The sequence below is a fragment of the Allobosea sp. BK604 genome (genome assembly GCF_004341515.1).
Classification (GTDB): domain Bacteria; phylum Pseudomonadota; class Alphaproteobacteria; order Rhizobiales; family Beijerinckiaceae; genus Allobosea.
Genome location: NZ_SLZF01000002.1, coordinates 339905 through 397575, shown reverse-complemented (window position 1 = coordinate 397575; position 57671 = coordinate 339905). Strand labels below are relative to the sequence as shown.

Here is a 57671-nt window from a genome sequence, read left to right as displayed (position 1 = left end):
GGATCATCGCCGTCGGGTTGGCGATGCCCTTTCCGGCAATGTCCGGCGCCGTGCCATGGCTCGGCTGGAACATCCCATTGGCCGCGCCGATATCGGCCGAGGGCGCAAAGCCCATCCCGCCGATCAGCCCGGCGCCGAGATCCGACAGGATATCGCCGAACAGGTTCTCCATCGGCAGCACGTCGAAATCCCAGGGCCGGCGCACGAGATCGAGCGCCATCGCGTCGACATAGTGGTGGCGCGCCTCGATATCGGGATGCTTTGCCGCCGCCTCGTGGAAGACCTGGCGCATGAAGGCGAAGGAGCGGAAGACATTGGCCTTGTCGATAAGCGTCACCCGCCCGGGCGTGCCGCGCGTCTCGCGCCGGCGCCGCGCCAGCCCGCAGCAGAAATCGGTCAGCTGCTCGGTCACCGCCCGCGTGATCACCTGGGTATCGCGCGCCTCGCGGCCGTCGATGATCTCGCCCTTGCCGCGCGAGGCGAACATGCCCTCGGTCGATTCTCTGACGATGACGAGGTCGATCTTCGCTGCGCGCGCGTCGGCCAGCACCGGCGGCACGCCGGGAATGGCGCGGATCGGCCGGACGCCGGCATAGAGGCCAAAGGCCACGCGCATGTCGAGCTGCGGCGCGATCTCGGTGCCATCCGGAAAGCGGATATCGGGCCAGCCCATCGCGCCGAACAGGATCGCGTCGGCCTTGCCCGCCCGCTCCAGCCCGTCCTTGGGCAGGATCGCCCCGGTATCCTTGTAGTGATGGGCCCCGCCCGGGATCAGCTCCTGGCGGAAGGAGAGGTCGAAGCGCTCCTCGACCGCACCGAGCACGGCATGCGCCGCCTCCATGACTTCGATGCCGATACCCTCGCCCGGCATCACCGCGAGATGGAAGGAATTGGAGCTCATAGCCGCTGGATTCCGTGACGTTCGATGATGGCGGTGAGTTCGTGGCCGCCACGCTTGCGGTGGATGAAGTAGAGGTCGCGGGCGCGCTCGCAGTTGCCGGCAAGGATCGCCTCGACCACGGCGCGGTGCTCGGCGGTCGATTTAATCGGCAGCGGCCGCAGCGAGAGCGTGAACATCCGGGCGCGATGCGCCTGGTCCCAGACCTGCATGATCATCGCTGCGAGCCGCTTGTTGCCGCAGAGCCGGGCGAGGTTGAGGTGGAACGACTCGTCGGCCGCCGCCCAGGCGTGGAGATCGGGCTCGCCCTGCAGCGCCGCCTCCATCGCGTCACAGGCCTCGATCAGGCTCGCCAGTTCCGTCCGGTCCGGCCGGCGTGCCGCGAGGAGCTCGACCGCGGTCGGCTCCAGCGACATCAGCACTTCGTAGATCTCGCGCATGTCGTCGGGGGACAGTGCGGAGATGCGCACGCCATGGCGCGGGACAATCTCGAGCAGCCCGTCCTGCTGCAGCCGCACGAAGGCCTCGCGCACCGGCGTGCGCGAGGCGTTGAGTTCGGTCGCGACCTCGCTTTCGAGGATTTGCGCGCCCGGCGGATAGCGATTGTCGAGGATCTGCTGCTTCAGCCGCGCATAGACCGTCTCCGTCGATCGCGGCGCCCGCGCCGGGCGCTGGTCGGACTCGGGAAGGCGGTCGGGAACCGTCATATGCGTTTGTGCGTCCAATAACGTATACGTTGATGCGCACATTGATGCCGTGCGTCGCGGAATGCAAGCGGCATTTCGCGGGCGGTTGCGACTATTCGCCGAGATAGCGCCGCTTGAGATGCGCCTTGAACACGCCGGCATCGAGCGGCCGGCCGGTGGCGCGGCTCAGGAGTTCGTCGGTCTCGTACAGCGAGCCCTGTCCATGAATGTGCTCGCGCAGCCAGCCAACCAGCGGCTTGAAATCACCGCGCCCGATCGCCGGCAGGATGTCCGGCACGGCCCGGCAGGCAGCGTCGAAAATCTGCGCGGCGGTCATCGCGCCCAACGTATAGGTCGGGAAATAGCCCCAGCCACCGCTCGGCCAATGGATGTCCTGCAGGCAGCCCAGGCGGTCATCGGGCGGTTCGACGCCGAGCAACTCGCGCATTCCGGCGTTCCAGGCGCCCGGCAGCTCCGCAAGCGGCATCTCGTTCGCGATCAGCGCCTTCTCGATGCGATAGCGCAGGATGACATGGGCCGGATACGTGACCTCGTCGGCATCGACGCGGATCAGCCCACGCTCCACCTGCGTATAACGTCGCCAGAGCGTGTCGACCTCCCAGGCCGGGCCAGAGCCGCCGAATGCGGCGCGCATCTCCGGCGCGGCGAAGCCGATGAACTCGCGGCTGCGGCAGGCCTGCATCTCGACTAGCAGCGACTGACTTTCGTGCAGGCTCATGCTGCGGGCATGGCCGACCGGCTGGCTCATCCACGCTTGCGGCCTGCCCTGCTCGTAGAGCGCATGGCCGGTCTCGTGCAGCACGCCCATCAGCGCCCGCGAGAAATCCGTCTCGTCATAGCGCGTGGTGATGCGGACATCGTTGTCGGCGCCGCCGCAGAACGGATGGGTCGAGATATCGAGCCGTCCGCGCTCGAAATCGTAGCCGAGCGCCGCCATCATCTTGAGCCCGAGCGCGCGTTGCGCCTCGACCGGAAAGGGTCCTTCCGGAGCGGGCGAGGCCGGCCGGCGCGCCTGAACCGTCAGCACCTCCTCGACGAAGCCTGGCAGGAAGCCGGCAAGATCATCGAATAGCGCGTCGATCTTGGCCGAGCGTCCGCCCGGCTCGTAGTCGTTCAGCAGCGCGTCATAGGCGGAAAGGCCGAGCTTCTCCCCCTTGGCCTGGCCGATCTCACGCTGGAGCTTCAGCACCTCGGAGAGATAGGGCAACAGCGCCGGGAAATCGGCATCGGCGCGGGCCTGCCGCCAGGCCATCTCCGAGGCCGAGATCGCCTTGCTGGATGCCTCGACCAGATCGGCCGGCAGCGCGGTCTCGACCGTCCAGCTGCGCCTGATCTCGCGCAGGTTGGCGCGCTCCCAGTCGCTGAGCCTGCCATCGCTCTCGGCCTCGCCGAGCCAGTCGCCGATGCGCGGATCGGTCACCATGCCATGGCGCAGCACATGCAGCAGCGCCATGCTCTCGGCCCGTGTGCCGGCGGCGCCCTTCGGCATCATCGCGTCGCTGTCCCATTGCAGGATGCCGACGGCGTTCGAAAGCGCGGCGATCTTGCCGAAATGCGCGGCGAGCTGCGAATAGGCGGCAGTCATGGTTCATCCTCCGGCCCGACGCGGGCCGTGATCTTCTAGCCCGCCCGCAGCGCGGCGTCGAAACTGTCCTGCAGCATGCGCCGGCAGGCCTCGGCCTGCTCCCGGATATGGTCATGGAAGATATGCGGGATGATGTCGTCGAGATCGCGCAGCGCGACGTCGACCGCGGTCATGAGATCGATCTCGAGAGGCTCATGCTTGACGGGCTGCCGCTCCGGTACGCGAAACTGAAGAACCTGGCCCATGGCCACCCCACGCTGACGAATCACTGCCGATATCCAACAGCGTGGGGCGTATTGAGCAGGTTAACGGCGCGGCGGCCGAATGGTTAACCGAGCAGGTTGCGCAGCGTGCGCATGAAGACGCGCGCGCCCGGCGCGATGATGTCGTCGGGGAAGTCATAGTCGGGATTATGCAGATGCGGGCTGCTCTCGCCCGAGCCGAGCAGGAACATGGCCGATTTCGCCTTGCGCCCGAACAGGCCGAAATCCTCCGAGCCGCGCGAAGGCGAGGCGGTTGGCCCATGAGCCATCTTCTCGTCGTCGAGCGCCTGGCGCAGCAGCGCCACGGCTTCCGGGTTATTCTCGCAATGATGGAAGACGTCGTGATAATCGGTCTCGACGCTGAGCCCGCTCTCCGCGGCGGCTTGCCTGACCAGACCTTCCGCGCGTTCGCAGAGCGCGCCCATTTGCGCATCGGTCAGCGTGCGCAGCGTCGCCCAGATCTCGGCCCGGCCGGGCGCGATGCCGAAGGCAGGTTCGCCCATCGCGGCATGGGTGACGGTGACCAGGGCGTAATCCTCGTCGAGTGCGCCACCCGGGCCGAGCGCGGTGAGCGCCGGCATCAGCTTTGCGACCGCGGTCATGGGCGAGAGCCCGTGCTCCGGCGTCGAGGCATGCGAGGTATGCCCGGTCAGGACGATCCGCAGCCCGCGCGAGGCGCAGTTCGCGTAGCCTTCCGAGAGCGCGACATAGCCGAGCGGCAGGCCCGGCCGGTTATGCAGCGAGAAGGCGTAGTCGGGCGCGATCTCCTCGAATTTGCCATCGGCTATCACGGCGGCGGCGCCTGCGCCGGTCTCCTCGGCCGGCTGGAACAGCAGGATCGCCCGGCCCCGTCGCGGCCGGGAGCGTCCGAGCCCGCGCGACAGCGCCGCGACGATCGCCATATGTCCGTCATGACCGCAGAGATGGCCCTTGCCCGGGACCTGCGAGCGGTGCTCGCTCTCGGAAAGCTCCTCGATCGGCAGCGCGTCGAGCTCGCAGCGCACCAGCACGGTCGGTCCCGGCTCGCTGCCCTCGTAGATCGCCGCCACGCCGTGACCGCCGAGATCCGTGACGATCTGGTCCGGCTTGCTTGGTGTCAGGAACCCGAGCACGGCTTTCGCCGTTTCCCGTTCTTCGCCGGAGATTTCCGGTGCGCGATGCAGCTCGCGTCGGAAAGCAACCAGCTCGACGAGGTCGGAATTGCTGAGAAACATAGTGGGAATCCTTCATCGCTGCGTCGCAGGCCGACGGCAGCTTCACCAAAGCCCGCCGCTCGGCAAGGGCCACCGCCGCACCGGACCGTGGCGATTTTCGCAGGAGGTTGCGGGTTGCCGGAGCGGCCGAGATCAGCCAGCTTCGCTTTCCTCATCGGTCTGTCCCGGTGCCGGCGAGTCAGGCGCGAACGAAGCCAGGGAATTCGAAGGATTCAGGACATGAGCAATATCTTCCGTGCCGCTGCCTTGGGCCTGGCAGCCCTGTCCGCCGGCTGCGCCGGCTCCTCGCGTGTGGCGGTCCCGACTCAGGCGCCGACGGCGACCGCCAGCAAGCACATTGCCAATGACGGCGCCGGCGGCCTTGTCCTGCCTGACGGCACGCGTGTTGCGACCGATGCCACCGGCGGTTTCACCCTGCCCAATGGCTCCTATGTCAGGCGAGATGCCTCGGGCGCGCTCAACCTGCCCAACGGTGCCCGCTGCCTGCCGGACGGCCGCAGCGGCGGCTATAATTGCCCCTGACGCCAATTCCCCCGTGATCGGCGCTGGCCTATTTGGTCTTGGCCAGCGCCAGCAGCGCCTGCTCGTCGCGTTCCAGATGGATGATCGGCAGGGCCTCATTGCCGCCACCGCTCAGTCCGAGTGACTGGGCAATCGTGTCGCGCCAGGCCTCAGCCTCCTCGGGATCGCTGATGATCCAGACCGTGCGGCGCGGCTTGAAGCGCTCGATACCGACGATCGTGAGCTGGTGGCGCACGATCTCACGCAATGAGATCTGGTCGTCGGCGCGCTTGGTGACGGCCGCCTCGACATAGGAATCCTTATCGTAGGCGGGCAAAGGCGGCTCGACCAGCAGCGCATCGACATCATCGACGATCAGCAGGTCGACATCGCGCCAGGGCCAGAGCACGCGCCCGTCCTGCTCTTCCAGATCGACATGGGGCTTGTCGGGCGTGGTCTTGGGCAGGCAATCGGCCGTCGCCTCGAACAGCTTGGTGAGCGTGGTGTAGCGCGCGATCCCGAGCCGGAAGGCGTATTCGGTGCCGATGCCGCAGGCGAGGCAGGTCTTGCCGGAGCCAACGGACCCGGTGACCAGGACATGGCGGACGGTCGGCGGCAACGGATTGACCCGCTCCGGCGTCGAGAGCGCGATCACCGTGTCACGATGGTCGGCACCCTCGCTGAATTTCGAGCATAGGTTCGTTAGCCGGAACAGGAAGGGCAGTCCAACCTGCTGAAAGGTCATCTTGCGGCGCACCCACCAGATCACCAGGATCGCGGCGGGCACGAGCAGGATGACGAGGGCGACGATGGCGTGCCAGCCGCCGAGCCCGGCGGCGCCGGCGACGATGGCGCCGGCGCCGATATAGAACAGCGCGGTCGCGACGTTCCACCAGAGCTCCCGGGTGTTGAGCGGGAAGAGCGGCCCCTGCCGCTTGCGCTCGCGCACAATGTCGAGCACCTCCTTCGCGACCCAGAGCACGATGTTCAGCGCCGCCGCGATGATCGCGGTCTTCCAGGCCGGCAGATCGGTGAAGATCGCCGCGATGATCCAGCCGAACAGGAAGGTGATCTGGAAGCCAAGGCCGAAATGCCCGAACTGGTCGGCGGTCCAGACATAGCTGACGGTCGGCGTCTGCTGGACATCCTTGCCGAACCAGTCATAGCGCAGCTGCTTCACGACATCCTTCAGGGATGGCGGCTTGAGCTTGCCTGTCATGATCCCCCAACCCCGCGTCTTGACTGCCGAATGCCTGACGTAATAGCGCTGCTGCAATGGAGGCCGCGCTTCTTCTTCAATCGACGCTATTGCCACCCGGTTTGCAAGAGTTTCGCAGGTGAAGCGCCGAATAAATCCACTCTTGCGGCGGCTTAAACTGACTTTGACCTGCTATTCAGGCTCGGTCGCGACGGCCGAGATTGGCATCGGCCGTGGCGGTGGAGGACCTCGGGCACCAACCGTCCCCTCCGGCCAAAAACCGCTTAGCAGATGCGAGACGCCGCTCTGGACAGCCCTACCTCCGCGCCATAATGTTCTTAGAATAGATCCAGACAATTGAACCCAGTCGGCCTGGTATATGACCACGCTTCGGGAGCAATCGCGATGTCTGAGGACGACGTTGTCCATGTCGCGGCAGACGCCCGCACCAAACGCGACGAAATCGTCGCGTTCATCATCCTTGCAGTCCTGATCTGGCCCATCATCGCCGTCGGCATCGTCGGCGGCTACGGCTTCCTGGTCTGGATGTCGCAACTGGTCCTCGGACCGCCCGGCCCTCCGCGCTGAGGAACCGGCCATGGCGAACCGTCACGATCTCGACAGACGAAGCTTTCTGACGGGACGTGTCGTTGCGCCCGTCGTGCATATTTCCAGCGCGGTCGTCTCGGCCTTCCCCGCGCGTTGCGCCGAGCTGGTCGAGCGCCTGAGCGCCCTGCCCGGCACCGAGGTCCACCGGGTCGAGAACGGCAAGATCGTCATCGTCATGGAAGCCGGGAGCAGCGGCGAGCTTGGCAGCCGTCTCGCCGGCATCGCCCTGATGGACGGCGTCCTGTCGGCCAATATGGTTTTCGAACAGATCGATAGCCTCGACGATAGAGGAGCCGAGACATGACGCTGTCCCGTCGCGAGATGCTGAAGGCGCAGGCGGCGGGCATCGCCGCGCTCGCCGCCAATATGAGCGGTCCGGCCGAGGCTCAGCCCGTCACCGGCGGGGTCGACGCCTTGCAGATCAAATGGTCCAAGGCACCCTGCCGCTTCTGCGGTACCGGCTGCGGCGTCATGGTCGGCGTCAAGGAAGGCAAGGTCATCGCCACCCATGGCGACATGAAAGCCGAGGTCAATCGCGGCCTGAACTGCGTGAAAGGCTATTTCCTCTCCAAGATCATGTATGGCGAGGATCGGCTGACCCAGCCGCTTCTGCGCAAGAAGAACGGCGTCTACGCCAAGGACGGCGAGTTCACGCCGGTCTCCTGGGACGAGGCCTTCGACACCATGGCCGCCAAGGCCAAGCAGGTCCTCAAGGACAAGGGTCCGACCGCGCTCGGCATGTTCGGCTCAGGCCAGTGGACCATCTGGGAGGGCTATACGGCGACCAAGCTGATGCGCGCCGGCTTCCGCTCCAACAACCTCGATCCCAACGCGCGCCACTGCATGGCCTCGGCCGCCTACGCCTTCATGCGCACCTTCGGCATGGACGAGCCGATGGGCTGCTACGATGATTTCGAGCATGCCGACGCCTTCGTGCTCTGGGGCTCGAACATGGCGGAAATGCATCCGATCCTGTGGACGCGGGTCGCGGACCGCCGGCTCGGCCATCCGCATGTCAAGGTCGCGGTGCTCTCGACCTTCACCAATCGCAGCGCCGATCTCGCCGACATCCCGATCGTCTTCAAGCCGGGCACGGATCTGGCGATCCTCAATTACATCGCCAACCACATCATCACGACCGGGCGGGTGAACCAGGATTTCGTCGGCAAGCATACCAGCTTCGTGAAGGGCGCGACCGAGATCGGTTATGGCCTGCGACCGGATGATCCGCGCGAGCTCAAGGCGAAGAAGGCGGCCGATCCGGGCGCGACGACGCCGATCGACTTCGCGGCCTATGCCGCCTTCGTCAAGGACTACACGCTCGACAAGGTCTCCGCGCTGACGGGCGTCGAGCCCGGCTTCCTCGAGCAGCTTGCCGAGCTCTATGCCGATCCCAAGCGCAAGGTCGTCTCGTTCTGGACGATGGGCTTCAACCAGCATGTCCGCGGCGTCTGGGCGAACCAGCTCGTCTACAACCTGCACCTGCTGACCGGAAAGATTTCCGAGCCGGGAAACAGCCCGTTCTCGCTCACCGGCCAGCCTTCGGCCTGCGGGACGGCGCGCGAGGTCGGCACTTTCGCCCATCGTCTCCCGGCCGACATGACTGTCGTCAATCCCGAGCATCGCAAGCATGCCGAGGAGATCTGGCGGGTGCCTGCAGGCATCATTCCGGAGAAGCCGGGCTACCACGCCGTGGAGCAGGACCGGATGCTCAAGGACGGCAAGCTCAATTTCTACTGGATCCAGGTCAACAACAACCTGCAGGCGGCGCCGAACAGCACCGGCGAAACCTATCCCGGCTATCGCAATCCCGAGAATTTCATCGTCGTCTCCGACGCCTATCCGACCGTGACCGCCATGGCGGCCGACCTGATCCTGCCCGCCGCGATGTGGGTCGAGAAGGAGGGCGGCTACGGCAATGCCGAGCGGCGCACGCATTTCTGGCACCAGCTCGTCAAGGCGCCGGGCGAGGCCCGCTCCGACCTCTGGCAGATGATGGAGTTCTCGAAGCGCTTTACGACCGATGAAACCTGGCCGGCGGCGATCCTCGACGCCAATCCGAACTATCGCGGCAAGACCTTGTTCGAGGTCCTGTTCAAGAACGGCCATGTCGACCGTTTCGGGCTGAGCGAGATCGACCCCGGCTATGAGAACGCCGAGTCCAGGGAATTCGGCTTCTACGTCCAGAAGGGGCTGTTCGAGGAATATGCCAGTTTCGGCCGCGGTCATGGCCATGATCTGGCGCCCTTTGACACCTATCACGAGGTGCGTGGCCTGCGCTGGCCGGTCGTGAACGGCAAGGAGACGCTCTGGCGCTTCCGCGAGGGGCTCGACCCCTATGTGAAGCCGGGCGCCGGCGTCGAATTCTATGGCAACAAGGACGGCCGGGCGAGGATCATCGCCGTGCCCTATGAGCCGCCGGCGGAGTCGCCGGACGAGGATTACGATCTCTGGCTCGTCACCGGCCGCGTGCTGGAGCATTGGCATTCGGGCTCGATGACCATGCGGGTGCCCGAGCTCTACAAGGCCTTCCCCGGCGCGCGCTGTTTCATGAATCCGGAGGACGCCCGCAAGCGCGGCCTCAACCAGGGTGCCGAGATCAGGGTGATCTCGCGGCGCGGCGAGATGCGCACGCGCATCGAGACGCGCGGCCGCAACCGCATGCCGCCCGGCGTCGTCTTCGTGCCCTGGTTCGACGCCAGCCAGCTCATCAACAAGACGACGCTCGACGCGACCGACCCCATCTCCAAACAGACGGATTTCAAGAAATGCGCGGTCAAGATCGTTCCGGTCTCGGCGTGATGCGCTGGGGAACCGCCTTCGGGGCCGCGCTGGCGGGCCTGCTCGTCTTCGCCTTCGGCGCCTTGTCTCAGGACGCCGCGCCTGTCCATATCGTGCCGCGCCTCACCGGCGCGACCGAGCCCATGGCTGACATGCGGGCGCCGCCGCTCGACCGCCCGGTCACCGACGATGTCAGGCGCATGCGCAATTATCCGGAGCAGCCGCCGATCATTCCGCACTCGATCGACGGCTACCAGCTGACGGTGAACACCAACCGCTGCCTGGATTGCCACAAGCGCGAGTTCACCGAGGGCTCGGGCGCGCCGATGATCAGCATCACCCATTTCCAGGACCGCGATGGGCAGGTTCTCTCCGACGTGACGCCGCGGCGCTATTTCTGCACCGCCTGTCATGTCCAGCAGACCGACGCCCGCGCGCTGGTTCCGAACCTGTTCCAGGACGCAAACGATATCGGCCGCAAGCGATAGAGCATTTTCGAGCGAAGTGGATCCCGGTTCGCGTGAAGAAAATGCGCCAAAACAAAGGGATAGAGAATTGACGCGGTTCGGAGAAGCGCGGAAATGCTCTAGCGGGGCGCCATCATGGCTAAGCTGAAGGCTCTGTTCCTGTGGGGCTGGAATTGGGTCCTGTGGTTCTGGCGGATCATCAGCCGGCCGAGTGCCTATCTCAGCCTCGGCTTCCTCACGCTCGGCGGCTTCATTTGCGGCGTGCTCTTCTGGGGCGGCTTCAACACGGCGCTCGAGATCACCAATACCGAGAAATTCTGCACCTCCTGTCACGAGATGCGCGACAACGTCTACCAGGAGCTGCAGCAGACCGTGCATTTCTCCAACCGTTCGGGCGTTCGCGCCACCTGCCCGGACTGCCACGTGCCGCATCAATGGACCGACAAGATCGCCCGCAAGATGCAGGCCTCGAAGGAGGTCTGGGGCAAGATCTTCGGCACGATCTCGACGCGCCAGAAATTCCTCGATCACCGGCTCGAGCTCGCCAAGCACGAATGGGCGAGGCTCAAGGCGAACGACTCGCTCGAATGCCGCAACTGCCATTCGGCCGTGGCGATGGATTTCACCAAGCAGACCCGCCGTGCCGCCGAGATCCACAGCCGCTTCCTGATCCCGAAGGAGAAGACCTGCATCGACTGCCACAAAGGCATCGCCCATCTCCTGCCGGACATGAGCGGCATCGAGCCCGGCTGGAAGGAGCCGCCGGATCTGCAGGGCAAGGGCAGCGCCTCCTGGCATGGGCCGGAGCGCGCGGTGCGCGCCTATCTGGCTGAGATTGAGCTTCGCTGATCGCCAGTGCGGAAGGCTGCCGGGATCATCGCGTTAGCATGCCCGCCAGGAGCGTCACGTTGAGGCTGATCAGCACGGCGGCAATGACCCCTGCCAGCCCCGTCAGCCAGAGCGGCGGCGCCAGGGGCCCCATCTTCTTGGGCGATGCCGTCAGCAGCACCAGCGGGGTCACCGCGAATGGCAATTGCAGAGCCAGGACGACTTGGCTCAGGATCAGCAGATCTGTGGTCCGCGTCGCGCCGTAGAATTGCAGCACGATCACGGCCGGCAGGATGGCGATGAGGCGGGTCGCCAGGCGACGGAGCCATGCCGGCAAACGGATCTCGATGAAGCCTTCCATCACGATCTGCCCGGCCATGGTCGCGGTCACGCTGGCATTCAGGCCGCAGCACAGGAGCGCAATCGCAAAGAGCGTCGGCGCCGCCGGACTGTTCAGCAGCGGCGTCATGATCTTGTAGGCCTGCTCCAGCTCGACGACCTGGGTCTGGCCGGCCGCATGGAAGGTCGCGGCAGCGACGATCAGCAGCGAGGCGTTGACGAGGAAGGCGAAGAGCAATGCCGCGCCGGAATCGAAACTCGCATAGCGCAGCGCCTCGCGCCGTTCGTGTTCGCCATGGCCGTAGGCGCGGGTCTGGACGATGCCCGAATGCAGATAGAGATTATGCGGCATCACCGTCGCGCCGATGATGCCGAGCGCCAGGTAGAGCATGTCCGGATCGGTCAGGATCGAGCGGCTCGGTGCAAAGCCTCCCACCACCTGACGCCAGTCCGGGCTGGCCATCGCCAGCTGGATCGCGAAGGAAATGGCGACCACTCCCAGCAGCGTGATGATGAAGGCCTCGATCGAGCGAATGCCCTTGTTCTGCAGCCAGAGCACGACGAAGACGTCGAGCGCTGTCAGCACCACGCCGATCTCGATCGGCAGGCCGAAGAGCAGGTTGAGCGCGATCGCGGTTCCCAACACCTCGGCGAGGTCGGTCGCGCAGATCGCGAGCTCGGCCAGGACCCAAAGGGGTATGCTGACCCAGGACGGATAGGCATCCCGGCAGGCTTGGGCGAGATCGCGCCCGGTCGCGATCGCGAGCCGGGCACAAAGCGCCTGCAGCACGATCGCCATGACATTCGACAGCAGGGCGACGAAGAGCAGCGCATAGCCGAAGCGCGATCCGCCAGCGACGGCCGTCGCCCAGTTTCCGGGGTCCATATAGCCCACGGCGACAAGGTAGCCCGGGCCCAGGAACGCCAGGAACTTGCGCCACGAGCTTGCCCCCGCCACCACCGGCACCGAGGCGAAGGCCTCGACGAGCGAAGGCTCGCGCGGCGTGCGCTGCCAACCGATTTTTCTCGGTCGATGGTCAATGTCCACTGTCATGGAGGCGGCCGCTCTTGGTACTGCGACACGTCAAGGTGATGCACCAACAACCACGCATGTCAATTATCCCGAATAGCAAATCGACCGACGTTATTGGTGATTGCCGCAAGTGTGCTGCCGCGTGCAACACTGTGTAACAACGGCTGAAATTTTAGATGTTAACCCTTTGTTCACCATCGTATTTACAGCCGGCAGTAATTAGGTCAGCATCAAAAGAATTTATAGGAGGGGGGCTGAATGGCAAAAATATCCATTGCCGTCGTCGACGACCACCCGCTGCTGATGGAAGGGCTTGCCGCTTTGATGCAGCGCAAGCCGGGGTTTTCGTTGACTGCGGCCGGTGCTGCGGCAAGCGATATCTATGCGATTACCGCCAAGCATCGCCCTGATGCGATGATCGTCGATCTCAATATGCCCGGAGACGCATTCCAGGCGATCGCCGATGCTGCAAGAGCGGCGCCGGAGATGAAGATCGTCGTCTTTACCGCGTCGACCAACACGGATCACGCCATTCATGCGCTGGAAGCGGGCGCGAAAGCTTACGTCCTAAAGGGCAGCCCCGCCGATGAACTGATCGAAGCGATCGAAACCGCGTGCCGCGGCGAGATCTACATCACCGCCTGCTTCGCCGCCAAGGTGATCAGTGCCTTGCAGAACAAGGCGCAGGAGAAGAAGGCCGCCCAGGGTGCGAAGCTCAGCGTCCGCGAGGACCAGATCGTCAGGCTGCTGCTGTGCGGCAAGCAGAACCGGGAGATCGCACGGGCCTTGTCGCTCAGCGAGAAGACCGTGAAGGGCTACATGACCCATCTCATGCAGAAGCTGAATGCGCGCAACCGGCTGGAAGTCGTGATCGCGGCGCAGAAGCTCAATCCCGCCGCATTCGAGGGCACGCGCGCCGTCCCCCGCGTACAGAGGCCGAGCTAGCGCACTTCTGTGCTTCTTCAAACCGCGAAAATTATCTAAGTCTTTGTTTTATCGAATTTGCTTTGCACGAACCGGTGCTCGCTTCGCTCGAAAATGCCCTGGATCATCGGACCGGATATCGAATCCAGTCCGATGATCCCGCTTCTTGTTTTCGCATCGGCTTTTCAGAAAACTGCAATCCACTTCTCGGGCCGATGCGCTAGCGGCTACGAGCGCAGCGGCAAGGTCGCACGAATCTCGGTGCCGCCATGCGGCGATCTGGCGATCGCCAGGTTGCCGCGCAACGCCTTGATGCGACTCTCCATACCCCGCAATCCAAGCTTGGCCCGGCTCGCCGGGGAGCCGGGCTGACGCGTCGAAGCCCCGCCGCTATCGGCCACGACGATTTCGAGCATCTTGCCGTCGATGCGGGCCGATACACGCTGCCCATGACCTCCGGCATGCTTGTAGGAATTGTTGAGGGCCTCCTGAACGACCCGGTAAGCGCAGACGCGGATGGCGCGCGGAACGTGCTCGGGCAAATCCCCGAGCGCGCGCAGGACCAAGGTTCCGGTCTGGTGCTCGTGCCGTGTGATCGCGAGGTCGATCGTGTCCCTGGCGGGCAGGTCCTCGACCTCTGGTAGAACGAGGCCGACGGACAGGTTGCGCAGGTCCGCCAGGGTCTGCTGGATCAGGGGCTCGAGATCCTTCCGGATGGTCTTGGCCAGCTCGTCGGGCGGCATCACTTGCGGCCCGCTATCGGGCAACTTGAGCATCATCAGGCTGAGGATCTGGATCGGTCCGTCATGGATGTCCGCGCCGATGCTCGCGAGATAGGCCTCGTTCAGGACGGTGGCATTCAGCCGGGCGCGATCGGCCGCGCGGCGCAAGGCGTTGTTGCGCTTCGCCAGCGCGGCGGCTCGGGCGAAATTGGATTCCAGCAGCTCCTGCTGCATGCTGATCGTCCTGCTGGTCTTCCTTGCGATGACGTGCAGCAGGACGATGATGATCACCGCGACATTGAAGATAAGGAACCAGGTCGCGTATTTGACGTCCCTGATTTCCTTCTGCAGGAACCGGTCGAATTCGTAGAATTCTCCGACCGCGATGATGTTCCTGGTCTTGAGATTGTAGATCGGCGCGTAGATCTCGATCAGCTTGGGCGACAGGTTCTGTGATTTCAGCTCCTCGACGTGATCATCCGTGTCGGAATCGACGACGACCTGTCCGGCCTTGATGCGCTCGAGATAGCCGGAATGAAGCTTTTCATGGGAATCCGATCGATTGGTGCTGAACACCAGATTACCGTCGAGATCCCAGATCTTGATGATGGCGACGCGGGCGCCGAGGCTGGTATTGAACAGCAGGTCCTCGATCTCGGCCTGGTTTGCGGCGGGCAGGCTGCGCGACGTCTCGAGCGCCTGGACGTGATGGGCCAGGAAACCCTCGAGATAGAGGGCACCCGTCTCCGCCATTCCCTGGATCCAGCCGCTGCGAATGCGCTTTTCGACCCAATAGCCCAGCGTCGCCATCGACAGCCCGACCGTCAGGGTCGCGGTGATCAGGAATTTGCGCTCCAGGCTGAGCGCGCGCCATTGCCTCAGGACGGCATTCGACTTGGTCGACCAGAACCCGGCCTTCTGGGCGCCCGGAGGTGGCGATGCTGAGACCACGTCTTGTTCGGTCTTTCTGCGCGCTGCGGTACTCATCTCTGAATCACTTTGACGCATAGATACTGCCGATCAGCCAATTCGGGTCGTCAGCTCGGCCGTTCCGGGCTCATTCGGGAACGCTGTCGACAACTAATCAAACTCCTCCGGTCGTTCGCCCGAACTCTCTGTAACGGCGTTATTGTCGCATCCTTCGGCGTTATCGCATTTTGAACTTATCCGGCTGGCGCGGATTCGTCGTCGTATCGTGTTTGCGATGCAGCATACGGCTCAAGCGCGAGAATCGTATCTGGCTGAAACTAAGAGCCAAACGTCGTCCCTCCAATAGGGACCAAAGTCTCAAACTTTGGCTGGACTTTCCGATCTACCAACCAACGCGCCGTCGATTGATGATCCACACGGTGGGATCAGAAATGCCGCATCATGTCTGCTCGGGTTGATCTGGGTTGTTCAAGATCAGTTCCGAGTGATTTGCGTAGAGACGAATACTTAAAAATCAATTTGCGCTGATTTGCGCTTGGCTCTCTGCAATCTTGGAGCAAATACGATGGTCACCTACATCCGCAGCGACTTGGACTTCATCCTCGCGCAGATCAAGATTGCGGAGGCGCATTCCGCTGGCCAGCCTTTGTTCGGCGCCGGCGGGCTGGTGCCCGCCTATAACGTGGCCTGGGGGCTGCGGACGGTCGACGGCTCCTATAATCACCTCCTGCCCGGCCAGGAAACGTGGGGCGCTGCCGGCGCCGAGTTTCCCGAGCTGATCCCCCCGGTCTACCGGCCGGCGGATGGCACGCCGTTCGATCCCGATGGTCCGATGGGTCCGGCTCCCTCGATGCCGACGGCGCCGAACTACAACCCCTCGAATAATCCCAATTCGCTCGTCTTCGACTCGAGCCTGCGCACGATCTCGAACCTGCTCGTCGACCAGACGCTCGGCAATCCGGCCGCGATCCTGACCGCGCTCGAGCGCGCCGGTTCCGCCAGCCCGATGACCGACCTGCCGGCAGTGACGGCGATCTACCAGGCGTTCAAGCCGGCCTGGGACGCCGAATACCAGGCGCGGGTCGTGATGCAGAACGCCAAGACCGCGGCCGATGCGCTCGGCGATGGCGATCCCGGGACGCCTCCGACCCCGGAAGAACAGGCCGCGCTTGATGCCCTCGCGGCGGCCACCAGCGCGCATGCCGCCACGGTGACCGCTCTGGACGCCGCCCGCGTGGTGCGCGATGCGGCTCTGGAGCCCTTCGGCATCGCGATGCAGGGCGACAACGTCCATCTTCCCGCCGTCGCGCCGGATGAAGGCCTCTCGGCGCCGTTCAACTCGTGGTTCACATTGTTCGGCCAGTTCTTCGATCACGGCCTCGACCTGATCAACAAGGGCGGCAGCGGCACGGTCTTCATCCCGCTGCAGCCTGACGATCCGCTCTATGTCGAGGGCAGCCACACCAATTTCATGGTGCTGACCCGCGCCACGGTTTCGGCGGGTCCCGACAATGTCATGGGCACCGCCGACGACGTGCGGCCGGTCAACACCACCACGGCCTATGTCGATCAGAACCAGACCTATGCCTCGCACGCGTCGCACCAGGTCTTCCTGCGCCAATATGCCTTCAATGCGGCGGGGGACCCGGTCGCGACCGGCAAGCTGATCGAGGGCGCCAATGGCGGCATGGCCACCTGGGGCGAAGTCAAGCTTCAGGCCAAGACGCTGCTCGGCATCAACCTGACCGATGCCGATGTCGGCGCCGTGCCGCTGCTGCGGACCGATCCCTACGGCAACTTCATCCCCGGCACGAATGGCTTCCCGCAGGTGATCATCGGCATCGGCGCCGACGGGATTCCCAACACCGCCGACGACGTCGTGATCGAAGGCGATCCGACCGCCAATGGCGGTCTGGGCATCTCCACGACCAACGCCCTGCGCACGGCCAGCGCCTTCCTGGCCGATATCGCCCATGAGGCCGTGCCGATCGGCAAGATCGCCGATGGCGACATCACCATCGGCCTGGGCAATCCCGGCAACGGCGACACCGAATACGACAACGAGCTGCTCGACGCCCACTTCATCGCCGGCGACGGCCGCGTCAACGAGAATATCGGCCTGACCGCCGTCCACCACGTCTTCCATGCCGAGCACAACCGTCTCGTCCAGCACACCAAGGACACGGTGCTGGCGAGCAACGACCTCGCCTTCATCAACGAGTGGCTCGAAGTCGACCTGGCCGCGCTCCCGACGCCGGCGCAGGTCGCGACGCTGGTCTGGGATGGCGAGCGGCTGTTCCAGGCGGCCAAGTTCGGCACCGAGATGCAGTACCAGCACCTCGTGTTCGAGGAATTCGCCCGCAAGGTCCAGCCCAATATCAACGTGTTCCTGGTGCCTGACGGCTTCGACACGACGATCGACCCGTCGATCGTCGCCGAGTTCGCCCATGTGGTCTATCGCTTCGGCCACTCCATGCTGACCGAGTCGATCGACCGCTTCGATCCCTCGTTCAACGCGGACCATATCGGCCTGATCGAGGGCTTCCTCAACCCGCTCGCCTTCGACGGCGGCGATAGCGGCATCGCCCATTCGATCACCGACGACGTCGCTGCCGGCGCGATCATCCGCGGCATGACGCGGCAGGTCGGCAACGAGATCGACGAGTTCGTCACGACTGCGCTGCGCAACAACCTGCTCGGCCTGCCGCTCGACCTCGCCACGATCAACCTCGCCCGCGGCCGGGACACCGGCGTGCCCTCGCTCAACGCGGCGCGGCGCACCTTCTATGAGGCGACCAACGAGGACGTGCTGCTCAAGCCCTATGAGAGCTGGGCCGATTTCGCCGGGCATCTCAAGCACGAGGCATCGATCATCAACTTCATCGCGGCTTACGGCACCCATGCTGCGATCACCAGCGCGACCACTCTCGAAGCCAAGCGCGACGCAGCCCTGGCCCTCATCATCGGCGACGGCAACGATGCGGATGGCGTGACCATTGCCGGCGTGACCTATACCGATCGGTTCGACTTCCTGAACGCCACTGGCGCCTATGCCGGCGGCGTGCGTGGCGGTCTCGAGAATGTCGATCTCTGGATCGGCGGCCTCGCCGAGGAGATCATGCCCTTCGGAGGCATGCTCGGCTCGACCTTCAACTTCGTCTTCGAAGTGCAGATGGAGAAGCTGCAGAACGGCGACCGCTTCTACTACCTGCAGCGCCTCGACGGCCTGCATCTCTTCGGCGAGATGGAGAACAACTCCTTCGCCGCGATGATCATGCGCAATACCGACGCGACGCATCTGCCGTCCGACGTGTTCTCGACGCCCGGCCTGATCCTCGAGGTCGACCGCACCAAGCAATACAATCCCGGCCTCGGCGAGGATGCCGGCGCCGACGGCATCCTGGAGGACGATCCCCTCACGACGGCGGTCGACGAGAGCGCCGATAATCGCGGCCTCGACCCGCTCGGCACGAGCCTGCTGACGCCGCTCGTCATTCGCGACAACCCCGCAACTCCGGGCGTCGACACCAACTATCTCCGCTACACCGGCGGCGACCACGTCGTCCTCGGCGGCACCGAGGCTAACGATACGCTCATCGCGGGCATCGGCGACGACACGCTGTTCGGTGATGGCGGCAACGATCTGCTCGAAGGTGGTTTCGGCAACGACATCATCAATGGCGGTGACGGCGACGACATCATCAAGGACAGCGGCGGCGACGACAACATCAAGGCCGGCAGGGGCAATGACGTCGTCCATGCCGGACCGGGCCTCGACCTGGTCATGGGCAATGACGGCCACGACTTCATCTTCCTCGGCACCGACATGGGCTCGGAAGTCTTTGCCGGCACCGGCAACGACTACATCTACGGCAACAAGAACGCCGAGCGCATCCTCGGAAACGAGGGCAATGACTGGATCGAGACCGGCACCTTCGACGGCGCTCCCGGCGACAATTTCGACGAGGTCTTCGCCCAGGACGGCATCGACGGGCACGACGTGTTCCTCGGCGATGGCGGCTTCGACGAGTTCATCGCTGAAGGCGGCGACGACATCATGGTCGGCAGCGCCGGCCGCGGCAAAATGGCCGGCATGTCCGGCTTCGACTGGGCGACCTATAAAGACAACACCATGGGGGTGGATGCCGACTTCACCCGCGGCATCGTCTTCGACGAGAACCCCACGCCGCCGGCGAACGGCACGCTCGACGCCTATGAGTCGGTCGAGGGTCTGTCAGGCTCGCGCTTCAACGACGTCCTGACGGGCTCGGACGTTACGGCGGCAGAGCGTCTGCCCTTCGCCCAGGGCGGCTCGGAAGGCTATCGCGGCAGCCAGCTGACCAAGGAGGGCCTTGCCCTGATCGCCGGCCTTCGCGAGGTGCTCGGTCTCAGCGAGGCGCAGGTCAACGCGCTCGCGGCCAACGCGGTCGTCTACAATGCCGGCGAGATCATCCTCGGCGGCGACGGCAGCGACGTGATCATGGGCCGCGGCGGCGATGACATCATCGACGGCGACAAATGGCTCGATGTGAACATCGCGGTCATGTCGGGCATCGGCCCCGATGGCGGCGTCGGCACCGTGCTCGAGGTGCACAAGTCGATGACGACGCTGGCCGCCAAGATGTTCAACGGGACCTATAATCCCGGCCAGCTCAGGATCATCCGCGACATCAAGACCGATACGACGACGGGCGATATCGATACGGCGAAGTATCAGGGCCTGCGCTCCGACTACACCTTCAGTGCGACCGCCGATGGCCAGGTCACCGTCACCGATGTCACCGAGCTCAATCTCGACGGCTCGGACAAGCTGCGCAACATCGAGAGGCTGGAGTTCAGCAACGGCTCGCTCGGCATCATCGTCGGCACGCCGGGCAATGACGTTCCCTTGAACGGCACGGCGGGCGATGACCTGATCCTCGGCCTTGCCGGCGCCGATACGCTGAACGGCCTGGCAGGGAACGACATCCTGGTGGGCGGCCCCGGCGTGAACACCGCGACCTACGTCGATAACTTCAACACGGCCAGCCTGGGCAATTCGAACGGCACCGCGGCTTGGGATCCTGACTGGGTCGAGACCGGTGACAGTGGTGGTACGACGAGCGGCCAGATCCGTATCGACAACGGCAATGACGTGCTGCAGTTCATCGGCGGCACGCCCGCGGGGAGCTTCGACGGTGCACAGATCCAGCGCACCGTGAACCTTGCCGGAGCGACCGCAGCCACCCTGACCTACTCGATCGTCGAGACCGGGCTGGATCTGGGCGACGACACGGTCACCGTGTTCTTCTCACGCGACGGGACCACCTTCGTTCAGGTCGATCTGATCAACGATGCGACGAACACTGTCCCGCTCCGTACGATCGACCTGTCCCTGTTCGGGACCGGCCCGTTCACGGCAAATGCTGCCATTCGTTTCGTCGCGTCCAGCCTCGAAGCCGGTGATAGCGTCAACATCGATACCTTGACGATCAACTTCACCAACCCGGCGCTCAACACCGGCGTGGATACCCTTAACGGCGGTCTCGGCGATGACACCTATGCCTTCGCCCTCGGCGACGGCAATGACGTCATCAACGAACTCGCCAATGAAGGCGCGCAGGATCGCATCTCGATCCTGGCGCCGGCCACCGGGGTCGATATCGACGGGCTTCCGATCCTGACGCTGAACAGCCTGTCGATGGCTGACGACGACACCGACAACAACGATGGCAGCCTTGTCATCACGTACGGGCTGCCGAACGGCGCCCAGACGGTGACCCAGCAGATCACAGTCAACAACCACTTCGACGGCACCAACGCCCAGAGCGGCGTCGAGCGCATCAATTTCAACGGCGCGGTCTATGCCGGCTACCTGCTTGGTACCGAGGACTATCTGATCAGCCGCGACGACGGCGGAGCAGACCTCTCTGCCTCGATCGCGAACAACGTGATCGTCGGTGAGAGCACCGGTGACACCATCATCGGCGGTGCCGGAAACGACCTGATCTTCGGGGCTGCCGGCGACAACACCCTCACCGGTGGTGATGGTGACGACCTGATCGTCGGTGGTGCGGGCGCTGGCGACGACGACGTCATCGACGGCGGCCTCGGAGCCGACACCATGGTCGGTGGCGGCGGCAACGACGATTATATCGTGGACGATCTCCTCGACGTGGTCGTCGAGGCGGCTGGTGCGGGTACCGATGAAGTCTTCACGGAGCTGGCCGCGCTCTCGATCGAGCTCATGGCGAATGTCGAGAACCTGACCTATACCGGCATCGATGCCGACCAGTTCGTCGGCACCGGCAATGCCGGCAATAACGTCATCTCCGGCGGCGATCTCGCCGATACGCTGAGTGGCCTCGCCGGCAACGACACGCTGCAAGGCGGGCTCGGTGCGGACACCATGATCGGCGGCGACGGCAACGACATCTACGAGGTCGACGAAGCCGGCGACATCGTGACCGAGGCGAATGCGGATCTCGTCACCGGCGGCACCGATCGTGTCGAATCCGACGTCGACTACACGCTGGGCGCCAATCTCGAGAATCTGGACCTCAACGGCACTGCTGTCAGGGGCACCGGCAACATCCTCAACAACGTCATCAACGGCAATGGCCAGGCCAACCAGCTGTTCGGCGCCGGTGGCAATGACACGCTCAACGGCGATGACGGCAACGACCTGCTCGATGGCGGCGACGGCAACGACACGATCAGTGGAGGCGACGACAACGACACCATCATCGGCGGCGCCGGCAACGACACCATCGATGTCGGCGGGGGCTTCAACACCATCGTCTACAACGCGCCCGGCTTCGGTGCCGACACGATCAACAGCTTCGACAGCGCCGGCGGCACGCCGGCGACACAGGACCGCATCGACCTGAGCGGGCTCGGAGTCACGGCGGCGAATTTTAACAACCGCGTCTTCGAATCCGCCTCCGGTGCCAACAACACCCTCATCACCATCCGGGAGAACGGACCGGCCTCGGCCATCCAGGGCACGATCCTGATCAATGGCAGCAATACCGGGGCCATCGACATCTCGGACTTCACCCTGGCGGCCGCAGCTCCGACCAGCACGATCACCGGGACCAACGCCGCCAACACCCTCAACGGGGTGGGGACCACCTCCGAGACGATCAACGCGCTCGGCGGCAACGACACCGTCAACGCGAATGGCGGCAACGACGTGGTCAATGGCGGCGAGGGCGCGGACACGCTCAATGGCGGCGACGGCAACGACACGCTGAGCGGTGGCACTGGCATCGCCACTGCGAATTATGTCGACAATTTCGAAGCTGCGAGCCAGGGCAACTCCAACGGCACGAACAATTGGGGTCCCGACTGGGTCGAGAGCGGCGACAGCGGTGGCACGACCACCGGGCAGATCCGCATCGATGCGGGCAACAACAATGTCCTGCAGTTCATCGGCGGAAACGGCGGCGACTTCAACGGGGCGCAAATCCAGCGCAGCGTGGACCTCGCCGGTGCGACCGCGGCCACTCTCAACTATTCGATCGTCGAAACCGGACTCGATGCGGGCGATGACACGATCACCGTGTTCTTCTCCCGTGACGGTGTGAACTTTGTCCAGGTCGACCTGATCAACGACGGGACGAATACGGTCCCCAATCGCTCGATCGACCTCAGCCTGTTTGGCACCGGTCCGTTCACAGCCAATGCCGCGGTGCGCTTCGTGGCCTCGAGCCTCGAAACCGGCGACAGCGTCAATATCGACGCTCTCACCATCAATGCCACCGGCAGCTTCGGTGCCGACACCGTCAATGGCGATGCCGGTGACGACACGATCATCTGGAATGCCAATGCGGCGGCTCCGACCGATGGTCGCGACATCGTCAATGGCGGTACGGAAGGCGCTGTCGGCGACACCTTCGTGATCAACGGCAATGCCTCGGCCGAGGCCTACACGATCTACACCAGGGCGGCGTGGCTGGCGGTCGCCGGCAACACCGCGGCGAGCCTCAATGCGGCAACCGAAATCGTCGTCACCCGCAACGGCAGCGACAACGCCTCGGTCATCGCCGAGCTCACGGAGATCGAGGAGATCCGGATCAACGGTGTTGATCCCTCGGGAGCCGGCGGCACGATCGGCGGCGACACCTTCACCGTCGTGGGCGATTTCTCCACCACCAGCCTGCGCCTGAACACCATCACGATCGATGGCCAGGCGGGCGACGACACGGTGAACATCTCGGCCCTGAGCTCTGCGCACCGCATCGTCTTCCGCTCGAATGGCGGCAACGACACGATCGTCGGCACCTTGCGGCCGCAGGACGTGATCGAGCTGCCCGATGGCGCGGTGCCGGAGGATTACGAGGTCACGACCGACGAGAACGGCGTGACCACCATGACGAGCCCGAGCCACAGCATCTGCTTCACCAGCGAAGGCGGCATGCCGCAATTCGGCTCCGGCGATCATGAGGATGACGAGGACGAGGACGACGAAGATCCCGGTCATGACGACGATGATGACGAGGACGACGATGATCATCACGGCGGCGACGATGACGATGATGACGACGATCATCATGGCCATGACGACGATGACGACGATTGCGGCTGCGACGACGAGGACGGCCCCGGCGATCCGGCGCCCAACCCGTCGACGGGCAGCCTGAGGGTCGGCACGGCCCAGGCCGATGTCCTGCTCGGCACGAGCGAAGCCAACGACATGATCGGCCTGGCCGGTGATGACGTGATCATCGGCGGCGATGGCGAGGACAATATCTCCGCCGGCGAGGGCAACGACTTCGTCAATGCCGGCGAGGGCTTCGACATCGTCCAGGCCGGGGCTGGCGACGACGTGGTCTTCGGTGGCTCTGGCGGCGACGTGATCGACGGCGAGGCCGGCGACGACCGGATCTTTGGCGAGAGCGGCGACGACCTGATCACCGCCGGTGCCGGCAACGACACGGTGATCGCCGGCTCGGGCAACGACCTGATCACCGGCGCGGTGGGTGACGGCGACGACACCTATTTCGGCGATGACAGCGATGGCGGGACCGGCATCGATACGCTCGACCTGTCGGCGATCACGGCGAACCTCACCGTCGATCTCGGCAACGGCCTGCTCGGACGCGGCAGCGCTTCCAGCGCGCAGAGCGGCACGGACACGCTGTGGAGCATCGAGAATGTCGCGACCGGCTCGGGCAGCGACACGATCACCGCCAGCAAGGCCGTCAACGTGATGGAGGGCGGCGCCGGCGACGACACCTTCCGCTTCCTCAGCGCCGAGGGCGCGGATGGCGACACGATCCTCGATTTCGAACCGGGCGACCGGCTCGATCTCAGCGGCATCGATGCCGATAGCTCGCAGGCAGGCAACCAGAGCTTCACCCTGGTGAACGGGCCGATCACCGGCGCCGGCCAGGTGGCTGTCACCTACGAGATGCGCGTGGATGGCGAGTACACGATCATCAGCGGCAGCACCGATGCGAATACCGACGATGAGTTCCGCATCGATCTGAAGGGCAGCCACAGCTTGAGCGGCGGCAACTTCAACCTCTGAGGCTGAGGCCTTCCGGGGAGCGGTCAGCGATGGCCGCTCCCCAATTCGCCCTCATCAATCGGTGCACAAGCTTCTGACAGGTTGCGATCATGGCTCCTTCGAGAGAACTGACGAACGCCAGGCGGCGTGACGCAGCAAAACTGACGCAAGGCTTCCGCTCGGTCTTCGTCTTTCTGTTCGCGATGTCCGGCATCATCAATGTCCTGGCGCTCACCGGCTCGCTCTACATGCTGCAGGTCTACGACCGGGCACTGACCAGCGGCTCCGTCCAGACCCTGATGGCGCTCTCTGCCCTGGCGATCGGCCTCTATCTCTTCCAGGGCGTCTTCGACGTCATCCGTTCCCAGGTACTGGTCCGGGTCGGCGCCAGGCTCGACGAGGAGATCGCGCCGATCGCCCACCGGGTCGCGATCGACATGCCGCGTTTCGGCTTCTCCAGCGCGGAAGCGCTCGAACGCGGCCGGGACGTCGACACCGTCCGCGGCTTTCTCGGCAGCCAGGGTCCGAGCGCCCTGTTCGATCTGCCCTGGATCCCGCTCTATCTCGCCTTCGTCTATTTCCTGCACCCCTGGCTCGGCGCCCTGACCTTCGCCGGAGCCTTCCTCCTGACCTTGCTCACGGTCCTCAGCGAGGTGCTGACGCGCCGCTTGAACGGCACGACGCGCCAGGCTGCCATCGTCCGCAACACGATCGCCGATTCCAATGCCCGCAATGCCGAGGTGCTCAAGGCGATGGGCTTTGCCGGCCGGGCGGTCGATCGCTTCGATGGGGCCAATCGCGAGCATCTTGCGCTGCAAACGCAAGCGAATGATCTCATCGGCACCTTCGGCGCGATCTCCCGCGTGCTGCGCATGATCCTGCAATCGGCCATCCTGGGCCTCGGCGCCTATCTCACGATCAAGGGCGAGCTTTCCGCCGGCGCGATCATCGCCGCTTCGGTCGCCTCCGCGCGTGCGCTCGCGCCGGTCGATCTTGCCATCGCCAACTGGAAATCCTTCGTCGCGGCCCGCCTGGCCTTCGCCCGGCTGCGTGAGACCGTCGTGGCGCTAAGCCAGGCGGTCGATCCGATGAAGCTGCCGATGCCGGCAAAATATCTCAAGGTCGACAAGATCACCGTCGCGGCGCCGGGTTCGGGACAGGTTCTTCTGAGCGAGGTCGGCTTCGATCTCTCGGCCGGCACGGCGCTCGGCGTCATCGGCCCGAGCGGCGGCGGCAAGACGACCCTGGTCAAGGCGCTGACCGGCATCTGGCCGACGCTGCGCGGCTCGGTCCGGCTCGACGGCGCAGAACTCGGGCAGTGGCCGGAGGAGAGCCTCGGGCGCTCCATGGGCTATCTGCCGCAGGAGGTGAGCCTGCTCGACGCCACGGTCGAGGAGAACATCTCACGCTTCGATCCCCATGCGGATGCCTTCGACATCGTCGCGGCTGCGACCGCCGCCGGCATCCATGAGATGATCGTGCGGCTGCCGAACGGCTACAAGACGCAGCTCGGCCCGCAAGGCACCTCGCTGTCGGCCGGCCAGCGCCAGCGTATCGCGCTCGCCCGTGCGCTCTACGGCAAGCCGTTCCTGGTGATCATGGACGAGCCCAACTCGAATCTCGACGGCGAGGGCGAAGCGGCTCTCAAGACGGCGATCGAGGCGGTCAAGGAGCGCGGCGGCATTGCCGTCGTCGTGGCGCATCGGCCGAGCGCACTCGTCGCGGTCGATTTCGTCTGCGTCATCCAGAATGGCAAGCTCCTGGCGTTCGGGCCGAAGAACGAGATCCTCTCCTCCTCGGCGGCGGGCCAGGGCACGCAGGCGGCTCCGACGCAGCTCAAGATGCCTCCGGGCGCTCCGCATCCAGCTCACTTCAATGCCAAGCACGAACGGGTGTCGGCATGATCGAGGTCAAACCCTTCAAGCAGCAAACGACGCATGTCCCGAGCGCGGAGGAGATCTACCGCAAGCCGGAGGATGCGCCTTCCGCACGTGGCCCAGCCGTGGTCGTGCTCGCGCTCACGGCTGTCGCCATCTACCTTAAAAGCCTCTTCCCCAGCCTCGCCAAATCCGATCTCGGTCCGCCCACTGAGAATAAGGAAGCGGAAGGGGCTGGGGGAGACCGTGTCCGGGAAGCCGCCATGGAGGCGGAGGACGAAACCGGTTCGCTTCCTCCGGATGACGAGAATGCGATCGGCTCCGGTGGTCCGGGGCCGGAGGTTGGCGGCATCGCCGATTTCATGGGAATCGATTCACCCGCGATCGACTACGAGCTGTTGCCCCTGCCCAGCTCAACACCGCTCCCGATCGACCCGAATTTCGGGCTCAGGCGCCCGAGCAACGACAACCGCTCGAATGTCGCCTTCGACAACACGGCGGTCGGCCTCCCTGGCGTCGGCGCCGTCAGCTCACGCGGTTTCGAGGCGCTGACTCCTGTCTCCGATCCGCCAGGCGTGAAGCTGCTCGACCCGGACGGGGAGGACGATCACCAAGACGATGAAACCGATGGCGGCGCAGGTCCCTCGGATCAGGATCAGGATCAGGATCCCGATCCGATCCGCAATCGCGCGCCCGTCCTCAGCGGCCCCCTGACGCTGGCCAATACCGGCATCTGCCAGACGATCCTGATCACTGCGGCTGCGCTCTTGTCCGGCGCCTTCGATGCTGACGGCGACACGCTGTCCATCGTCAACCTCAAATCGTCCAGCGGCACATTGACGAAGGTCGAGGGCGGCTGGGAGTTCAAGCCGGCAGCCGGCTATTATGGCCCGGTCTCGTTCAGCTTCGAGATCAGCGATGGCGAGGTCGCCGTCACGCAGACGGCCTCGTTCAGCGTCGTCGAGTTCATGGAGATCATCGGCACGCCCGGCGACGACGATCTCGTCGGCACTGAATGCGCCGACCTTATCGACGGGCTCGGCGGCAACGACACGATCGACGCGCGCGGCGGCAGCGACATCGTCTATGGTGGCAGCGGCGCCGATATCATCCACGGTGGCGGCGGCAATGACCTGATCTATGCCGGGCGCGGCAACGATATCGTCTATGGCGGCACCGGCAACGATACGATCCATGGTGGCGCCGGCGACGACCAGCTCCATGGCGAGGATGGCGACGACGTCATCTATGGCGACGAGGGCGACGACCTGATCACCGGCGGCGCCGGCAACGATCAGCTGTCCGGCGGAGCCGGCAATGACGAGATCCACGGCGATGACGGCAACGACACGATCGATGGCGGCGGCGGCCATGACGTGGTCGAGGGCGGCGACGGCGACGACGTGATCGATGGCGGCGCGGGCCGCGACACGCTCTCGGGCGGGGCCGGCAACGATCACATCATGGGCGGGGACGGCAACGACACGATCACGGGCGGGGATGGCGACGACATTCTCGACGGTGGCGATGGTGACGACGAGATGGATGGCGGCTCGGGCCAGAACATCATCGTCACCGGCAACGGCAACAACCGCGTCACCGCTGGCGACGGCAACAATACGGTCACCGGCGGCAATGGCCAGGACCAGGTCACGCTTGGAACAGGCCGCGACACCGTGCGTGCCGGCGGCGGCAACGACGTCGTGGCTGCGGGAGCGGGCGACGATCGGATCTTCGGCGAGGATGGCGACGACACGCTCTTCGCCGGCGAGGGGGATGACGTCGTGTCCGGCGGCGAGGGCAATGACCACATCGTCGGCGGCGAGGGCTCCGACGTGCTGGACGGCGACGACGGTGACGACATCATCGATGGCGGTGAGGGCCGCGACCGGATCGCGGGCGGCGAAGGCGCCGACATCGTTGTGGCCGGCGACGGCTGCGACGAGGTCGATGGGGGCGAAGGCAGCGACGTGCTGCTCGGCGAAGCCGGGGACGACACGCTCGACGGCGGCGAAGGCAATGATGTCGTCGACGGCGGCGACGGTGACGATGACGTCTCGGGCGGCGAGGGCGACGATACGCTCGATGGCGGCACCGGCGCGGATATCGTGCGGGGCGGCGAAGGCGCGGACCGGATCATCGTGGCGCTCGATGACGACGAGGATTGCTACGATGGCGGCGAGGGCTTCGATACGCTCGATCTTTCCGGCACGACTCTGGGCGTCACGGTCGACGTGACCGATGGATTGGCGATCGGCATCGAGATCGGCGAGGACAGGATCGTCAATCTCGACGCCATCATCGGCGGCTCCGGAGACGACCAGTTCACTGTCGGCGCTCAGGCGATGTCGCTGACCGGCGGGGCCGGCGACGATATCTTCAACTTCGATGTCACCTGCGACGACGAGCAGCGCGAGCTCATCCATGAGATCCTCGATCTCGAGGCGGGCGACCGCATCGTCATCCAGGAGTATCAGATCCGGACCGATCGGGATGATTGCGACGAGACCGCCGAGGGCGAGCGCTTCGGCAGCGCCTATGGCGACAGCGAGGACGGTAGCGAACGGCCGTTCCGCTTCCGCATCGAGAAGATCGGCGACGAAGATTATACTTATGTAGACGTGTATATTGAGCAGACCGATGAGAAGGATTTCACCATCGAAATCCTGGGAAGTCATAAATTTCACTATAGCTGGTGACGTCGCTGAGGCGCGATATCCTGCGTCCATGCCGGATTATTGGAGACAGCACCGTGAACATGCAGAACTTCGCCGCGTTCATCTCCGCCAAGGCCAAAGGATCTGAGCGAGGGAAGAAGGCCAGCTTCCGGCTCGGTCCCCATATGATCGCCGGCTCGACGCTTGCGCTCGTGCTGGTCGTCGGCTGCGGCGGCTGGGCCGCGACCGCCCATCTCAGCGGTGCCGTGATCGCGCAGGGGACCGTCAAGGTCGACCAGAACCTCAAGGAGGTGCAGCATCGCGATGGCGGCATCATCCAGGCGCTCGCCGTCCGGCAGGGCGATGTCGTCGAGGAAGGCCAGATGCTGTTCCGGCTGGACGATGTCCAGACAAGGGCGGAACTCTCCATCATCCGCTCGCAGCTCAGCGAAAATCTCGGGCGCAAGGTCCGGCTCGCCGCGGAGCGCGACAATTTTCCCGCCATCACCTTTCCCCCCGAGCTGGCGGAGCTCTCCGAGAACGCACCTCACATCATCGAGGGCGAGACGCGCCTGTTCGACGGCAACAGGGGCAATCGGGAAAGCCGCAAGGAGCAGCTCGAGATCAGCATCGTCCAGTCCGGGGAGGAGATCAAAGGCCTCGAGGCGCGCCACGTCGCCAAGGTCGAGGAGCTCAGGCTCGTCGAGCTCGAGCGCAAGAAATTCACGAGCCTGTTCGAGAAGGGCCTGATTGACGGCACCAGGGTCTACAGCGTCAACCGCGAATGGACGCGCCTGCTTGGCGAGCGCGGTGAGATAGAGGCATCGCTCGCCCGCGCCAAGTTGCGCATCAGCGAGGCGCGGCTCCAGATCATTGCCGTCGACGATGTTGCGCGCACGGAGGCGCAGCGCGAGTTGCGCCTGGTCGAAGCCAAGGTCTCCGAACTCAGCGAACGGCGCCTGGCGACCGAGGACCGTCTCTCGCGAACCGAAATCCGGGCCCCGATCGCGGGGGTCGTCAACGAACTCATGGTCTACACGGTCGGCGGCGTCATCACGCCGGCTGCGCGCCTCGCCACGATCGTGCCGACCAAGGCCAAGCTCACTGTCGAGGTCAAGATCGCTCCAGCCGATATCGATCAGATCAGGCCCGGCCAGCCGGCGCGGCTGCGCTTCTCGGCCTTCGCGCGCAACAGCACGCCGGAATATCCGGGCACGGTCGTGCATGTCTCGCCCGCGACCTCCAAGGATCCGACGAACGGCACGACCTTCTATGTCGGCGAGGTGCAGATCGACGGCGATACCGCCGCCCTGGGCGAGCGCAGGCTCCTGCCGGGCATGCCGGTCGAAGTCTTTATCTCGACCGAGGAGCGGACCGCGCTATCCTATCTGGCGAAGCCCTTCCTCGACCACGCATCGCGCATCTTCCGGGAAAGATAGGGCATTTTCGAGCGAAGAGCTGAACAAGCAGCGGTCGGCCGGCCCGCCGCCCGCTACTTCTTCTCGATATTCCAGAACAGCATGACCGGCGCCTTCAGCACGCCCGACACGGTGCTGCGCCTGGCATAGGGCTGGTCGAACTGGCCGAGCACGCGATAGGGCTGCATCTCGGCGAGCCGCCGGTGCAGCGTTTCCACGGCAAGCGTGCGGCTGGCATCGTCGGGCGCATCGACGACGGCGCCGCGCAGCTTCTCCGCCTCCGCATCGCAGGGCCAGCCGGCCCAGGCTTTGTCGCAGGCCATGTTGGTGCCGATATTGGTCAGCGGCGACTGCATCGTCGCGCCCGAGGCATAGGTGACGAAGAGGTTCCAGCCGCCCTGGTCCGGCGTTCCCCGGTTCTGCTGGCGGGTGGTGACCGTGCCCCAGTCGGAAACCTGCAGGTCGATAGTGAAGCCGACCCTCTTCAGTGAGGCCGCCGCCACCTCGGCCATGCGGCCGATCGGCGCGATGTCGTTGCTCGTGCTCAGCACCAGCTTCTCGCCGTTGTAGCCGCTCTCCGTGAGTAGCCGGCGTGCCGTCTCGAGGTCCGGCTTGGCATAGCCCTCCGTGCCGGCCTCCGTGCCGTTCGGGCCGCCGCAGATGAAATAGGCATTGCAGCGCCGCCACCATTCCTCGTCACCGAAACCGGCCGCGAGGAACTCGGCCTGGTCGGTGGCATAGGCCAGGGCAAGCCGCGCCTTCGGATTGTCGAAGGGCGGATGCAGGCTGTTCGGCCGCAGCATCACCTGGTTGGCCAGGTTCGAATAGCGCTCGACCTTGATCTCCTTGTTTGCGGCGACGACGGGGACGAGGTCCTGGCTCGGCTGCTCCCAGATATCGATTTCGCCCGTCTGCAGCGCTGCCGCGGCGGTCGCCGGATCCGGCATGATCAGCCATTCGACCCGGTCGACCTTGACGACGCGGCCGCCGGCTAGCCCGTCCGGCGGCTCCTGCCGCGGCACATAATCCGGGTTGCGGTCATAGACGACCTTGGCGCCGCTGCGCCATTCCTCCCGGTTGAAGCGGAAGGGTCCGCTGCCGATCGTCTCGGTGATCGGCTTCATCGGGTCGCTCGTGGCGTCGCTCTCGCGCATGATCACCGGAATCTGCCCCACCGCCGAGCCGAGCGCGAAGGGCACGAGCGCCATTGGGCGCTTGAGGTGCAGCAGGAAGGTCCTGTCGTCGCTGGCCTCCATCCGGTCGGTATACTCGGCGAGCTTGCCGCCGATCGTGTCGCGCGCCATCCAGCGCTTCAGCGAGGCGATGACGTCGCGCGTCGTCACCGGCTGGCCGTCATGGAATTTGAGCCCGGGGCGCAAGGTGAAGCTCCAGGTCAGCTTGTCCGGCGAGGTCGAAAAGCTCTCGACCATTTGCGGCTTGGGCTGGAGATTGGCGTCCCAGGCGAACAGCGTCTCGTAGATCATCAGCCCGTGCATGCGGGTGATCACGATCGAGGCCGCGACCGGATCGAGCGTCTTCAGGTCGGCATGGGGAGCGACTCGCAGGACGGTCTTCGGTACGGGCTGGGCGAGGGCGCCGGCCGCCAGCGCCCATGCACCGATCCCGCAGGCCAGGGCGACCAGGCGACGAATGGTCATGATGTGGCTCCTTCGTGAACGCGGTCGAAATGCAGGATGCGTGCGCGATGGCTGGCCATCCGCAGGCTCCCGTCGGGCTGCAGCCACAGACAGGGCCGGTGCCGCCAGGGGCCATGCGTCAGATCGGCGATCGCGCGACCGCCGGGCAGCGGCGTCAGCAGGCTCTCGCTTCCCGTCGTCCCGGCCCAGGGCAGCAGTGCCGTGCCGTCCGGCCGTATCGTCAGGGCGAGGCCGAAGCTCCGCTCGCGCCAGGCGCCGGCGAGGCGCGGATCGAGAGCCGTCGGCGGCACCCGCAGCAGCCGGCGCGGCACGCCGCCGATCCGCCCTTCCAGGATGTCGGGGCCGGAGGGCATCAGGTCGAGGTCGAGATAGGCTGGCAGGCTGCGCAGGCCGCCCGCCCCGTTCGCGACAAGCCGCTCGAAGCCGCCCATGACGCTGACCGAATCGGCGGCCAGCTCGGCCCAGAACGGGCCGGCCTCGGCGGCGAAGAGGCCGGCCGGCACATCGCGCGCGGCCTCCGGCATCTCGACATCGGCCAAGGCCGCGAGCACGCGCAGCGCCGGCCAGAGCGCCTCCTCCTCGCGATTGGTCAGGACGACGACGCCGATGCCGAGTGCCGGTGCCATCAGCATATGGTTCCGGTAGCCCGGCAGCGAGCCGCCATGGCCGACCAGCGCGATCCCGTTGAGCGTGCTGGCGACGAGCCCGAGCCGATAGCCGCTTTCCGCGCCGTCGTTGAAGCGCCTCGGCGCAAGCAGGCGCTCCAGCATACCGGCCAGCGGGGCACGGCCGGCGATCAGCGCAGAGCACCAGCGCGCCAATCCGGCGGCGCTACCGGCCATGCCGCCCGACGCCGAGAAATTGAGACCGTAGCGGCCGCGCCGCCAGCTGGCGCCGTCCTGCCAATATCCGCTGGCGAGGCCGGGGACGATCTCGGTCTCGTCGGAGACGAAGCGGATGGGCAGGTCGAGCGGAGCGACGAGCTTGCCGATGACCTCCGCATAGCCCGATCCGGTGCGCTGCTCGATGATGCTCTGGGCCAGCCGCCAGCCGGTATTGGAATAGGCCATCTCCTCGCCGGCGACACCATTGAGGCCGGGCAGGCGTCGCACATTCCGGCGGATATCCGCGGCGCTCAGCGTTGCGGTGAAGGGAATGCCCTGCTGCCAGAGCACCTCCATCATATCCGGCAGGGCGCCGGTCATGTCGAGCGCTCGGCCAAGCGGGACCTCGCTCAGCGGCTCCGGCAAGTCGTCCAGAAACTGGTCCAGCGGCGCCTCGAGCGGGACGTTGGCCTGCAGCAGGGCGACCGCCAGGAAATGCTTGCTGATCGATGCGAACCGGTTCGGCGTGTCCGGCGTGAACGGCAACCCATGCTCGATCGAGGCATAGCCGCCGCCAAGCGCATCGCGGATCCCCTCGCTATCGAACAGGACGATGGCGCCGCCGGGACCGCCCTCGCGCCTCCAGGCCTCGACGATGGCGAGGGCTTCCGCTCTGGCCTGCGACCAATTGACCATTCCGGCGCTCCCTGCCTCGAACAGGGGCGCAGTGTCGAGGAAAGGCAGCCGGCAACGCAACCGCCCGGCCATGCGCTACCGGCAGGCCGATCCAGCGTCTCCGCCAGCCTCGCCTGCTGCCCACCGCGATGCCGCTGCCGGCGCAACCGACGATGGCGGCATCGAAACTATCCCTAGAACACCTCGGGATAGGCGAAGAGGCCGGGCAGGCCACCTGTGTGCCAGAACACGACGGTCTCGTCGGGAGCGATGGCGCCGATTCTGACGAGCGAGACAAGCCCGGCCATCGCCTTTCCCGTATAGACCGGGTCGAGGAGGATCCCTTCCGTGCGTGCGACCAGTTCGAGGGCTTCGATCATCGCAGCGGTGGGCTGGCCGTATCCGGGACCGACCTGGGAATCATCGACCTCCACGGCGGCCATCGTGTCCCTCTGGCGCCCTTCCAGCGCAAAAATATCCTGAACCAGCCCGGACACGATGGCCTGCGCCTGCTCGGATGAGCGCGAGACGCTGATGCCGTGAACGCGGCAGGGCAACCCTGCCTCCTCGACGCCGGCGAGGATGCCGGCATGGGTGCCGCCGCTCCCCGTCGGCAGGACGATATGGTCGATGCGACGGCCTTCATCCTTCGCCTGGGCCGCCAGCTCCAGAAGCGCGTCGCGATAGGCGAGGCTTCCGAGCCCATTCGAGCCGCCGATCGGGATGAAATAGGGCCTGCGCCCCTGCGCCGTCAGGTCTGTCATCGTCTCCGCGGCGATCGCCGCACTGTCCTCGCTCGCAGCGAGAACGCGGATCTCCGCGCCCAAGATCCGGTGGAGCAGCCAGTTCCCATTCGTTCGATAGGTCTCGCCGCGATCCGCCACCGAGTCGGTCAAGAGCAGCAGGCAGCCCAATCCATGTCGCGCGGCCGCCGCTGCGGTCTGGCGAGCGTGGTTCGACTGGAGCGCACCCATCGTCACCAGCATATCGGCGCCACCCTTCACCGCGTCGGCAACCAGATATTCGAGTTTCCGGGCCTTGTTTCCACCCCCGGCAAGGCCGGTGCAGTCATCGCGCTTGATCCAGATTGCCGGGGCTCGGCCGTTGCGGCTCAGAGCCTGTGACAGGCGTGGCAGCGGTTCGAACGGCGTCGGCAAAATCGCCAGCCGGACCTTGTCGCGTTGAGTCATCTGAGCGGGCTCCCGACCCTCGTCATGCCGGCGATGCTAACATACAGCCCGCATGATCATCCGGTGATTTGCTCCTGTCCTGCCGGATATGCATTGCCGACACGGAAGCGCCGCTCCAGAGCTGCGGCGCTCTCGAGCCTCTGACCCTTGCCGCCTCGGGCCTTTCGCTCGTTTCCCAACCAGTGTTTGGCGGGGGCCGCGCGTGCGATCGGCGCCAGGCCCGCGATCACCGAATATGTCGATTTGTAAACACACAATTGCCTCAAACGGACATGAGTGTTTGGATCAGTTCGTGATTCGGCGTCCCTCCTGAGGCGTATTTTCGACTGAAAGCGCCGCTCTGACACCCTCATCTTTGGATTGAGGGGCGGCTTGCCTATGGCGACTGCCTAATAATCTGCCTTCCACTGCCGTTGCTACAAGCGCTACGAGCGCGAGCACCCAGAACAGGGGCGATCTGACTTGGATATACTTCAGATACTTCGCTGCGCGAAAGTAACGCTCGCGCTTTTCATGTCGAGCATGGCCCTCATGGGCTGCACATTCGTCCACATGTCCAGCGACAGGCGAACGGCCCCGGCCGAGCTTTCAACCGTCGCGATCTCGTTCAGCGGCTCTGGTTCGGACCTCTCGGAATGGTCCGATGGAGGATTGCGGCAGTCTCTCGACGGCACGCGGGCGGGATGGTCCGCCGGGGCGGAGGACGGCGCCACGATCAGCAAGGCGGCAAGCGTATTCAGCTCGATCGGGAAATCGGAAAGATCCGACACGGCGCAACCCACGGCAGCAGTTTGCAAACCATCGCCATGCCCCCCGGATTCAACGTTCTCGCTGTCGGCAATCCTGCAGGTTTTTCACAGCATCGTCTCGGCTGAGCCAAGCGCGATGGTCAAATCGATCATCAAGGTCGGTCATCTCATCGGAATCATTCTCGGGCTCGGCGCCGCGACCGTGCTGGACCTTATCGTGGTCAGGTTTCTGTTGGCCGGAAAGGTCCGGAGCGAGCATGTCGTTCTCATCGAATTCATGACCAAGATCGTGACCGGTGGGCTGGTCATCCTGTGGATCTCGGGTCTGTCCTACCTCTTCCACTACGTGATGTTCGATCCTTCCAAGCTCGCGAACCAAAAAGTCTGGGCCAAGATCGCGATCGTCGTCGTGCTTACGATCAACGGCTATTTCATCCACAGCAGCGTGGTGCCGTTGATCAAGAGGCAGGTCGGCCGGGCCCTGTTTGCGGGATTGCCCCGCCGGGAATGCGCTCTGATGCTCGCATTCGGAACGATCTCGGCAACCTCCTGGTATGTGCCGTTGATCCTGGGAGCGATGCCTCATTTCAATTTCGTCGTTCCGGCGAGCGGCCTGCTCGGCGCCTACGCCATCCTGCTGCTGCTCGCGATCGCGTCGACCCAAGGCATCGTCCATGCGATCAAGCGAAACGAAGCGAGCCCGGACAGGCAGGTCTCATATGACGTGCTGACGCGCCGGATCCCGGCAACGGTCGTGCACGTCAAGTTCGATGCATTTGGCCCTGCCGCGACGACGATGCGTCGCGCGCCGCAATTGCGGCGGGCGGGCTAGAGCATTTTCGAGCGAAGTGGATACCGGTTCGCGTGAAGAAAATGCGTCAAAACAAAAGGTTAGAGAATTTTCGCGATTCGGAGAAACGCGGAAATGCTCTAGGTGCCCGCGCGGCCAGCCGGTGCCCCGGCCAGTTGAACGATCTGAGCAGCCCGCCGATCGGCAGGTTCCAGTTCGTCGGCCCCTTAATTGAGCCCCTGACGCATCACGATGGATTCCGGCCTGCTCTACGAGCCGCTTTTCACGGACATCGCGCCGACGGGGCCGGAGCAGGTCTTCGACGAGCTGCGGATCGGTAAGCTATTCTCCACGATCAAAGACCTCAGCGAGAGCGCTACCGCCTGACGCCACACCCGCGGCGCACCCGGCGCGATTCGAACCCGTGATTTTTGCCGCCTCGGGCTCTGCTCAGCCGCAAATCCCGCGTTGCCGAAGCGTCGCCAATCAGCTGTCCAGCCTTCACGGTTAGCGCCTGTAGCTCAGCCGGATAGAGCGTTGCCCTCCGAAGCTGAGATTGGCGCCAAGGACCACCAGAAAAAATCAATTAATCACAATTATTTAAGGTCGGAACAGCCGTTCGACTAGCGGCCTGGAAAAGATCGCGGCACGACTGCGCCACAGAGCGGCCGAAAACATAACGTCGCCCAGCGCACCTTGGATGCCTAAGCGGCGAATCCGCGGCCTGCCGTTGCTCGGAACTAGTTGCTCTGCAGTCCAGCGAGGGCGCACCGCTAAGGTTGAGCGGTGGCGCTATTCAACCATACCGGTAGCTTCGAGCGCCTTGCGCACGGTTGTGACGGCTTCCGCGAAGCGCCGATCGGCGATCAAATCGAAGCCACGCGGGCGCGGCAGATCGATATCGACAACTTGGGAGATCGTTCCCGGTCGCGACGACATGATCACAACCCGGTCTGACAGGAAGATCGCTTCCGAGATCGAATGCGTGATGAAGAGAACCGTCTTGCGCCTCGCCATCCAGATGCGCTGCAGCTCTGTGTTCATCGTCTCCCGCGTCATAGCGTCGAGCGCGCCGAAGGGCTCGTCCATCAGCAGGATCGCCGGATCGTGGATCAGCGCGCGGCAAAGCGCGACGCGCTGCTGCATACCGCCCGAGAGTTGATGAGGCAGCGCGCCCTCGAAGCCCGAGAGACCGGCGAGGTCAATGAGCTCGAGCAGCCGATCGGCCTTCGCCGCCTTCGGCAAGTCGCGCATCTCGAGCTGGAGCGCGATATTGTCGATGACGTTGCGCCAGGGCAGAAGCGTGGCCTTCTGGAACACGATCCCGACATCGGCCGCGGGGCGATCGACGAGACGGCCGCCGATCCGCACCTCGCCCGAGGTCGGACGAACCAGTCCGGCGACGATACGCATGAGCGTGCTCTTGCCGCAGCCGCTTGGTCCGACAATGGACACGAATTCGCCTTGGCGGATATCGAGATCGATGCCCGCGAGGGCTCTGACCGGCCCACCGGAGGTCGTGAAGGTCTGTTCGACCGCGGCGATGCCGATCGCTGCTGCGCTCATGATCTCGTGGCTCAGTTCGGCAGGAACTCGTTGCTGAACAGCTTGTCGAGTGCGACTGGGGTAGCCAGCTGCTTCGACGCGACCAGCTGGTCGATCATCGTCTGCCAGTCCTTCTCCGACATCCGGCCGAATGGCATTGACTTCGTGTTCGGCGTCGCGATCGACTCCATCGAAATCTGCAGCTGGCGAATGAGCAGGTCACGGTTGCGGGCCTGCTCCGGGCGCAGCTTCACCAGCGCGTCGACGGCTGCGGCGGGATCGGCCTTGGCCGCGACGAAGGCCGTCTGTGTCGCCTTGACGAAACGCTTGGCGAGATCCGGATTTGCTGCGAGCCATTCCGTATTGGCGGCCACGCCGCCCTCGAGCGCCGTCACGCCATAATCGGCATAGGTGAAATAATGCACGGCGACCTTATCGCGCTCCATCGGCGGGAGATGGAAATAGGTCACGCCGGTGATCGCATCGACGCGCTTCTGCAGGAACAGTGCGGTCTTCGCACCGGTCGCCGGGGCAAGCACGCTGACCTTCGCCGCATCGACGCCGGCAGCCGAAAGCAGCACGGGGAACATCTGCGCCGTGGATTCTGCCGGCGCCATGGCGATGACCTTGCCTTCCAGATCCTTCGGCGACTTGATCGGCGCATCGGCATGGCTGAGGATCATCATTGGCGAGGCCTGATGGACGCCGAGGATCGCCTTGATCGGCATGCCCGATCCGATGCCCTTGGCCATCGTGCCGAAATCCACGAAGGCGACGGGGTCGCCACCCTGCGCCAAGAGCCGCGCGGTCGTGCCCGATCCGGAGCCCTCGTTAATGGTCAGGTCGATGCCTTCAGCCTTGTAGAGGCCTTTCTCGACGCCGAGGTAGAAGGCGGCATGGGTGCCGTAGAGGCTCCAGTCGAGCCGCAAGCTGAGCTTCGACTGGGCGCTTGCGCCCGCAGTCGAGATCACGATGGCGGCGGCCGCGCCCGCCAGGGCTTTGAGCATGTTCATGGTCGACTGTTCCCCTTTTTGGTTTTGGATGTTGTTCAGGTGAGCCTGAGTTCGTCGCCCCGCATGCTCACATGCCAGGGCAGCGCCCAGGACTCGACTGCCTCGACCGCGTAGTAGAGAGCGAGCCCGATCAGCATCAGCAGGATGAGCACCGAAAACAGCAGCGGCGTATCGAGATTGGCGTTCGACCAGAGCAGCAGGTAGCCGAGCCCGGCGTCGGCGCCGACCCATTCGCCGACGACGGCACCAACCGTCGAGAACGCCACGGCGACCTTGATGCCAGAGAAGATCTGCGGCAGCGCGAAGGGCAAGTTGATCTTGCGGAAGGTCTTCCAGGCAGAGGCCTGCATCGAGCGCGCTAAGTCGCGCATGTCCGTCTCGACCGATTTCATGCCGGCGATCGTCGCGATGACTATCGGGAAGAACGCCACGGAGAAGGCGATAAGGATTTTGGGCAGAGCGCCGAGACCGAACCAGATCACGATCAATGGAGCGATCGCGACCTTCGGGAAGGCTTGCGAGACGACCAGCAAAGGCATGATCGCGCGCTCCAGCACTCGCGACCAGACCAGCAACATGCCGAGCGGGACGCCGATAAGCACGCTCAGGAGAAAGCCGCCAAGCGTGGTCAGTAGCGTGACCGTCGCATGCCAGAGCATGAAGTAACGATCGCTCCATAGCCGCTCCGCCACGGCGGCCGGAGACGGCACGAGATAGGTCGGGACGTTGAAGATCTGCACTCCGAAATGCCAGGCGGCCAGACAGATCAGCAACGCCGCGGTGGGGTAGCGCCAGGCGCCTGCCATGTCAGAACGCGACCTCGATGAGTTCACGCGGATAGTCGGTCAGGACCTCGCAGCCCGCATCTGTGACGGCGACGCTCTCGCTGAAGCAGAAGCCGAATTCCGGCATGAAGACCGAGGGCACGATGTGGAACGTCATGCCTGGCTCGATCACGGTCGGATCGTCGGGCCGCAGCGAGAGGAAGCGCCCCTCGGCCCAATTTGGCGGGAAGCCAATGCCGATCGCATAGGCTGTGCGATGGTCGAAATAGGTGGCGATGCCGGCCTTTTCGAAGACGGCGCGGCATGCCGCGTCGACGACACCCGAGGTGGTGCCGGGCTTCAGGGCCTCGATAGCGCGATCCAGCGATTCAATCACGATGCCGGCCAGCCGCTTCTGCTCGGCGGTCGCCTCGCCGGCGATGCAGCAGCGCGCGATCATAGCGTGGTAGCGGTTCACATTGCTGGCAGCCTCTAGGAAGACCACGTCTCCTCGCTTGACGGGACGCCTCTGCCACGTCGTGAAGCACACGCCCGTCGCCTGCCCAGTCACCACAAGCGGCACGCGGGTATATTCGCTGCCGGCGGCGGTCGCTCCGTGCAGCATCGCTGCGGCGAGATCGTTCTCGCTCGCGCCAGGCACGATCGCCTTCACCGCCGCATCAAGCCCGGCGACGGCGCAGCGCGCCGCCTCGCGCATGTAGCCGAGCTGTGTGGCGTTCTTGATCGTCCGCGCCCGCTCGATCACGCCGCCCCAGTCCTGCATGGGGTTGGGAAGAGCGTTCTTCAGTGTCTTCCAGGCTTGGACGGTCAGATAGGTCGAGCCGGTCTCGGCGCCGATCGCGGCCGAGGGGGCGACCCGCTCGCGCACCACGCCTGCTAGGATCGTGATCGCATCGTCGGTATCCTCGATCGCGACGAAGATGGGGATGTTCTCGTTGCACAGCGCGACCTGCTGGTTGACGCGCCGCGAGATCATTACGGGGCCACCCTCGCGCAGCACAAGCACGCATTGGAAGGTGAAATAGCCGATTGAGCGATAGCCGGTGAGCCAATAGATGCTCTCGGGATCGAAGATCAGAAGCGCGCCGAGGCCACGCTCTGCCATGTCGGCCTGCAGCAGCGCGAGGTTGCGCACGTAATAGTCACGCGCGAACGCCGTCTCCATGCGTGCATAATCACCCTGCGTCATCACCAAGCTCATCCAGACTGATCGAAAGCGTGCAGCCTACCACCCTTTCTCATGACCATCGAATACAAGTAACTCGCAGGAGCATAACCGTTCGGGTATGCTCGATTCATGGGCTTGAACATTCGCGAGATCGAGATTTTCCGCGCCGTAATGGACGCCGGGTCGATATCCCGTGCCGCGGTGGCACTGAACGTCGCTCAGCCGGCTGTCAGCAAATACGTCGCGCAGCTGGAGCGGCGTCTGGCGCTGAAGCTGTTCGAGCGCTACGGCAACCGCATCGCGCCGACTGCCGAGGCGAGGGCGCTTTTCACCCAGATCCAGCGGGTCTTCAGTGGGCTCGGCCAGCTCGAGCGCTTCATGCAAGACATGGCCCAGCTCCGCCGTGGGCACGTGACCGTCGCGAGCCTTCCGCTGCTGTCGCTCACGGTCATGCCGCAGGTCGTCGCCGCCTTCACGCAGGATCGCCCCGATGTCTCGATCGCCCTGCAGACACGCAGCTCGACACGGATCGCCGAATGGGTTTCCGCGCGGCAAATCGATTTCGGCGTCGGCATTTATGCCTCGACGCATAGCGGCGTGTCCTTCGAGCCGCTCGTCGACCTGGAGCTCTTCTGCGCGCTGCCGCCTGGGCACGAGCTGGAGAGCAAGGAAGAGATCGGCGTCCACGATCTTGCCGGACAGGACGTTATCGCGCTGAGCAATCACGACCAGTCGCAGATCGCGCTCGACGTTCTGCTCGATCAGCATCAGGTCATGCCGCGCCGCCGGATCGAGGTCTTCTGGACGTCTGTAGCGCTCGAACTCGCGATGCGCGGGGCCGGGCTTGCCTTCGTGGATCGACTGACTGCAGGTCGCGTGCCCGGAGGTGTTGAAAGGCTAAGACGCTTTCGACCTCGCCTGTCGCTACAGATTGGCTTGTTTTGGCCAGATCATTGGGAACCGCGCCCGATCGCTATAGCGCTCGCGGAAGCGATCCGTATAGAACTGGGCACGCAGCTAGATACTCGGTGAGCGGTGGGAAAAGCTACCGCTGTTATCGCGAGAAGTAGTGATCACGCCAGGGACGCCACTGAGAGCACTGCCCGTCGAAGGCACCGGCCTGAGGGAGCAGGTCCCTCCGAAGCTGGGAATTGTGGTAAGCGCGGTCCCGAATTTCATATTGTTCAACAACAAGTTAAGGCGCTTTGTAGGTCAGGCTAGACGCTTGGCTACATCAAGCGGCACGACCGAGCCACGCTGTCGCGCTAGAGGCTTTGTCTGCGTTGGCGGCGAGAGCTTGAACGCTGTCGCTGCGCTAACTCTGACGGAGCCGACTCGATTGCCGGCCGGCCTGATGCATTCGACAACACCGGCCGATGCGGTCCCGCCTGACGCCGAGCTAAGCGCACTGCCCGCCGAAGCCTGATTCAGCCAGCGAGCACCTAAGCGCTACGGTTTCAGGTAACTCATCACCATAGCGACGATATGTTCTTTGCGCTGCGCTAGAAACGGCGCATCTCCCAGGTTGCGTTTAAATATATGAGAGAGCGTCCATTGATTGGAGAGATAGAAGTAAGACAGGGCCGATATAGAAATATACAAATCAACCTCATCGATATCGCTTCTGAAGACACTTTTTTGGGATCCGAATTCGATAATCCGGTGAAATCTTTCCATGATAGGTTTATATATTGACCGAATCAGATCGGATGATTTTATATATTTTGCCCTGAGAAGGTTCTCCGTATTCATCAAGCTGATGATTTTCGGCGTTGCGACGAAGTAGTCGAATGTGTTTCTGATGATTTGGCGCATCGCCTCTTCGGGGTCGTCAAAATGAACGGGCAAGCTATCATGGTATTCTGCTAGCGCGTTCAATGATTTTTCTAGGACCGCGACATACAGGCTCTCCTTGTTGCCGAAGTAATGATAAATGAGGTTTTTGCTGACTCCGGCTTTGAGTGCGATTTCATCAACCCGGGCACCACCAAACCCGCCAGCCGCGAAGATCTCGAGTGCGGCCTCGAGGATCCGGCTCTTCGATTGCTCGGCATTTCGTTCGACGCGGCCTGCCCGTACGCGCCTGCCCGGGACCGGCCGGGGCGCAAGTTGGGGGAGATCCTTTTTGGGGTGCGGGGAAGCAGCCATGCATCATCTCTCAGCAATGACCTCGGACCGCTGCGATTACCGGTGCAATGGCTGGCCTTCGGGTCGTCCGGGCGGCGTGCGCCGTCTTATGTCCTCATTCCGACTGGTGTGCAACGCAGGTTGGCGCCCGCAAGCTAGGCAGAGGCTGCCGCAAACTCGGTCATCCAGACGGTTGACGGCCGGCCGACTCGTTATAGACTAACTAGTCAATAAATCGATGGACAGCCAACTGACGCCGACGCATGTCATGAGACGGAGGCATTTTCCGCGTGACCGAACAGGTAGTTGAGAGGGCGCCCGAGAGAGTTCTGCGTATCGGGGTCGATGTCGGTGGCACCTTTACCGACTTCCAGATTCTGGATGAGGGAACCGGTCAGCTTCACGAGTTCAAATCTGCAACGACGCCGGACGATCCTGCACGCGGCTTCACGGAAGGTCTGCTGGCAGCAGCGAAGCTATTCGACTTTCCTTTGGGCGGCGTCCGTCTCGCGATGCACGGCACGACAATCGCGACCAATGCGGTTCTGGAGCACAAACTACCGCGAGGCGCGCTGATTACGACCGCCGGCTTCAGTGACGTCTTCGAGATCGGCCGGCATCTGCGCCGGCACATATATGGACTCAAATCTGAGCAACGCTATGTGATGATCCCCCGTGCGCTTCGCTTCGGCGCCCGCGAGAGGATTTCCGCATCGGGCGAGATCAGCGAGCCAATCGACGAGCTCGCGGCGCTGGAGCTGGCGAAACGCCTTCGCGCGGAGGAGGTCGGTTGCGTCGCGATCTGCCTCCTCAACGCCTACATCAACCCCGTCCACGAGCGCGTGCTGCGCGACATTGTCGCGACCGCTTTGCCAGATGCGTATATTTCGCTGTCCAGTGAAGTGAATCCCGAAATCCGCGAATATGAGCGGATGTCGACGACGGTGCTCAACGCCCTGCTGATGCCGGTGGTGCAGCGCTATCTTGAGCGACTGAAGGCGCGCTTTTCCGATGTCGGGCTGCTGTCGCGTCTCTTCCTGGTGCAATCCAATGGCGGCGTCGCCAGCCCGGAAAAGGCCGGCGCCCATCCGGCCAGGTTACTTCTGTCGGGTCCCTGCGGCGGCTCGGTCGCGGCGCAGCAACTCTCCCGCAAGTTGGGCGAGCCCAATCTGATCGCCGTCGACATGGGCGGCACGAGCTTTGACGTGTCCGTCGTCCAGAACGGCCAAACCGCCAGCGTGGCGGAAACCAGCATCGAGGGCTTCCCGGTCAGGCTGCCCATGGTCGAGATCCGGACGATCGGCACAGGCGGTGGCTCCATCGCCTGGCTAGATTCCGGCAACCGCATGTGTGTAGGGCCGCATAGCGCCGGTGCCAATCCCGGGCCTGCCTGTTACGGGCATGGAACAGAGCCAACGGTCACAGACGCCAATTTGGCGCTCGGGCGCATCGACGAGGCGAATTTTCTCGGTGGCGGCATGCCGCTCGTGCCGGAGCGCTCCCGCAAGGCGATCTCGGACCGCATTGCGGAGCCACTCGGACAGGATCCCGATACCGCGGCCGAGGGCATCCTCGCGGTCGCGAACGCCCAGCTGGCCTCGGCCGTCCGCCTCAGCCTGTTCGAGAAGGGACTGGATCCGGCCGACTTCGCCCTAGTCGCCTTCGGTGGCGCCGGCGGCCTGCACGGCGCCGATGTTGCGGACGAGCTCGGGATCAGACGTGTGATCTTTCCTAGGAATGCCAGCACTCTGTCCGCATATGGCATTCTCTGGTCCGACATCGTTCACGACGCCTCGCGCTCGCTGCTATGTCCCATTAAAGACAAGACGGTCGACGAACTCGTGCCGCTCGTCGACGATCTCGTCGGAGAAATCCGCCGTATGCTCGATGACGACGCGATAGCCGAGGAACGGCGCGAGATCAGCCTGGCGACGGATATGCGCTACAAGGGGCAGGGGTTTGAGCTGTCGGTGCCCTGGGGCGATGTGATGCCGACACAGGCCGGACTGGCCCAGGCCGTCTCGGATTTCCACGAGATGCACCTGAGGCGCTTCTCGCATAACACGCCCGGCGCCCCCGTCGAACTCGTGACCGTGCGCGTCACTGGCAGGGGCCTTCTGCCCAAGCCACAGGTTTCGACCGCGGAGTGGAAACCTCCAGAGACCGAGCGCACGCGACGGGTCTTTCTTGGGGGAGGCTGGCGCGACGTAAGGACGCTCGATCGGACGACGATCGCTCCTGGCATCACCGTCCGGGGGCCGGCCCTGGTCACCGAGGATTTCTCGACCTTGCTCTTGCCGGACGGCTGGGAACTCACATCGGAGCCGAGCGGTGACCTGATCGCCGAAAGGCTCGCATCATGAACAGCACCGATCCGTTCCGCCTCGAAGTCCTACGGCAGGCGCTGGTTGCAACGGCCGAGGAGATGTCCATTGCGGTCTGGCGCACCAGCCGCTCGACTGTCGTGCGAGAGCTGCTCGATTACTCGACTGCGGTCTTCGACGCTGACGGCCGCAATGTCGCGCAATCCGCCAGGCTTCCGAACCATCTAAATTCGATGGGCCCCTGTCTGCAGGGCCTCCTCGAGACCTATCTCCCCGTTGACCAATGGGAAGAAGGCGACGTCATCCTGACCAACGATCCCTATTGCGGGGCTCAGCATCTGCCCGACCTCGTCGTCTTTCGGCCCGTTTTCTTCGAGGGACGGCGTATCGCAATCACGGGGGCGATGGCGCATCATGTCGATGTCGGCGGCGGTGCGGCCGGCAGCTACGACGCCAAGGCGACGGACATCTTTCAGGAAGGCATCCGTATCCCGCCGCTCCACCTGATCAAGCGCGGCGTTCTCAACGCCCAGGTTCTGGACCTGATCCTACGCAATGTGCGCGAACCGGATATGGTCAAAGGCGATCTGTTTTCCCAGATTGCCTCGCTCTCGATCGGTCAGGCCAGCATCCTGAAGCTGGCTACCAAATATGGTGCATCCTTCCTGACCGATGCTGCTGCGCGGATTATTGCTGAATCGGAGCGCCGCATGCGCAGCGCGATCTCGGCCGTTCCCGATGGCGTCTATCGCTTCGAAGATTTTCTCGACGACGACGGGATCACTGCGGACCCGTTCAGGATCGCGGTGACGCTCACGATCGAAGGCGACCGGATGCTGGTCGATCTTTCGGGTTCGAGCCCACAGGCGACCGGACCGATCAATTGCACGCTGAACATGACCAAATCCGGCATCTACTACGCCCTGATCGCAGCCATCGCGGGCGATGTGCCAGCGAATGCGGGCTGCTATGCGCCGATAGAGGTCATCGCGCCGGCAGGCTCTGTTGTGAACTGCCGCTTCCCAGCCCCGGTAGTCGCGCGCATCGCCGTCTGCCATCGCGTCGTCAATGTCATCATGGGGGCTCTGGCCCAGGCCGTGCCGGATCGCATTCCCGCCTCGTATTATGGTGTCAGTTACGTTTACGCACTCGAGGCGCTGCACGCCGATGGATCGCGCCAAGTCTATCTGGACGCTGAGATCGGCGGCTATGGTGCGGACAGCGAGGATGACGGAGCCAGCGCTCTCTCCGCGGGGATTCACAACATTCCCAACACGCCGATCGAGATGATCGAGGCGATGTATCCGGTCACCTTTACGGAATATGGCGTGCGCCCAGATTCGGGTGGCGCGGGCCGCCAGCGAGGCGGGCTCGGCGTTATCCGCGAATGGCGGTTGGATGCGCCGCAAGGGATCCTGGCCGCCGCCTTCGATCGATTCAAATTCGCGCCCTACGGACTCTTCGGAGGCGGTCCCGGAGGACTTGGGCGACTTAGCCTTCGACGCAATGGTGCGGTTGAGGAGCTCGACTCGAAGGTCGCCGGCATCAGATTGCGGCGCGGCGACATCGTTCGCGTCGAGACATCCGGCGGAGGCGGCTACGGTGAGCCCGGCGAGAGGCGGCGGCAGGCGCTAGAGAGCGATCTCGCCAATGGCTTCGTCAGCCCATCCCAGGCGCGAGAACTCTACGGCTGGCGGTCGACTGAAGCGGAGCAGGCGGCAACGGCGCGCTGAAAACCGCAAAGCTTGGCCGGACCTTTCGGATGATGCCACGTCAACCACAGGGGAACGGAGACGACAGCATGACACGGATCGATTTCATCAGGAGCGCGTTTGCCGTCGGACTGCTCGTTGCGACTGCGAACGTAACCGTGGCCCAGACCAAGTGGAATCTGCCCAACGCCTACCCGGCCGACAATCCGCACACCGAAAACCTCTTTGCCTTTGCCAAGGACGTTGAGGCGGCAACGGGCGGCAAGCTCTCGATCACGGTCCACCCCAACGCCTCGCTGTTCAAGGGGCCGGAGATCAAGCGCGCCGTCCAGACCGGCCAGGCGCAGATGGGCGGCGTCCTTCTCTCGATTCACGAGAATGAGGCGCCGATCTTCGGCATCGACGTCGTCCCCTTCCTTGCGACCAGCTTCGCTGAAGCCAAAAAGCTCTACGCTGCGTCAAAGCCGGCAATCGAGAAGAAGCTCGACAGCCAAGGCGTCAAGCTGCTGTTCATGGTCCCCTGGCCGCCACAGGGCATTTACGCCAAGAAGGACCTGAACACTGTTGAGGATATGAAGGGGCTCAGGTGGCGCGCCTACAATGTGGGCACCGCACGCCTTGCCGATCTGCTCGGCATGCAGTCAGTCACGATCCAACATGCCGAACTGCCTCAGGCGCTTGCGACGGGCGTCGTCAACGCCTTCATTTCATCGGGCAGCATCGGGTATGATTCGAAGGTATGGGAGACGCTGACCCATTTCTATGACGTCCAGGCTTGGCTCCCGAAAGAAGCGACCCTGGTCAACAAGGCGGCCTTCGAGGCGCTCGACAAGCCAATCCAAGAGGCCATCCTACAAGCTGCTGCAGCGGCTGAAGAGCGTGGCTGGAAGAACCTGGAGGTGAAGACCAACTGGTATCTCGATCAGCTCAAAGGCAAGGGACTGCAAGTGCAACCGCCATCGCCTGCGCTAAAAGTCGGCTTCGAGAAGATCGGTGAGCAGCTGACATCGGACTGGCTGAAAAAGGCTGGCGCAGATGGGCAGGCGGTCGTCGATGACTATAGGAAAATGTGAGCATGATCGTCGAAAATTGTGAACCGGCTAACGTTGGCGTGTGAGCACTCGCGGGCTCCGAAATTGCTTTTAAGCGGGACGCACCTCATCGGTGCGAGCAAATGGCACAGCTACGCCACAGGACCGCGCGGCGGTATCTCGCCTAGCTGCACCCGGCATGCCCGAACCAGCGCGCAGTCGCGTCTTCCAATGTCGGCCAGGCCGCTCGCATCGCGGCAAAGGCCGGCAGGTTCTTCCGGAAGAGCGAGCGCAGCTCCGCCTGGAGGGCGTCGAGATCGATCCCGGCCGGCTGTCCGTCGCGCACGATCCGGCGGCCGGCTACCACAACATCGCGCACGCAACTTGCATTGCCCCGCGCGAAGAACAGGTCGAGCGGGTCGACCGGCATGATGGCATCGCGGTCGAGCCGGTCGAGGTCGATCACGGTGAAATCAGCCGGGGCGCCGGGGTCGAGCGTGCCTAGAGCAGGCGCGCCGACGGCCCGGCGGCCATTGCGGACTGCCCGTTCCAGGAACTCTGCGCGGCTCCAGTTGCGCTTGAAGCCCAACCCGTCATGCGCGAGCTGGACGAGGCGCAGCTCACGGATGGCGTCATCGTCCTCGTCGAGCGCGGCGCCGTCGACGCCGACCGCGATGGCGCAGCCGCGCCGGTGTGCGTCGGCGATCGGCCCGAGGCCGGAATGCAGGTGCAGATTCGAGCTGAAATTGGTGACGATGGTCGCGCCGGCCTCGGCGATCAGGTCGAGTTCGTCCGGCCGGGCATGGACGCAATGGGCCAGTGTCAAGCGCTCCGACAGGAGCCCGATATCTTTGAGAAAACGCACCATTCCGCCCGGAAAGGTCCTGTCGGCCCAGGCGCGCTGGTAGATCGTCTCCAGCAGATGCATGTGGACCCGGCGCGCGGTCGCGGCGGAGCGCTCGGCGATGGCCTCGAGCAGCGCCGGCGAGCACCATTGAACCCCGGCCGGTCCATATTGGACATCGACCAGCGGCCCGGCGATGACGGCGTGGATCTCATCGACCAGATCGAGATAAGCGGCAGGCGGGGAGGGTGTCCTGACGAACAGCGCCTCGACGGGCTGGCGCGCTTCGGCCGGAAGCGCGTCGAGAAGCGCGTTGCTGTCGCCATAGACGAGCGGGTTCTGGTCGCGCACCGCCAGGGCGAAGGCGATGCGGATACCGACATCGCCTGCCGCCCGGGCGATCTGCCGGGCCTCCTCCACGATCGGCATGGTGCCGCTGGGGCGCGTGTAATGGACCATCATGGCGCCGCAACCGGCACGCGCCGTCCGTGCGAGCGAGACAGCCGCGGCGAGATACGGGTCTGGCGGCGTGCCGAGCGCGGAGCGCAGGATCCAGGTCTCCAGCGGCATGTTCGATGCGCCGAAGGACGTCGCGCTCGGCCGCGCGTGATCATGCGCGTTGACCAAGGCAGGAATGATCAGGCGGCGCGGACCCGGTTGCGCCGGCTGGTCCGGCAGGACGGCGCCGATGACGCCGTCCTCGTAGCGAAGCGCGGCACTCGCGACGAGCTCCTTGCCGGTGAACAGGCTCGTCGCGAACTCCGTTTCGCTCATGGCGTGGTCCGCCCCTCAGTTCGCGGTATAGACCAGCTCGCGCTCGGCCTTCGGCGGCAGGAACTGGCGGGAGAAGATTTCCTCCGGCTTCGGCGTGCGCGCAAGCTGGTAGCCCTCGACGATGATGCCGATGGCACGGGCCATGCGGTCGTCCTTGGTGTCGCCGACGCCGATCTCCTTCATCTCCGGCGAGACGATGAGCTCGCTGAAGGAATATTGCAGGCGCCGCTTCTCGACCTTCTCGTCGACGAGATTGTCGAAGTTCATCACGCCCTTCATCCCGAGATTCTGGTCCTTGCCGATCTCGATCATCGCCTTGTTGGTGGCGCGCACCAGCCCGGCCACCGCCTTCGGATTCTCCTTGAGCAGCTTCTGCGACACCATCAGGCCGTTCGAATAGAGGTCGAGGCCATAATCGCCGAAGGTCAGCCAGTTGAAGTCCTTGTCCGGGTCCTGCCGGTTGAGCAGCAGGTTGAAATAGCCGGTGATGTTGAAGACGAGCGCGCCGTCGATCTCGCCCTTGATCAGCAACGGCTCCTGCAGGTTCGGCGCCATGTTCGAGAGCTTGATCTTGCTCATGTCGACATTGTTCTTGCGCGCGAAAACCTCGAGCAGGCGGGTCGTCGGCGTGCCCTGCGAGCCGCCCAGCGTCTTGCCTTCGAGATCGGAAGGCTTGGCGATGCCGGTCGCCTTCTTGCTGGAAATGGCGAAAGGCGGACGGTTCCAGATCATGTAGACCATCACCGGCGCCTCGCCGGGCTTGGCCGCCGCGTTCTGGATGATGGCGTTGACGTCGCCGAAGCCGGCGTCATAGGCGCCGCTCATGATGCGCGTCACCGTGGCGCCCGAGCCCTCGCCCTGGTCGATCTGCACGTTGAGCCCCTCGGCCTTGTAGTAGCCCTTGTCGCGGGCGACGAAGAAGGCGGCGTCCGACCCTTGCGTCTTCCAGCCCAGCGTGAACTTGATGTTCGTCTCCTGCGCCAGGGCCGGGCCGGCGAAGGCGAGGCCGGTAAGCAGCGTCGCAGCGAATGTCCTCAGCATGATGGTTCTCCCCTCGTGACGTGATCAGGCAGCGGCGAAATCGTTCTTGCGGGTGGCCCAGCCGGTGACGCGCATCTCGATCAGCGAGAAGGCGACGTAGAGCGCGACGCCGAGCCCGGCGAGGATGAAGAGCCCGGCGAAGACCAGCGGCACGTTGAAATTGGATGAGGCGCTCATCATCACGTTGCCGATGCCGCGATTGGAGGCGACGGTCTCGGCCAGCACGGTGCCGACGAAGGCATAGGTGACGGCAACCTTCAGCGAGGCGAAGAAGAACGGCATCGTCCGCGGCAGGCCGACATTCCAGAGAATGTCGAGCTTGCTGGCGCCGAGCGCCTTCAGCACGTCCTCCATCTCGGGCTCGGTGGTGGCGAGGCCGGTCGCGATGTTGACGACGATCGGGAAGAAGCAGATCGCGAGCGAGGTCAGCACGGCAGGCACAGTGCCCGAGCCGAACCAGAGCACGAAGATCGGCACCACCGCGACCTTCGGGATCGAGGAGAAGCCGATCAGCAGCGGATAGGCGGTGTCATAGGCCGTGCGCGAGACGCCGATGATCGCGCCGAGCACGACGCCGAGCGCGACCCCGAGCGCAAAGCCGAGCATCGTCGTCGCCAGCGTCTGCAGGATATGCGGCCAGAGGATCGGCATGCGTTGGAACAGCGTCGCGAACACCTGGCTCGGCCGCGGCAGGATCAGGTCCGACATGCCCGAGACGAGGCAGAACACCTCCCAGCCGACGAAGAACAGGACGATCAATCCAGCAGCCCAGAACTTGCGCTTCAGGGTCTCGGACATGTCAGGCGCTCCCTTCTGTCGGCTTGGCCGAGCGGGCATCGACGATCAGCTCGCGCAGGCGCTGGTTCAGCGCCACGAAGTCCGGCTCGAAGGTCATGGCGATGCTGCGCGGCCGGGCGAAGGCGACGGCGCTGTCGTCGATGATCCGGCCGGGCCGCGCGCTCATCACGCAGATGCGGCTCGCCAGGAATCCGGCCTCGCGCAGATCATGCGTCACCAGCAGCACCGTCGGCCGGTGGGTCAGCCAGAGTTCCTGCAGGATCGCCCAGAGCTCCTCGCGCGTGAACTGGTCGAGCGCACCGAAGGGCTCGTCGAGCAGCAGCATGCGCGGCTCGTGGATCAGGGCGCGGCAAAGATTGGCGCGCTGGAGCATGCCGCCGGAGAGCTGCCAGGGAAATTTGCCGGCAAAGCCCTGCAGCCCGACCTGCGCCAGTAGGGCATGGGCCTTGTCGCGGAAGCTGCCGCGCTTCTCCTTGCGGAAATGCGAGCGGAAGGGCTCGACGATTTTCAGCGGCAGCATGACGTTCTGCTCGATCGTCAGCCAGGGCAGCATGGTCGGGTTCTGGAAGGCCATGCCGAGCCTGAGTGCCTTGGCCGCGACCTCGCGCCCGCCGACGATGACGGCGCCGGACGTCGGCTGCACGAGGCCGCTGACCAGCCGCAGGATGGTCGACTTGCCGCAGCCGGACGGGCCGACCAGCGCGAGGAACTCGCCCTCCGCGATGCGCAGCGTCGTTTCGGCGAGGGCAGGGACGGCGTTGGCACCGCGCCCGAAAGTGACCGAGGCCTGCGACAGCTCCACGGCTAGCTGTGCCCGTGCGGTCGGTTCCCGGTCCGGCTCCGGTGCATTCACGACGGCGAGAAGAGGGCTGGTCTTGCTCATGACTGAAAGTGCATGCAATTGGGATGCCATAATGCATTCCAGTCAAACACCCCGCGTGGGCCTCACGCGGGCACCGGGCGCAATGCGCTCGACGCGGGCGTGAGCAAGAGGAACGGCCCGCTGCATGCATTGCGCATTCCACGGGGACGGCGCTAAGACGGGCTGATCCAGGATTGGACGACGAACATGGCGCGTGACGGTGGCGGAGAGAGCGGCTCCTCGGACAAGGTCGGGCTGATTTGCCGTGCCTTGCGCCGTGCGATCATCGAACAGGCGCTGGAGCCGGGCGCCAAGCTGCCCGAGGATGCGCTTGGTGAACGTTTCGGCGTCAGCCGCACAATCGCGCGCCATGCGCTTGGGCAACTGGCTGCGGAAGGGCTGGTCGAGCTGCGCCGCAACCGCATCGCCGTGGTCGCGACGCCGAGCTGGCAGGAGGCCCGCGACACATTCGATATCCGCATCGAACTGGAGCGCCTCGTCGTGCGCCAGCTCGCCGGGCGGCTGAGCAAGACGCAGCTTGCGACATTGCGAGCCCATGTCGATGCCGAGGATGCCGCGCGCGGCGGTCCGGACGCGGTCTCGATCCGGCTCGCGACCGAGTTCCACATCCTGCTGGCAACGATGACGGAAAGCCCGATCCTGATCCGCTATGTCAGCGAGATCGCCTATCGCTGCTGCCTGACGTTGTCGCTGTTCAGCCGGCCGCATTCATCGGAATGCGCGATCAACGAGCATCGGCTGCTGATCGACGCGCTCGAGGCGGGGGATTCCGAGAAGGTGGCGAGCCTGATGCACCTCCACCTCGACTCGGTCGCGGAGCGCGCGCTCGTGGCGCAGGCCAAACCGCGTGGCCGCGACATCATGGACATCCTGGCGCCCTATGCCGAGACTGCGCCCGCCGCTCCGCCGCCCTCGCGCAAGCGCCGCCTGGATGCCGCCGAATAGCGCTTCAGGCGGTGATGCCGCGCTGCTCCAGGATGCGCTCGGCGCTGTCGTTCCAGACGTCCATCTTGACGATCAGCCCGTCGCGCACGACGAAGCGGTCGACATAGCGATTGCCCTCGAAGGCCGTGCCATCGGGCCATTCGCCATAGAGCGTGCCGGTGCTGTAGACGATCGTCTCGCCTTCGCCGGGGCAGACGTCGAAGCGCTCCATGCGCTTCTTCACCCAGCGATAGCGCAAGGCGTTGAAGCTCGACGGACCGCTCGGATGATCGAACAGCCGCCCGCCGGTGAAGGTGATCGGCGTGCCGGGCCGCATATAGCGCGCGGCGCCCTCCGGATCCGGCACCATCGAGGCTTCGAGATAGGCTCGCACGATCCCGGCGTCCGAGAGCGCGTCAACACCGTGCAGCATGGTCTGGTCCGTCGTGAGACAATCTGTCGGGGCCGAAATCCTATCGTCTCGGCACACAAAGTGCATGCATGTTTTTTACTCAATTGAATACCAAGCGATAAGCAGAACCATGCCGAACGACCGCGCACTCGATCTTGTTTTCCGCCAGGCCACGATCGCCGGCCATGACCAGCCGCGGGATATCGGCGTGAGCGCCGGGACGATCGCGGCCATCGCCCCGCGGATCAACTGCGACGCGCCGGAGATCGATGTCGCTGGGCGGCTCGCCCTGCCGGGCTTCGTCGACAGCCACATCCATCTCGACAAGGCCTGCCTGCTTGGCCGCTGCGGCCACGACCATGGCGGGCTCGCCGGCGCCATCGCATCCGTCGCCATGATGAAGCGCGATTTCACCGAGGCCGATGTCTACGCGCGCGGTGCCAGGGTCATCGAGAAGGCGATCGGCAAGGGCACGACCCGGATGCGCACCCATGTCGAGGTCGATCCCCGCGTCGGCCTGCGCAGCTTCACGGCGATCAAGGCGCTGAAGGCGGATTATGCCTGGGGGCTCGATCTCTCGATCTGCGTCTTCCCGCAGGAGGGGCTGACCAACGATCCCGGCACCGAGGAACTCCTGGTCGCGGCCTTGCAGGATGGGGCCGATCTTCTCGGGGGCTGCCCCTACACCGATACCGATCCGGCGGCGCAGATCGAGCGGCTCTTCACGCTCGCGCGGCGCTTCGACGTCGACCTCGATTTCCATCTCGATTTCGATCTCGATCCGAGCTGGATGCATCTCGACGAGGTCTGCCGGCAGACGCAGCGCCATGGCTGGGGCGGCCGCGTCGCCATCGGGCATGTCACCAAGCTCTCGATGGTGCCGCCCGACAGCCTCGCGACGATCGGACAAAGGCTCGCCGACGCTGGCGTCGCCCTGACGGTGCTGCCCGCGACGGACCTCTATTTGATGGGGCGGCAGGAGAGCCATGCGAGGCCTCGCGGTCTCGCGCCAGCGCATCTGCTGGCCGGGCAGGGGGTCGTCTGCTCGGTCGCGACCAACAACGTCCTCAATCCGTTCACGCCGTTCGGCGACGGCTCGCTGCTGCGCATGGCCAATCTTTACGCAAATGTCGCGCAATGCGGCCCGCACGAATTCGGGCAGTGCCTCGCCCTGGTGACCACCGCGCCGGCACGGCTGATGCGTCTCGACGATTACGGCATCGCGATCGGCAATCCCGCCGATCTGGTCATCCTGGATGCCGCGACGCCCGCCGATGCGCTGGCGGAGATCGCGGAGCCGGTCATGGGCTTCAAGCGCGGGCGCCTGAGTTTCGAGAGGCCGCCGGCGCGGCTGAACATGCAGGTCGCGAGAAAGCCCGCCGGACTGCTGGGGTGAGAGGGCATCGCCCGCCGAACCCAACCAGACGATGATGCACGCATTCGTCGTTGTGCGCATCGCTGTTCGCCCCTAGGTTCCGCACGGGCAAGGGGGACTACAAATGGCCGTTCAGCCGACCGCCCGGGGCGTGCATATGGGCTGGCACGTCAACAATCGGCCGATCGACGGTGGCTACGTCGTGATCATCGCCGAGCTGAAGGCTCTGGAAAAGGAGATCGCGGAGCGGTTGGATGAGTTGGAGGCGATGCTGTGACAGGAGCCGGGAAGCCGGCGGCAAACCGCAAAACGCCCCCTCGACGCAAGCCTGCCGAGACGAGTCGGCAACCGGCGTACTGGCCGGTCTACGGATTCCGCACGCCGGATCGTGACGGCTGGACGCTGATCGCGGCTGATGGCGCCTCCGCGATCGCGAAGTCCTGGGCGCTCGAGAGATTTCCTGAGCTGCGCGAATGGCGGGCGATCGACCGCACGCTGTGGACCGATCCGGCTGCCCATAAGATACTGCGCTTCGCCGGCGAGCCGGATGCCTACGATCTCGGCAATTCTCCGGCTGAGACAGCGCATGTCTGGGACTATCGCGCGCTGTGCTGGCGCGCCTCTGGCGAGCGGATCGAGCCGCCAGCCCAAGCCGAGCGCGTCGAGACCGTTGTCGTAGAGTTCGGCCCGCCGTCCTGGGGGTGGATTGACCTGAGCCTGCGGAGTGAGCGGCAGCATACGGAGATACCGCTGAGCGAGGTGTTCGATCCGTTTGCAGGCAGCCTGACCCGCTGGCTCGAACACATTGCCACCAATATGCCGGCCCGACTTGTCGTCGATAGCGAGGGGTCTCTCGCGAGGCTGGAGGTCGTGCCTTCGACGGCCGATCTCGTCTACCTTGTTTGCACTCCCGTCGACGCCAGCCGAAGCGAATTCATCGTCGAGATGTCACGGAAACGGCTCGTGGCCGACTTCTATCGCTCGTTGGTGAACTTCTGGGAGGGGCCTGCGCTGCGAGACAATTGGGACATGTGGATCCTGGCATTGAAGGACCCGGACCTGCGCGACAACGAATACGCCAGTCTTCAAACGCCGTGGAGTGTGCGATCGCAGGTGGTCGAGCGCTACCTGTCGGAGAACGCAATTTGAGAGCGCGGAGCGAACCCTCGAACGACGTCGCTGAGCGCCGCCCGCCCGAGGAGACCATCACTCGGCTCAGTGCGCTGGAGGGGGAGGCTGCTGGTAGACTGGCCGAATTGGAGATTATGCTGTGAGTTGACCGAGTGTTCCTCGGGGTGATGTGATCGAAAATCAAAGGTGGTGTTTCGGACGTTTGCTCCGTCGCAAATCCCTCGTTGCCGAAGCAGCGGCAATCAGCTATCCACCTTCCACGGTTAGCGCCCGTAGCTCAGCTGGATAGAGCGTTGCCCTCCGAAGGCAAAGGTCACACGTTCGAATCGTGTCGGGCGCGCCATTGTTTCCAATGGCTTGGAATGTCATCCCGGTCACATCGGCTAAGCGGGCGGCATCGTTTGGCGATTGCCGTGCTTGCGCGGACACTCTCGACAAACTCCGGCCGTTGATCGTTGATCAGGGGCGGCTCGGGCTCAGCCGCATTGCTGATCGAGCGTGAAGCCGCTCAGCCTATGGCGGCGGACCAGATCAAGACATGGTGCCGGCCGTCGAGCGCCGGGATCAATTTATCGAGATGATGATGCTGTTCCACTCGGGTTATGCTGGAGTGCGGCGGCTCGAGCTGCGAAGCTCACAGTGCCAGCGATCGACCGCTGGCTCCGGCTTAGTCACGCTCCGGCCCGGTCACTTGGAGAGCCCGCGACATGACGCGCACCGCTCAACGCGCTCGTCTGCTCGAGGGTTTGTTCCTTGATCTGTTTCAGCATCCCCGGGACCTTCGCAAGATCTGGGGTGCAACATTCGGCGAACGGGCGAACGCGGACATCAATTGGGATAAATCCTTGAGGGATGTCGTTTTTGACATCATTCTCTGGCTCCAGTCTCGAGGTACCTTATCCGAATTTCTCTCGGCCCTCGGCAATGCCCGCGCCGGGCGGCGCAGCGATATCGCCCAAATCGCCGATCTGTTCTCGGTGCCAATCGAGGTTCCAGGTGGCGATAATCGGTCTGCACTGCATGTGCTGCTTCTTCGCTTTGATCGGTTGATGGCGACCGAGAGGGAGCTGCGTCTCGAACGCACCCTGGAAAAGCACCTCGCCCGGTTTGCCGAGGGGCAGGGGATGGAGGTTGAAGTCACAAGCAGCGATGACGAAGCGCCGGCCGACCTGGCCGGTGTATTGAAGCTCGGCCAGCGGTTCGGAGCGGACATCGTCATCTGGGGGGATCTCTACGACCTGACGAATGCCGTCGAGTTCGAGCTTCGTTGGGCAAGCGCCGGGCGGGTAACCTTCCCGTCCGCGGCTCAGCCCGATGGAACGACAGGCATTTCCAGCATCCAAAGCCTCTCCACGCTCACCAGTGGCCGCCTCCTGGGACATGTGGATTTCCTGGTGGCATGGATTTCTGGAATGCAGCGCTTCAATAGCAGGGATTACGAAGCTGCAGTTCGG

The 57671-nt window shown here is 64.4% G+C and carries 43 protein-coding genes and 1 tRNA gene (2 of these 44 running past the window's edge); 23 read left to right on the top strand and 21 right to left on the bottom strand.

Annotation, left to right across the window (positions count from 1 at the left end):
- The 5 genes from EV560_RS07260 to EV560_RS07245 form a co-directional block, all read right to left on the bottom strand.
- Positions 1-901 carry the 5' portion of an isocitrate/isopropylmalate dehydrogenase family protein gene (locus tag EV560_RS07260; RefSeq protein WP_131855066.1) on the bottom strand. The gene continues 209 nt to the left of window position 1, outside the view, so 901 of the gene's 1110 nt are visible here — the first part of the coding sequence; the start codon lies at positions 899-901; the stop codon falls past the left edge of the window.
- Entirely contained in the window at positions 898-1605 is a 708-nt protein-coding gene (locus tag EV560_RS07255; RefSeq protein WP_131855065.1) for a GntR family transcriptional regulator, read from the bottom strand. Before EV560_RS07255 ends, EV560_RS07260 begins: the two co-directional genes overlap by 4 nt.
- A gap of 91 nt (positions 1606-1696) precedes the next feature.
- Complete coding sequence (locus tag EV560_RS07250) at positions 1697-3190, bottom strand: carboxypeptidase M32 (protein WP_131855064.1); 1494 nt, start codon at positions 3188-3190, stop codon at positions 1697-1699.
- A 35-nt stretch (positions 3191-3225) separates the two neighbouring features.
- Entirely contained in the window at positions 3226-3363 is a 138-nt protein-coding gene (locus EV560_RS35725; RefSeq protein WP_165923361.1) for a hypothetical protein, read from the bottom strand.
- A gap of 155 nt (positions 3364-3518) precedes the next feature.
- Positions 3519-4667 carry an amidohydrolase gene (locus EV560_RS07245; RefSeq protein ID WP_131855063.1) on the bottom strand — a complete coding sequence of 383 codons (1149 nt, stop codon included), beginning with the start codon at positions 4665-4667 and terminating at the stop codon, positions 3519-3521.
- A gap of 219 nt (positions 4668-4886) precedes the next feature.
- Here EV560_RS07245 and EV560_RS07240 point away from each other — a divergent pair, with 219 nt between their 5' ends.
- The gene (locus tag EV560_RS07240; protein WP_131855062.1) at positions 4887-5189 is read left to right on the top strand and encodes a hypothetical protein; all 303 of its coding nucleotides are present in this window, start codon (positions 4887-4889) and stop codon (positions 5187-5189) included.
- Positions 5190-5217: 28 nt separating this feature from the next.
- Here the strand turns inward: EV560_RS07240 and EV560_RS07235 are convergent, their stop codons facing one another.
- Complete coding sequence (locus EV560_RS07235) at positions 5218-6387, bottom strand: hypothetical protein (RefSeq protein ID WP_131855061.1); 1170 nt, start codon at positions 6385-6387, stop codon at positions 5218-5220.
- A gap of 384 nt (positions 6388-6771) precedes the next feature.
- Here EV560_RS07235 and napE point away from each other — a divergent pair, with 384 nt between their 5' ends.
- The 5 genes from napE to EV560_RS07210 all read left to right on the top strand — a co-directional run bounded on the left by napE (position 6772) and on the right by EV560_RS07210 (position 11072).
- Positions 6772-6954: a periplasmic nitrate reductase, NapE protein gene (napE, locus tag EV560_RS07230; protein WP_131855060.1), complete on the top strand. Its 183-nt coding sequence runs from the start codon at positions 6772-6774 to the stop codon at positions 6952-6954.
- 10 nt (positions 6955-6964) lie between these two features.
- Entirely contained in the window at positions 6965-7279 is a 315-nt protein-coding gene (locus EV560_RS07225) for a chaperone NapD (RefSeq protein WP_131855059.1), read from the top strand.
- Complete coding sequence (gene napA / locus EV560_RS07220) at positions 7276-9777, top strand: periplasmic nitrate reductase subunit alpha (protein WP_131855058.1); 2502 nt, start codon at positions 7276-7278, stop codon at positions 9775-9777. The genes EV560_RS07225 and napA overlap by 4 nt, the downstream gene beginning before the upstream one ends.
- Positions 9744-10244, top strand: coding sequence for a nitrate reductase cytochrome c-type subunit (locus tag EV560_RS07215; protein WP_131855057.1), 501 nt, complete (start codon positions 9744-9746; stop codon positions 10242-10244). Before napA ends, EV560_RS07215 begins: the two co-directional genes overlap by 34 nt.
- Positions 10245-10358: 114 nt before the next feature.
- Positions 10359-11072, top strand: a complete 714-nt coding sequence (locus tag EV560_RS07210) for a cytochrome c3 family protein (RefSeq protein ID WP_131855056.1) — start codon at positions 10359-10361, stop codon at positions 11070-11072.
- A gap of 25 nt (positions 11073-11097) precedes the next feature.
- On the opposite strand, the gene EV560_RS07205 is transcribed toward EV560_RS07210, so the two are convergent.
- Positions 11098-12444 (bottom strand): Nramp family divalent metal transporter, encoded by a 1347-nt coding sequence (locus EV560_RS07205; RefSeq protein ID WP_131855055.1) that lies wholly within the window; start codon positions 12442-12444, stop codon positions 11098-11100.
- A 237-nt stretch (positions 12445-12681) separates the two neighbouring features.
- Between EV560_RS07205 and EV560_RS07200 the strand changes: the two genes are divergently transcribed.
- Complete coding sequence (locus EV560_RS07200; RefSeq protein WP_131855054.1) at positions 12682-13368, top strand: response regulator; 687 nt, start codon at positions 12682-12684, stop codon at positions 13366-13368.
- 206 nt (positions 13369-13574) lie between these two features.
- Here the strand turns inward: EV560_RS07200 and EV560_RS07195 are convergent, their stop codons facing one another.
- Positions 13575-15020 (bottom strand): sensor histidine kinase, encoded by a 1446-nt coding sequence (locus tag EV560_RS07195; RefSeq protein ID WP_131855053.1) that lies wholly within the window; start codon positions 15018-15020, stop codon positions 13575-13577.
- A gap of 544 nt (positions 15021-15564) precedes the next feature.
- Between EV560_RS07195 and EV560_RS36665 the strand changes: the two genes are divergently transcribed.
- The 4 genes from EV560_RS36665 to EV560_RS07175 all read left to right on the top strand — a co-directional run bounded on the left by EV560_RS36665 (position 15565) and on the right by EV560_RS07175 (position 30465).
- Positions 15565-24513 carry a peroxidase family protein gene (locus tag EV560_RS36665; protein WP_131855052.1) on the top strand — a complete coding sequence of 2983 codons (8949 nt, stop codon included), beginning with the start codon at positions 15565-15567 and terminating at the stop codon, positions 24511-24513.
- Between the two features lie 89 nt (positions 24514-24602).
- Positions 24603-26396 carry a type I secretion system permease/ATPase gene (locus tag EV560_RS07185; RefSeq protein WP_131855051.1) on the top strand — a complete coding sequence of 598 codons (1794 nt, stop codon included), beginning with the start codon at positions 24603-24605 and terminating at the stop codon, positions 26394-26396.
- A complete protein-coding gene (locus tag EV560_RS07180) occupies positions 26393-29068 on the top strand; it encodes a calcium-binding protein (RefSeq protein ID WP_131855050.1) in 2676 nt (891 codons plus the stop codon). The genes EV560_RS07185 and EV560_RS07180 overlap by 4 nt, the downstream gene beginning before the upstream one ends.
- A gap of 59 nt (positions 29069-29127) precedes the next feature.
- The gene (locus EV560_RS07175; RefSeq protein WP_131855492.1) at positions 29128-30465 is read left to right on the top strand and encodes an HlyD family type I secretion periplasmic adaptor subunit; all 1338 of its coding nucleotides are present in this window, start codon (positions 29128-29130) and stop codon (positions 30463-30465) included.
- Between the two features lie 53 nt (positions 30466-30518).
- Here EV560_RS07175 and EV560_RS07170 read toward each other — a convergent pair whose 3' ends face one another.
- The 3 genes from EV560_RS07170 to EV560_RS07160 form a co-directional block, all read right to left on the bottom strand.
- Positions 30519-32102, bottom strand: a complete 1584-nt coding sequence (locus tag EV560_RS07170; RefSeq protein WP_131855049.1) for an ABC transporter substrate-binding protein — start codon at positions 32100-32102, stop codon at positions 30519-30521.
- The gene (locus EV560_RS07165) at positions 32099-33622 is read right to left on the bottom strand and encodes a serine hydrolase domain-containing protein (RefSeq protein ID WP_131855048.1); all 1524 of its coding nucleotides are present in this window, start codon (positions 33620-33622) and stop codon (positions 32099-32101) included. The genes EV560_RS07170 and EV560_RS07165 overlap by 4 nt, the downstream gene beginning before the upstream one ends.
- A gap of 173 nt (positions 33623-33795) precedes the next feature.
- Complete coding sequence (locus tag EV560_RS07160) at positions 33796-34791, bottom strand: D-cysteine desulfhydrase family protein (protein WP_131855047.1); 996 nt, start codon at positions 34789-34791, stop codon at positions 33796-33798.
- A gap of 462 nt (positions 34792-35253) precedes the next feature.
- Here EV560_RS07160 and EV560_RS07155 point away from each other — a divergent pair, with 462 nt between their 5' ends.
- Positions 35254-36372 carry a hypothetical protein gene (locus EV560_RS07155; protein WP_131855046.1) on the top strand — a complete coding sequence of 373 codons (1119 nt, stop codon included), beginning with the start codon at positions 35254-35256 and terminating at the stop codon, positions 36370-36372.
- 210 nt (positions 36373-36582) lie between these two features.
- Positions 36583-36717, top strand: a complete 135-nt coding sequence (locus EV560_RS36660) for a hypothetical protein (RefSeq protein WP_282568839.1) — start codon at positions 36583-36585, stop codon at positions 36715-36717.
- A gap of 405 nt (positions 36718-37122) precedes the next feature.
- Here the strand turns inward: EV560_RS36660 and EV560_RS07145 are convergent, their stop codons facing one another.
- Genes EV560_RS07145 through EV560_RS07130 form a run of 4 tightly spaced genes read right to left on the bottom strand, consistent with a single transcriptional unit; the run spans position 37123 to position 40862 of the window.
- On the bottom strand, positions 37123-37896 hold the full coding sequence (locus EV560_RS07145) for an ABC transporter ATP-binding protein (protein ID WP_131855044.1): 774 nt from the start codon (positions 37894-37896) through the stop codon (positions 37123-37125).
- Positions 37897-37907: 11 nt separating this feature from the next.
- A complete protein-coding gene (locus EV560_RS07140; RefSeq protein WP_131855043.1) occupies positions 37908-38888 on the bottom strand; it encodes an ABC transporter substrate-binding protein in 981 nt (326 codons plus the stop codon).
- Positions 38889-38923: 35 nt separating this feature from the next.
- Positions 38924-39694, bottom strand: a complete 771-nt coding sequence (locus tag EV560_RS07135; RefSeq protein ID WP_131855042.1) for an ABC transporter permease — start codon at positions 39692-39694, stop codon at positions 38924-38926.
- Position 39695: 1 nt separating this feature from the next.
- Positions 39696-40862 (bottom strand): M24 family metallopeptidase, encoded by a 1167-nt coding sequence (locus EV560_RS07130; RefSeq protein WP_165923360.1) that lies wholly within the window; start codon positions 40860-40862, stop codon positions 39696-39698.
- Positions 40863-40976: 114 nt separating this feature from the next.
- On the opposite strand from EV560_RS07130, the gene EV560_RS07125 reads away from it, so the two are divergent.
- A complete protein-coding gene (locus EV560_RS07125; RefSeq protein WP_165923359.1) occupies positions 40977-41873 on the top strand; it encodes a LysR substrate-binding domain-containing protein in 897 nt (298 codons plus the stop codon).
- Positions 41874-42290: 417 nt separating this feature from the next.
- On the opposite strand, the gene EV560_RS07120 is transcribed toward EV560_RS07125, so the two are convergent.
- Positions 42291-42989 (bottom strand): TetR/AcrR family transcriptional regulator, encoded by a 699-nt coding sequence (locus EV560_RS07120; RefSeq protein WP_131855039.1) that lies wholly within the window; start codon positions 42987-42989, stop codon positions 42291-42293.
- Positions 42990-43258: 269 nt separating this feature from the next.
- Between EV560_RS07120 and EV560_RS07115 the strand changes: the two genes are divergently transcribed.
- From EV560_RS07115 to EV560_RS07105, 3 genes are all read left to right on the top strand, one after another.
- A complete protein-coding gene (locus tag EV560_RS07115) occupies positions 43259-45331 on the top strand; it encodes a hydantoinase/oxoprolinase family protein (RefSeq protein ID WP_207907964.1) in 2073 nt (690 codons plus the stop codon).
- Entirely contained in the window at positions 45328-47025 is a 1698-nt protein-coding gene (locus EV560_RS07110) for a hydantoinase B/oxoprolinase family protein (RefSeq protein ID WP_131855038.1), read from the top strand. Before EV560_RS07115 ends, EV560_RS07110 begins: the two co-directional genes overlap by 4 nt.
- 68 nt (positions 47026-47093) lie before the next feature.
- Positions 47094-48077: a TRAP transporter substrate-binding protein gene (locus EV560_RS07105; protein WP_131855037.1), complete on the top strand. Its 984-nt coding sequence runs from the start codon at positions 47094-47096 to the stop codon at positions 48075-48077.
- Positions 48078-48219: 142 nt separating this feature from the next.
- Here EV560_RS07105 and EV560_RS07100 read toward each other — a convergent pair whose 3' ends face one another.
- Genes EV560_RS07100 through EV560_RS07085 form a run of 4 tightly spaced genes read right to left on the bottom strand, consistent with a single transcriptional unit; the run spans position 48220 to position 52375 of the window.
- Positions 48220-49653, bottom strand: coding sequence for an amidohydrolase family protein (locus EV560_RS07100; RefSeq protein ID WP_131855036.1), 1434 nt, complete (start codon positions 49651-49653; stop codon positions 48220-48222).
- Positions 49654-49668: 15 nt separating this feature from the next.
- The gene (locus EV560_RS07095) at positions 49669-50694 is read right to left on the bottom strand and encodes an ABC transporter substrate-binding protein (protein ID WP_131855035.1); all 1026 of its coding nucleotides are present in this window, start codon (positions 50692-50694) and stop codon (positions 49669-49671) included.
- Between the two features lie 24 nt (positions 50695-50718).
- Complete coding sequence (locus EV560_RS07090; protein ID WP_131855034.1) at positions 50719-51492, bottom strand: ABC transporter permease; 774 nt, start codon at positions 51490-51492, stop codon at positions 50719-50721.
- Between the two features lies 1 nt (position 51493).
- Positions 51494-52375, bottom strand: coding sequence for an ABC transporter ATP-binding protein (locus tag EV560_RS07085; RefSeq protein WP_131855033.1), 882 nt, complete (start codon positions 52373-52375; stop codon positions 51494-51496).
- 186 nt (positions 52376-52561) lie between these two features.
- Between EV560_RS07085 and EV560_RS07080 the strand changes: the two genes are divergently transcribed.
- Positions 52562-53320 (top strand): GntR family transcriptional regulator, encoded by a 759-nt coding sequence (locus EV560_RS07080; RefSeq protein WP_131855032.1) that lies wholly within the window; start codon positions 52562-52564, stop codon positions 53318-53320.
- 4 nt (positions 53321-53324) lie between these two features.
- Here EV560_RS07080 and EV560_RS07075 read toward each other — a convergent pair whose 3' ends face one another.
- Entirely contained in the window at positions 53325-53732 is a 408-nt protein-coding gene (locus EV560_RS07075; RefSeq protein ID WP_131855031.1) for a nuclear transport factor 2 family protein, read from the bottom strand.
- A gap of 109 nt (positions 53733-53841) precedes the next feature.
- Here EV560_RS07075 and EV560_RS07070 point away from each other — a divergent pair, with 109 nt between their 5' ends.
- The 5 genes from EV560_RS07070 to EV560_RS07055 all read left to right on the top strand — a co-directional run.
- Complete coding sequence (locus EV560_RS07070; protein WP_131855030.1) at positions 53842-55107, top strand: amidohydrolase family protein; 1266 nt, start codon at positions 53842-53844, stop codon at positions 55105-55107.
- Positions 55108-55210: 103 nt separating this feature from the next.
- Complete coding sequence (locus tag EV560_RS35720) at positions 55211-55363, top strand: hypothetical protein (RefSeq protein WP_165923358.1); 153 nt, start codon at positions 55211-55213, stop codon at positions 55361-55363.
- Complete coding sequence (locus EV560_RS07065) at positions 55360-56235, top strand: hypothetical protein (protein WP_131855029.1); 876 nt, start codon at positions 55360-55362, stop codon at positions 56233-56235. The genes EV560_RS35720 and EV560_RS07065 overlap by 4 nt, the downstream gene beginning before the upstream one ends.
- Before the next feature lie 248 nt (positions 56236-56483).
- A tRNA-Arg gene (locus EV560_RS07060) sits at positions 56484-56560 on the top strand.
- 364 nt (positions 56561-56924) lie between these two features.
- A protein-coding gene (locus EV560_RS07055) for a hypothetical protein (protein WP_131855028.1) crosses the window boundary here: on the top strand, positions 56925-57671 show its beginning. It continues 1236 nt past the right edge of the window; only the first 747 of its 1983 coding nucleotides appear in the window; its start codon is at positions 56925-56927; the stop codon falls past the right edge of the window.

Excerpts from the sequence above, each read along its gene's own strand:
- EV560_RS07255 (WP_131855065.1), bottom strand. The coding sequence starts at position 1,605 with ATGACGGTTCCCGACCGCCTTCCCGAGTCCGACCAGCGCCCGGCGCGG.
- EV560_RS07250 (WP_131855064.1), bottom strand. The coding sequence starts at position 3,190 with ATGACTGCCGCCTATTCGCAGCTCGCCGCGCATTTCGGCAAGATCGCC.
- EV560_RS35725 (WP_165923361.1), bottom strand. The coding sequence starts at position 3,363 with ATGACCGCGGTCGACGTCGCGCTGCGCGATCTCGACGACATCATCCCG.
- EV560_RS07245 (WP_131855063.1), bottom strand. The coding sequence starts at position 4,667 with ATGTTTCTCAGCAATTCCGACCTCGTCGAGCTGGTTGCTTTCCGACGC.
- EV560_RS07240 (WP_131855062.1), top strand. The coding sequence starts at position 4,887 with ATGAGCAATATCTTCCGTGCCGCTGCCTTGGGCCTGGCAGCCCTGTCC.
- EV560_RS07235 (WP_131855061.1), bottom strand. The coding sequence starts at position 6,387 with ATGACAGGCAAGCTCAAGCCGCCATCCCTGAAGGATGTCGTGAAGCAG.
- napE (WP_131855060.1), top strand. The coding sequence starts at position 6,772 with ATGTCTGAGGACGACGTTGTCCATGTCGCGGCAGACGCCCGCACCAAA.
- EV560_RS07225 (WP_131855059.1), top strand. The coding sequence starts at position 6,965 with ATGGCGAACCGTCACGATCTCGACAGACGAAGCTTTCTGACGGGACGT.
- napA (WP_131855058.1), top strand. The coding sequence starts at position 7,276 with ATGACGCTGTCCCGTCGCGAGATGCTGAAGGCGCAGGCGGCGGGCATC.
- EV560_RS07215 (WP_131855057.1), top strand. The coding sequence starts at position 9,744 with ATGCGCGGTCAAGATCGTTCCGGTCTCGGCGTGATGCGCTGGGGAACC.
- EV560_RS07210 (WP_131855056.1), top strand. The coding sequence starts at position 10,359 with ATGGCTAAGCTGAAGGCTCTGTTCCTGTGGGGCTGGAATTGGGTCCTG.
- EV560_RS07205 (WP_131855055.1), bottom strand. The coding sequence starts at position 12,444 with ATGACAGTGGACATTGACCATCGACCGAGAAAAATCGGTTGGCAGCGC.
- EV560_RS07200 (WP_131855054.1), top strand. The coding sequence starts at position 12,682 with ATGGCAAAAATATCCATTGCCGTCGTCGACGACCACCCGCTGCTGATG.
- EV560_RS36665 (WP_131855052.1), top strand. The coding sequence starts at position 15,565 with ATGGTCACCTACATCCGCAGCGACTTGGACTTCATCCTCGCGCAGATC.
- EV560_RS07185 (WP_131855051.1), top strand. The coding sequence starts at position 24,603 with ATGGCTCCTTCGAGAGAACTGACGAACGCCAGGCGGCGTGACGCAGCA.
- EV560_RS07180 (WP_131855050.1), top strand. The coding sequence starts at position 26,393 with ATGATCGAGGTCAAACCCTTCAAGCAGCAAACGACGCATGTCCCGAGC.
- EV560_RS07175 (WP_131855492.1), top strand. The coding sequence starts at position 29,128 with ATGCAGAACTTCGCCGCGTTCATCTCCGCCAAGGCCAAAGGATCTGAG.
- EV560_RS07170 (WP_131855049.1), bottom strand. The coding sequence starts at position 32,102 with ATGACCATTCGTCGCCTGGTCGCCCTGGCCTGCGGGATCGGTGCATGG.
- EV560_RS07165 (WP_131855048.1), bottom strand. The coding sequence starts at position 33,622 with ATGGTCAATTGGTCGCAGGCCAGAGCGGAAGCCCTCGCCATCGTCGAG.
- EV560_RS07160 (WP_131855047.1), bottom strand. The coding sequence starts at position 34,791 with ATGACTCAACGCGACAAGGTCCGGCTGGCGATTTTGCCGACGCCGTTC.
- EV560_RS36660 (WP_282568839.1), top strand. The coding sequence starts at position 36,583 with ATGGATTCCGGCCTGCTCTACGAGCCGCTTTTCACGGACATCGCGCCG.
- EV560_RS07145 (WP_131855044.1), bottom strand. The coding sequence starts at position 37,896 with ATGAGCGCAGCAGCGATCGGCATCGCCGCGGTCGAACAGACCTTCACG.
- EV560_RS07140 (WP_131855043.1), bottom strand. The coding sequence starts at position 38,888 with ATGAACATGCTCAAAGCCCTGGCGGGCGCGGCCGCCGCCATCGTGATC.
- EV560_RS07135 (WP_131855042.1), bottom strand. The coding sequence starts at position 39,694 with ATGGCAGGCGCCTGGCGCTACCCCACCGCGGCGTTGCTGATCTGTCTG.
- EV560_RS07130 (WP_165923360.1), bottom strand. The coding sequence starts at position 40,862 with ATGACGCAGGGTGATTATGCACGCATGGAGACGGCGTTCGCGCGTGAC.
- EV560_RS07120 (WP_131855039.1), bottom strand. The coding sequence starts at position 42,989 with ATGGCTGCTTCCCCGCACCCCAAAAAGGATCTCCCCCAACTTGCGCCC.
- EV560_RS07110 (WP_131855038.1), top strand. The coding sequence starts at position 45,328 with ATGAACAGCACCGATCCGTTCCGCCTCGAAGTCCTACGGCAGGCGCTG.
- EV560_RS07105 (WP_131855037.1), top strand. The coding sequence starts at position 47,094 with ATGACACGGATCGATTTCATCAGGAGCGCGTTTGCCGTCGGACTGCTC.
- EV560_RS07100 (WP_131855036.1), bottom strand. The coding sequence starts at position 49,653 with ATGAGCGAAACGGAGTTCGCGACGAGCCTGTTCACCGGCAAGGAGCTC.
- EV560_RS07095 (WP_131855035.1), bottom strand. The coding sequence starts at position 50,694 with ATGCTGAGGACATTCGCTGCGACGCTGCTTACCGGCCTCGCCTTCGCC.
- EV560_RS07090 (WP_131855034.1), bottom strand. The coding sequence starts at position 51,492 with ATGTCCGAGACCCTGAAGCGCAAGTTCTGGGCTGCTGGATTGATCGTC.
- EV560_RS07085 (WP_131855033.1), bottom strand. The coding sequence starts at position 52,375 with ATGAGCAAGACCAGCCCTCTTCTCGCCGTCGTGAATGCACCGGAGCCG.
- EV560_RS07080 (WP_131855032.1), top strand. The coding sequence starts at position 52,562 with ATGGCGCGTGACGGTGGCGGAGAGAGCGGCTCCTCGGACAAGGTCGGG.
- EV560_RS07075 (WP_131855031.1), bottom strand. The coding sequence starts at position 53,732 with ATGCTGCACGGTGTTGACGCGCTCTCGGACGCCGGGATCGTGCGAGCC.
- EV560_RS07070 (WP_131855030.1), top strand. The coding sequence starts at position 53,842 with ATGCCGAACGACCGCGCACTCGATCTTGTTTTCCGCCAGGCCACGATC.
- EV560_RS35720 (WP_165923358.1), top strand. The coding sequence starts at position 55,211 with ATGGCCGTTCAGCCGACCGCCCGGGGCGTGCATATGGGCTGGCACGTC.